This is a genomic window from Orbus hercynius (assembly GCF_003634275.1).
Taxonomy (GTDB): Bacteria; Pseudomonadota; Gammaproteobacteria; order Enterobacterales; family Orbaceae; genus Orbus; species Orbus hercynius.
On the sequence record NZ_RBWY01000004.1, the window covers coordinates 1 to 57,671 of the forward strand.

At 38.0% G+C, this 57,671-nt stretch carries 47 protein-coding genes (1 of these 47 running past the window's edge); 25 read left to right on the forward strand and 22 right to left on the reverse strand.

Features of this window, described 5'->3' with window-relative positions; all coding sequences use genetic code 11:
• Nucleotides 1–130 precede the first annotated feature (130 nt).
• Nucleotides 131–955, reverse strand: coding sequence for a glutamate racemase (gene murI / locus DES39_RS08990; protein WP_211324678.1), 825 nt, complete (start codon nt 953–955; stop codon nt 131–133).
• Between the two features lie 238 nt (nt 956–1,193).
• Here murI and metK point away from each other — a divergent pair, with 238 nt between their 5' ends.
• The 3 genes from metK (at nt 1,194) to can (ending at nt 3,713) form a co-directional block, all read left to right on the forward strand.
• Nucleotides 1,194–2,348 (forward strand): methionine adenosyltransferase, encoded by a 1,155-nt coding sequence (metK, locus tag DES39_RS08995; protein ID WP_121145457.1) that lies wholly within the window; start codon nt 1,194–1,196, stop codon nt 2,346–2,348.
• A gap of 64 nt (nt 2,349–2,412) precedes the next feature.
• Nucleotides 2,413–2,913: a SprT family zinc-dependent metalloprotease gene (locus DES39_RS09000; RefSeq protein ID WP_170143380.1), complete on the forward strand. Its 501-nt coding sequence runs from the start codon at nt 2,413–2,415 to the stop codon at nt 2,911–2,913.
• A gap of 113 nt (nt 2,914–3,026) precedes the next feature.
• Complete coding sequence (gene can / locus DES39_RS09005; RefSeq protein WP_121145459.1) at nt 3,027–3,713, forward strand: carbonate dehydratase; 687 nt, start codon at nt 3,027–3,029, stop codon at nt 3,711–3,713.
• A 21-nt stretch (nt 3,714–3,734) separates the two neighbouring features.
• Here the strand turns inward: can and nrdG are convergent, their stop codons facing one another.
• The 5 genes from nrdG to DES39_RS09030 form a co-directional block, all read right to left on the reverse strand.
• Nucleotides 3,735–4,208 carry an anaerobic ribonucleoside-triphosphate reductase-activating protein gene (gene nrdG / locus DES39_RS09010; protein WP_121145460.1) on the reverse strand — a complete coding sequence of 158 codons (474 nt, stop codon included), beginning with the start codon at nt 4,206–4,208 and terminating at the stop codon, nt 3,735–3,737.
• A gap of 44 nt (nt 4,209–4,252) precedes the next feature.
• Nucleotides 4,253–6,388, reverse strand: coding sequence for an anaerobic ribonucleoside-triphosphate reductase (gene nrdD, locus DES39_RS09015; protein ID WP_121145461.1), 2,136 nt, complete (start codon nt 6,386–6,388; stop codon nt 4,253–4,255).
• A 215-nt stretch (nt 6,389–6,603) separates the two neighbouring features.
• Entirely contained in the window at nt 6,604–7,626 is a 1,023-nt protein-coding gene (locus tag DES39_RS09020) for a DUF481 domain-containing protein (RefSeq protein ID WP_121145462.1), read from the reverse strand.
• Nucleotides 7,627–7,793: 167 nt separating this feature from the next.
• Nucleotides 7,794–8,804, reverse strand: coding sequence for a porphobilinogen synthase (gene hemB / locus DES39_RS09025; protein ID WP_121145463.1), 1,011 nt, complete (start codon nt 8,802–8,804; stop codon nt 7,794–7,796).
• A gap of 36 nt (nt 8,805–8,840) precedes the next feature.
• Complete coding sequence (locus DES39_RS09030) at nt 8,841–10,415, reverse strand: phosphoethanolamine transferase (protein ID WP_147405433.1); 1,575 nt, start codon at nt 10,413–10,415, stop codon at nt 8,841–8,843.
• Nucleotides 10,416–10,658: 243 nt separating this feature from the next.
• On the opposite strand from DES39_RS09030, the gene rpsU reads away from it, so the two are divergent.
• From rpsU to uspA, 7 genes are all read left to right on the forward strand, one after another.
• A complete protein-coding gene (gene rpsU / locus DES39_RS09035) occupies nt 10,659–10,874 on the forward strand; it encodes a 30S ribosomal protein S21 (RefSeq protein WP_121145465.1) in 216 nt (71 codons plus the stop codon).
• 121 nt (nt 10,875–10,995) lie between these two features.
• On the forward strand, nt 10,996–12,780 hold the full coding sequence (gene dnaG, locus DES39_RS09040) for a DNA primase (RefSeq protein WP_121145466.1): 1,785 nt from the start codon (nt 10,996–10,998) through the stop codon (nt 12,778–12,780).
• A 311-nt stretch (nt 12,781–13,091) separates the two neighbouring features.
• A complete protein-coding gene (gene rpoD, locus DES39_RS09045; protein ID WP_121145467.1) occupies nt 13,092–14,930 on the forward strand; it encodes an RNA polymerase sigma factor RpoD in 1,839 nt (612 codons plus the stop codon).
• 389 nt (nt 14,931–15,319) lie between these two features.
• Complete coding sequence (locus DES39_RS09050; RefSeq protein ID WP_121145468.1) at nt 15,320–16,705, forward strand: NCS1 family transporter; 1,386 nt, start codon at nt 15,320–15,322, stop codon at nt 16,703–16,705.
• A 229-nt stretch (nt 16,706–16,934) separates the two neighbouring features.
• Nucleotides 16,935–17,906: a bile acid:sodium symporter family protein gene (locus DES39_RS09055; protein ID WP_121145746.1), complete on the forward strand. Its 972-nt coding sequence runs from the start codon at nt 16,935–16,937 to the stop codon at nt 17,904–17,906.
• A gap of 206 nt (nt 17,907–18,112) precedes the next feature.
• A complete protein-coding gene (pitA, locus tag DES39_RS09060) occupies nt 18,113–19,615 on the forward strand; it encodes an inorganic phosphate transporter PitA (protein WP_121145469.1) in 1,503 nt (500 codons plus the stop codon).
• Between the two features lie 62 nt (nt 19,616–19,677).
• The gene (gene uspA, locus DES39_RS09065; RefSeq protein ID WP_121145470.1) at nt 19,678–20,136 is read left to right on the forward strand and encodes a universal stress protein UspA; all 459 of its coding nucleotides are present in this window, start codon (nt 19,678–19,680) and stop codon (nt 20,134–20,136) included.
• Between the two features lie 69 nt (nt 20,137–20,205).
• Here uspA and ptrA read toward each other — a convergent pair whose 3' ends face one another.
• From ptrA to dusA, 7 genes are all read right to left on the reverse strand, one after another.
• Nucleotides 20,206–23,085, reverse strand: coding sequence for a pitrilysin (ptrA, locus tag DES39_RS09070; protein WP_170143381.1), 2,880 nt, complete (start codon nt 23,083–23,085; stop codon nt 20,206–20,208).
• Nucleotides 23,086–23,133: 48 nt separating this feature from the next.
• Nucleotides 23,134–24,078 carry a phosphatidate cytidylyltransferase gene (locus DES39_RS09075; RefSeq protein ID WP_121145472.1) on the reverse strand — a complete coding sequence of 315 codons (945 nt, stop codon included), beginning with the start codon at nt 24,076–24,078 and terminating at the stop codon, nt 23,134–23,136.
• Nucleotides 24,075–24,695 carry a lysophospholipid acyltransferase family protein gene (locus tag DES39_RS09080; RefSeq protein ID WP_211324679.1) on the reverse strand — a complete coding sequence of 207 codons (621 nt, stop codon included), beginning with the start codon at nt 24,693–24,695 and terminating at the stop codon, nt 24,075–24,077. The genes DES39_RS09075 and DES39_RS09080 overlap by 4 nt, the downstream gene beginning before the upstream one ends.
• Nucleotides 24,640–25,389: a CDP-alcohol phosphatidyltransferase family protein gene (locus tag DES39_RS09085; protein ID WP_211324680.1), complete on the reverse strand. Its 750-nt coding sequence runs from the start codon at nt 25,387–25,389 to the stop codon at nt 24,640–24,642. The genes DES39_RS09080 and DES39_RS09085 overlap by 56 nt, the downstream gene beginning before the upstream one ends.
• Before the next feature lie 24 nt (nt 25,390–25,413).
• Nucleotides 25,414–27,006, reverse strand: coding sequence for a peptide chain release factor 3 (gene prfC / locus DES39_RS09090; protein ID WP_121145474.1), 1,593 nt, complete (start codon nt 27,004–27,006; stop codon nt 25,414–25,416).
• 120 nt (nt 27,007–27,126) lie between these two features.
• Nucleotides 27,127–27,882 carry a TatD family hydrolase gene (locus tag DES39_RS09095; RefSeq protein WP_121145475.1) on the reverse strand — a complete coding sequence of 252 codons (756 nt, stop codon included), beginning with the start codon at nt 27,880–27,882 and terminating at the stop codon, nt 27,127–27,129.
• Nucleotides 27,866–28,828 carry a tRNA dihydrouridine(20/20a) synthase DusA gene (gene dusA / locus DES39_RS09100; protein ID WP_121145748.1) on the reverse strand — a complete coding sequence of 321 codons (963 nt, stop codon included), beginning with the start codon at nt 28,826–28,828 and terminating at the stop codon, nt 27,866–27,868. The genes DES39_RS09095 and dusA overlap by 17 nt, the downstream gene beginning before the upstream one ends.
• A gap of 171 nt (nt 28,829–28,999) precedes the next feature.
• Between dusA and DES39_RS09105 the strand changes: the two genes are divergently transcribed.
• Nucleotides 29,000–29,419, forward strand: coding sequence for an NUDIX hydrolase (locus tag DES39_RS09105; RefSeq protein WP_121145476.1), 420 nt, complete (start codon nt 29,000–29,002; stop codon nt 29,417–29,419).
• Between the two features lie 41 nt (nt 29,420–29,460).
• On the opposite strand, the gene bamE is transcribed toward DES39_RS09105, so the two are convergent.
• Nucleotides 29,461–29,853 (reverse strand): outer membrane protein assembly factor BamE, encoded by a 393-nt coding sequence (gene bamE / locus DES39_RS09110; RefSeq protein WP_121145477.1) that lies wholly within the window; start codon nt 29,851–29,853, stop codon nt 29,461–29,463.
• Between the two features lie 127 nt (nt 29,854–29,980).
• A complete protein-coding gene (locus DES39_RS09115; RefSeq protein WP_121145478.1) occupies nt 29,981–31,084 on the reverse strand; it encodes an extracellular solute-binding protein in 1,104 nt (367 codons plus the stop codon).
• Nucleotides 31,085–31,552: 468 nt separating this feature from the next.
• Between DES39_RS09115 and DES39_RS09120 the strand changes: the two genes are divergently transcribed.
• The 9 genes from DES39_RS09120 to DES39_RS09160 all read left to right on the forward strand — a co-directional run bounded on the left by DES39_RS09120 (nt 31,553) and on the right by DES39_RS09160 (nt 42,750).
• The gene (locus DES39_RS09120; RefSeq protein ID WP_121145479.1) at nt 31,553–32,503 is read left to right on the forward strand and encodes a Kdo(2)-lipid IV(A) acyltransferase; all 951 of its coding nucleotides are present in this window, start codon (nt 31,553–31,555) and stop codon (nt 32,501–32,503) included.
• A 277-nt stretch (nt 32,504–32,780) separates the two neighbouring features.
• Nucleotides 32,781–35,858 carry a formate dehydrogenase-N subunit alpha gene (gene fdnG, locus DES39_RS09125; protein ID WP_121145480.1) on the forward strand — a complete coding sequence of 1,026 codons (3,078 nt, stop codon included), beginning with the start codon at nt 32,781–32,783 and terminating at the stop codon, nt 35,856–35,858.
• Nucleotides 35,859–35,876: 18 nt separating this feature from the next.
• Nucleotides 35,877–36,845, forward strand: a complete 969-nt coding sequence (fdxH, locus tag DES39_RS09130) for a formate dehydrogenase subunit beta (protein ID WP_121145481.1) — start codon at nt 35,877–35,879, stop codon at nt 36,843–36,845.
• On the forward strand, nt 36,838–37,518 hold the full coding sequence (locus DES39_RS09135; protein ID WP_121145482.1) for a formate dehydrogenase subunit gamma: 681 nt from the start codon (nt 36,838–36,840) through the stop codon (nt 37,516–37,518). The genes fdxH and DES39_RS09135 overlap by 8 nt, the downstream gene beginning before the upstream one ends.
• Before the next feature lie 130 nt (nt 37,519–37,648).
• Nucleotides 37,649–38,572 (forward strand): formate dehydrogenase accessory protein FdhE, encoded by a 924-nt coding sequence (gene fdhE, locus DES39_RS09140; RefSeq protein ID WP_121145483.1) that lies wholly within the window; start codon nt 37,649–37,651, stop codon nt 38,570–38,572.
• Between the two features lie 250 nt (nt 38,573–38,822).
• Nucleotides 38,823–39,812, forward strand: a complete 990-nt coding sequence (locus tag DES39_RS09145) for an ABC transporter substrate-binding protein (RefSeq protein WP_121145484.1) — start codon at nt 38,823–38,825, stop codon at nt 39,810–39,812.
• Between the two features lie 149 nt (nt 39,813–39,961).
• Entirely contained in the window at nt 39,962–40,939 is a 978-nt protein-coding gene (locus DES39_RS09150) for an ABC transporter substrate-binding protein (RefSeq protein WP_121145485.1), read from the forward strand.
• Between the two features lie 69 nt (nt 40,940–41,008).
• Nucleotides 41,009–41,959 carry an ABC transporter permease gene (locus DES39_RS09155; RefSeq protein ID WP_121145486.1) on the forward strand — a complete coding sequence of 317 codons (951 nt, stop codon included), beginning with the start codon at nt 41,009–41,011 and terminating at the stop codon, nt 41,957–41,959.
• On the forward strand, nt 41,956–42,750 hold the full coding sequence (locus tag DES39_RS09160) for an ABC transporter ATP-binding protein (RefSeq protein ID WP_121145487.1): 795 nt from the start codon (nt 41,956–41,958) through the stop codon (nt 42,748–42,750). The genes DES39_RS09155 and DES39_RS09160 overlap by 4 nt, the downstream gene beginning before the upstream one ends.
• Nucleotides 42,751–42,793: 43 nt before the next feature.
• Here DES39_RS09160 and DES39_RS09165 read toward each other — a convergent pair whose 3' ends face one another.
• From DES39_RS09165 to dcd, 5 genes are all read right to left on the reverse strand, one after another.
• The gene (locus tag DES39_RS09165; protein WP_121145488.1) at nt 42,794–43,771 is read right to left on the reverse strand and encodes a hypothetical protein; all 978 of its coding nucleotides are present in this window, start codon (nt 43,769–43,771) and stop codon (nt 42,794–42,796) included.
• A 105-nt stretch (nt 43,772–43,876) separates the two neighbouring features.
• Entirely contained in the window at nt 43,877–45,214 is a 1,338-nt protein-coding gene (locus DES39_RS09170; protein ID WP_121145489.1) for a cation:dicarboxylate symporter family transporter, read from the reverse strand.
• A 92-nt stretch (nt 45,215–45,306) separates the two neighbouring features.
• Nucleotides 45,307–47,997 (reverse strand): DNA topoisomerase (ATP-hydrolyzing) subunit A, encoded by a 2,691-nt coding sequence (gene gyrA, locus DES39_RS09175; protein ID WP_121145490.1) that lies wholly within the window; start codon nt 47,995–47,997, stop codon nt 45,307–45,309.
• A gap of 245 nt (nt 47,998–48,242) precedes the next feature.
• The gene (asmA, locus tag DES39_RS09180) at nt 48,243–50,162 is read right to left on the reverse strand and encodes an outer membrane assembly protein AsmA (protein WP_121145491.1); all 1,920 of its coding nucleotides are present in this window, start codon (nt 50,160–50,162) and stop codon (nt 48,243–48,245) included.
• 17 nt (nt 50,163–50,179) lie between these two features.
• The gene (gene dcd, locus DES39_RS09185; protein WP_121145492.1) at nt 50,180–50,761 is read right to left on the reverse strand and encodes a dCTP deaminase; all 582 of its coding nucleotides are present in this window, start codon (nt 50,759–50,761) and stop codon (nt 50,180–50,182) included.
• 255 nt (nt 50,762–51,016) lie between these two features.
• Between dcd and sugE the strand changes: the two genes are divergently transcribed.
• The 3 genes from sugE to DES39_RS09200 all read left to right on the forward strand — a co-directional run bounded on the left by sugE (nt 51,017) and on the right by DES39_RS09200 (nt 53,198).
• Nucleotides 51,017–51,334, forward strand: coding sequence for a quaternary ammonium compound efflux SMR transporter SugE (gene sugE, locus DES39_RS09190; protein WP_121145493.1), 318 nt, complete (start codon nt 51,017–51,019; stop codon nt 51,332–51,334).
• Nucleotides 51,335–51,501: 167 nt separating this feature from the next.
• Nucleotides 51,502–51,855 (forward strand): DMT family protein, encoded by a 354-nt coding sequence (locus tag DES39_RS09195; RefSeq protein WP_121145494.1) that lies wholly within the window; start codon nt 51,502–51,504, stop codon nt 51,853–51,855.
• Between the two features lie 266 nt (nt 51,856–52,121).
• Nucleotides 52,122–53,198 carry a 3-deoxy-7-phosphoheptulonate synthase gene (locus DES39_RS09200; RefSeq protein WP_121145495.1) on the forward strand — a complete coding sequence of 359 codons (1,077 nt, stop codon included), beginning with the start codon at nt 52,122–52,124 and terminating at the stop codon, nt 53,196–53,198.
• A 38-nt stretch (nt 53,199–53,236) separates the two neighbouring features.
• On the opposite strand, the gene rarD is transcribed toward DES39_RS09200, so the two are convergent.
• Together rarD and serS are read right to left on the reverse strand one after the other, a co-directional pair.
• Entirely contained in the window at nt 53,237–54,133 is an 897-nt protein-coding gene (rarD, locus tag DES39_RS09205; RefSeq protein ID WP_121145496.1) for an EamA family transporter RarD, read from the reverse strand.
• A 77-nt stretch (nt 54,134–54,210) separates the two neighbouring features.
• Nucleotides 54,211–55,503 (reverse strand): serine--tRNA ligase, encoded by a 1,293-nt coding sequence (serS, locus tag DES39_RS09210; protein ID WP_121145497.1) that lies wholly within the window; start codon nt 55,501–55,503, stop codon nt 54,211–54,213.
• 321 nt (nt 55,504–55,824) lie between these two features.
• On the opposite strand from serS, the gene focA reads away from it, so the two are divergent.
• Both focA and pflB read left to right on the forward strand, forming a co-directional pair.
• Nucleotides 55,825–56,676, forward strand: a complete 852-nt coding sequence (focA, locus tag DES39_RS09215; RefSeq protein ID WP_245959598.1) for a formate transporter FocA — start codon at nt 55,825–55,827, stop codon at nt 56,674–56,676.
• A gap of 65 nt (nt 56,677–56,741) precedes the next feature.
• On the forward strand, nt 56,742–57,671 hold the 5' portion of the coding sequence (pflB, locus tag DES39_RS09220; RefSeq protein WP_121145498.1) for a formate C-acetyltransferase. 1,353 nt of this gene lie beyond the right edge of the window; the window shows 930 of its 2,283 coding nt (coding positions 1–930); its start codon is at nt 56,742–56,744; its stop codon lies off the right edge, out of view.

Genomic DNA, 57,671 nt, shown 5'->3' on the forward strand with positions numbered 1-57,671 from the left:
GTTTTGACCGTCTCACCAATATAACCGCCTTCTCAGAAGGTCTTGCGTTACGTCAGTGGATGCGCATTATAGACATCTTATTTTTTTCTTCAAGCTAAAAAACACATATTTCAACTTGATCGCATAACCTTTAAACACCTGAAATTTTAACTAATTGATATTTATAAAAATTATATTTTTGCAAGGTATCCACTATTTTTTGTACTTGTTCATTATATAGTGTGCTACAAACTAAATAATGTGTCTGTAGTGATTGCGATAATGTACTGGTTAACTCAAAATTATCTTCTAATAAATGATAAACCCTAGCTGCAATGGCATAACCCGAATCAATAAATGTTGCATCAGGAAAAATAGCTGACAGCTCTTGTCGAATAAATGGGTAGTGTGTACAACCTAGCACAACTGTATCAGGTATAATACTTAAAGATAACCAAGGCTGCATAAGCTTTCTTAATTCAGCTTGGTTAACCTTAATACCTTGTAATTTTTGTTCAGCAATTAGCGCTAGTTCAGACAAACCTAATAGCTCGATTTGATATCCCTGTGCAAAATCACGAATTAAGTTGTGGGTATACTCTCTCTCAATAGTCGCTTTAGTTGCTAATAGGCCAATACATTTATTACGCGTAATTTGTGTTGCCGGCTTAATTGCCGGCACCACGCCAACAATAGGAAATGAGAATGATGCTCGCAAAACTGGTAAACATATTGTACTTGCCGTGTTACACGCAATGACCACAATATCAATATCAAACATTGAGGCCGCTTTATCAATAACCGCTTTAACTCGTTCGATAAGAAAGTAGCTTGATTTATCACCATAAGGGAAGGCTTCATTATCAAATAAGTAAATATAGTTGGCATGCGGAATCTTTTGCCGGATCTCGTCATATACAGATATCCCACCAATACCTGAGTCAAATACTAATATATTGGGAATACGAAGTGCCATAAATCGCTTATACCTGCCTAACCATTTTCTTAAATATAATCGTATATGCTATGGTAAATAGGATTTTATGCAATATCATGACAAAAATTTTCCTATGCCCCTCATAAATTAATCTATCTGAATTGCTGGATTTTTACTGATTTGTTGATTAAAATAGCCGTCTAGATGGTAAAACCGCTAAATCACATTATTTGTTTTATCTCTGTTCCACGCTTATATAGAATTGAAAGGTATTATTATGTCGGAATTTTTATTCACATCAGAATCAGTTTCAGAAGGTCATCCAGACAAGATCGCAGATCAAATTTCTGATGCGGTGCTTGATGCAATTTTAAAACAAGACCCAAAGGCACGAGTCGCCTGTGAAACTTATGTAAAAACAGGAATGGCTTTAGTCGGCGGCGAAATTACGACATCTGCCTGGGTGGATATCGAAGAGCTAACAAGACAAACCATCAAAGATATTGGTTACACCAGTTCCGAAATGGGATTTGATGCGAATTCATGTGCGGTGTTAAACGCAATTGGTAAACAATCAATGGATATCAATCAAGGCGTTGATCGTGGCGACCCACTTGTTCAAGGTGCCGGCGACCAAGGTATTATGTTTGGTTATGCAACCAATGAAATGTCCAATTTAATGCCTGCAGCGATTACTTACGCGCACGAATTAATGAAAAGACAAGCAACTGTACGAAAAAATGGCACATTACCTTGGTTAAGACCCGATGCCAAAAGCCAAATTACTTTAATTTATGAAGATAATAAAGTTAAAGGTATTGATGCGGTTGTGCTATCAACCCAGCACGCAGAAGAAATTAGCCACTCAGCCTTACAAGAAGCCGTAATGGAAGAGATCATTAAACCGACTTTGCCTGCACAATGGTTAACCGCTCGTACAAAATATTTTATCAACCCAACGGGTCGATTTGTTATTGGCGGCCCGATGGGTGACTGCGGACTTACTGGACGGAAAATTATCGTTGATACTTATGGTGGTGCAGCCCATCACGGCGGTGGGGCATTTTCAGGTAAAGATCCATCTAAGGTCGATAGATCTGCAGCTTATGCAGCAAGATATGTCGCAAAAAATATTGTTGCAGCGGGGCTTGCTGATAAATGTGAGCTACAAATATCTTATGCAATTGGTATTGCAGAGCCAACATCAATTTATGTCAATACATTTGGTACTGAAAAAATCGCCCATGATAAAATCATCGCGTTAGTTAAACAGTTCTTTGATTTACGTCCTTATGGCTTAATTCAAATGTTGGATCTTATTCAACCCATTTACCAACAAACTGCAACTTATGGGCATTTTGGTCGTGATATTTTCCCGTGGGAAAAAACCGATAAAGCCGAATTATTACGTGACGCAGCGAATTTAAAATAATCAATAATATCTTCACGGCAAAATAAGATTGATTGCCGTGAAGAGAATGACTCACATCATCCTAATGAATAAATTAAGCGTACCCATCGACCTTCATAATGATGTAATGAGCTGTTTAAGGCAGTATTTACTCATCGCGAGTCGATTTTTTAATACCATATTTGCCGAACCACAAATCATCTATCGTAATAAAGGTAGTATCGCAGGGAGTGCGCTACTCCAACAATGGCAAATACAACTCAATCTTGCTATGTTGCTTGATAATCATAGTCAATTTATTGATGAAGTGGTTCCCCATGAGCTTGCCCATCTCATTGTTTATCAGAAATTTGGCCACGTCAAACCTCATGGCAAAGAGTGGCAAAGTGTCATGACAGAGGTATTCAAACTTGCGGCAAGACGTACGCATACATTTCGCCTACCAGAAAGTACAATTCGCCAGCAATATCACTATTACTGCCAGTGTAAGAATCACCTATTAACCGCGATTCGACATAACAAAATACGTCATCATCAAGCACAATATTATTGCAAAAATTGCCGATCCTTGTTACAACCAAAATAGATATCATAGAAAAGATAACTAATACCAATCTTTTCAATTATCTAAATATCAACATTGATATTTAAGATGACTATCAGTAAACTAAACTCTCAACTAACCAAAGAAGCTTTGTTATGAAAAAGATTTCAGACCTCATTTCACATAATCATGAATGGTCTAAAAGAGTCGCCAGAGAAAATCCCGAATTTTTTAAGCATCTTGCTATTGCACAAAACCCTAAATTTTTATGGATTGGTTGTTCTGATAGCCGAGTACCTGCGGAACGCTTAACTGAACTGCAACCTGGGGAATTATTTGTTCATCGTAATGTCGCCAATCTGGTTATTCATACCGATTTAAACTGTTTATCAGTTGTACAATATGCAATTGATGTATTGGGCATTGAAGATATTATTATTTGTGGCCATCTAGATTGTGGTGGTATACGTGCTGCAGTAGAAAATCCAGATCTTGGTTTAATCAATAATTGGCTATTGCATATTCGTGATATCTGGTTCCGCTATAGTTCATTACTTGGCGAATTTCCCGCTGAAAAACGCATGGATATTTTGTGCGAACTCAATGTTATTGAGCAAGTTTATAATTTAGGTCACTCAACAATTTTACAGTCAGCTTGGCAACGAGGACAAAAGGTCAATATTCACGGTTGGGTTTATGGTATCAATAACGGCCAAATTACTGATTTGAAAATTAGTTCTTCAAGCCGTGAAAATTTAGAAATCACTTACCGTGAAGCAATTTCAAACTTGCTTAATCAACATGATTTATATAATGACAATAAAGACACTACCAATGAATAGTGGCTTTATTTAACAGTAGTACTAGAATTTTTCATGTAAGTGGTGAATCATCTGATTACGACTGCCACGCCAAAGTAACTTAGGATCAGCAAGCTCTTGTACAAATTTACCATCAATCAAAACATCGATATACGGTAAAACGGCTTGCTGTTCATTGGTTAAATCCCCAAGTAAGTAACCGGTCCACAACCAAATATCCTTATTATCACATTCTGTTTTCACGCGCTTAATCAATTTGAGAATTGCAGGCACATTTTGCGGATGGAGCGGATCCCCGCCAGAAAGCGATAACCCTTGGCGCTTAATCTCGGTATTTTGGAGATCACCAATAATTTGGTCTTCTAATTCTTGCGTAAACACCATACCAGAATTAAGTGGCCAAGTACTTTTATTATAACAACCACGACATTGATGCTCGCAGCCTGCGACAAACAGGGCACATCGCGTGCCTGGACCATTAACGACATCAACAGGATAATAACGATGATAATTCATAATTCAGTTAGTACTCGCACTTAATTTTAAGTTATACCAATATATTAGCCTATTTGCCCATTACTAAGATGTTTAACTCGGCGTTTGACTTCTTCTTGTTTACCTGCATTAAATGGCCTTGAATCTGGGCTACCTAAATATCCACATACACGGCGGGTAACCGACACTTTTGCAGAGTCATGATTACCGCAGTTTGGGCAAGTGAATCCTTTGCTCGTACAGGCAAACTCGCCAGCGTAACCGCATTCATAACACTCATCAATCGGTGTATTTGTGCCATAATAAGGCACACGACTATAGCTATAATCCCAGACATCTTCTAATGCCTTAATATTATTTATCATATTTGGATACTCACCATAACAAATAAAGCCACCATTCGCCAACTCAGGATAAGGCTTTTCAAACTCAATTTTTTGGTATGGATTCACTTTCTTTTCTACATCAAGATGGAAACTATTCGTATAATAACCTTTGTCAGTCACACCTGAAATAACGCCAAACTCTGCAGTATCTAAACGGCAGAAACGATCACATAAGTTTTCACTTGGCGTACTATATAAACTAAATCCATATCCAGTTTCATTTTTCCATGCATCAACAGCTTGACGAAGTCTAGCTACGATTTGCACACCTTTATCGCGCAGTGTATCACTATCAAATGGATGCGTTATATGACCAAATAAGGCATTTACGGTTTCATGGATACCGATATAGCCTAATGAAATAGATGCCCTACCATGCTTAAATATTTCAATGACCGAATCATCTTCTTTTAATCTGATGCCACAAGCACCTTCCATATATAAAATCGGAGCAACCCTTGCTTTGACATCTTCAAGCCTTGCAATACGAGTCATTAATGCTTTTTTACATAATACTAAGCGTTCATCGAGTAACCGCCAAAATGTTGCTTCATCACTCTTCGCTTCAATGGCAATACGTGGTAAGTTTAAACTAATCACACCAAGATTATTTCGGCCATCATGAATCTGTTTACCCTCTTCTTCGTACACCCCTAAAAAGCTGCGACATCCCATCGGCGTTTTAAATGAGCCAGTTACTTCCACTACTTTTTCATAGTTCAAAATATCAGGATACATACGTTTAGAGGCGCACTCTAACGCTAATTGTTTAATATCATAATTAATATCGCCCACTTTGTGATTGATGCCATCTTTAATTGCAAACACCAATTTAGGAAACACTGCAGTTTTGTGATTTTTGCCTAGTCCTTGAATACGTACTTTCAAAATCGATTGTTGGATTAATTTTGATTCCCAGCTAGTTCCCAATCCAAAACCAAAGGTCACAAAAGGTGTTTGACCATTTGCAGTATGCAGTGTATTAACTTCATACTCGAGTGATTGAAAGGCATCATAGCACTCTTTTGCTGTGCGATCTTGAGCATACTCAACCGCATCAGGAATTTGCCAATCCCGTGCAATCGCTTTGTGTTTTTCAAAACTGATGGTTACAAATTTAGCTAAAATTTCATCAATGCGGTTAATTGTGGTGCCACCATAAATATGACTTGCGACTTGAGCAATAATCTGTGCCGTGACGGCGGTTGCTGTCGCGATTGATTTTGGTGGCTCTATTTCTGCATTTCCCATCTTAAAGCCTTTGGTCAACATACCATCTAAATCAATTAACATACAGTTAAACATTGGGAAGAACGGCGAGTAATCAAGATCATGGTAATGAATCTCACCGCGATCATGCGCACTTGAGATGTCTTTAGGTAGCAGGTATTGCTTGGCATAATGACGAGCCACAATCCCAGCCAACAAGTCCCTTTGGGTCGGAATGACTTTGCTATCTTTATTGGCATTTTCATTAAGAATAGCAACATTACTTTGCTCAATAAGGCCTTTAATATCTTGGTTTAGACGACTACGCTGTTCACGAATCCGATCTCGGTCATGACGATATTCAATATAAATTCTTGCTAGTTTCTTATATGGGCCAGCCATTAGTTGGTTTTCTACCGCATTTTGAATTTCGTGAATATCGACACTATCACGTTCAGTCATCTGATTAGTCACGACCCTTGCAACGGATGCACAATAATCAGAATCATTGACATTAGCAGCAACGGCAGCGTTTAAAATTGCATCACGAATTCGCGTTTCATTGAAAGCGGTTTGGCATCCATCACGTTTGACAACTACTGGCATTTTTATATCCCCTAGATTTGACAACAACTATATATTGATATTTTTTTAGGATTATACACTATATATTGTGTCTTTCCACTTGATATGTTCAGTGAATCAAATTGATAGGTAAAAACTTGGTGATGATAATTAAAAAAACAGATACTGCCATCATCTTAAAAATAGCATAAAAAATGGACATCAATATGATGCCCATTCGTCTATATTACGACGTCCTACCAGTTAACTCCTACACCAATATTATAGTTGGTGTTACTCGAGTCGCCATCTTTAGTCGTACTTTTTTCTCGAGTTAAGCTGGTATTAATCGATAACCAGTCCGTTAAACGATAAGCGAGCCCCGCTGTTGCCGATAAATCTAAATCAACATCATTATTAAAGCTTCGACCAATTTCACCTGTCGTAAAAAATTTTAATGATTTACCACTGAAGAACTGATAATAGTTCCACTTTACTGATCCTAAAGGATGAACAGAATCATTACCATTACGATAATCAATCTTCTGATAACTAATTAAACCAGTAAACGACAACGCAGAGAGTTCATCTTGCCAGACTTGCCAACCAGGACCAGTACCAAAACTGGTTTTCGTTTTAATATCCTCAATCCAGTCATGCTTATATTGCGCATTCCCCTGCCAGAAGAAGGATGGTGTGAAAAATCGATCAACATCATATTGCGTTGTGTAATAGTAATTACTCGTATCTTGATCATCTTTAGATCTAAATACTGCGGCACGAAAACCATGACGCCACAAGTCGTACTTTGCCGTCACATTACCATTTAGGCTATATTGTTCTGACTTTGATGAGCCTTTATTATAATAAGCACCCGCGTTTAACGCACCGTTGACAATTAAGTCAGCAGGAACTAATGATGATGGTCCGCTACTCTTAATAATCGTTAAGTCATCACTAATTGAGATTGTTTTACTGTTTTCACCTTTTACTAGGGTGATTTTACTATCATCAGCGGTTGTAATCGCGTCAGCATATTGCGCATCCGTAAATACGCCATCTTTAATCTTGACGGGTTCATCAATAGAAAACGTTTTTATTTTATCGTTAGCGACGGTAATTACACCTGCATATTCGGTCTCAATCAATACCTTGCTGCCATCGACTAATTTTATCTTACCCGATAAATTATCACCATTTTTAAGTTCAATTGTATCGCCCAACGCCGTAAATGAAGCAGACATAGCCAATATCGTTGTTGTAAAAAACTTATATGTCATACGCTAAAACCCCAAAATATTAGTTGAGGTAATACGGTATCAATTTAATCACAAAGGTTCAAATCTGTTTTTCCTATAAATGCAGTTAAAATAATCGTAAAGAGAAGGGAAAATAGGCATGGTGTATCTGATTAACAATACAATATACACCAAGATAGCGCTAGATGTTACTTAGCAGCGTTTAACTGCTGAGCAATATGCTTGGCAAAATAAGTTAATACACCATCGGCTCCAGCACGTTTAAAGCATAACAAAGACTCCATAATCGCTGAATCTTGCAGCCATCCATTTTGAATCGCAGCCATCAGCATGGCATATTCACCAGAAACTTGATAGGCAAAAGTCGGCACGGCAAATGTTTCTTTCACCCGGCGTAGTACATCTAAATAAGGCATACCGGGTTTAACCATCACCATATCCGCCCCTTCTTGTAAATCTTGATAGACTTCTTGCAAAGCTTCATTGCTATTAGATGGGTCAAGTTGATAGGTTTTTTTATTACCACCTTTAATATTAGAAGCAGAACCGACTGCATCACGGAAAGGACCATAAAAACTTGATGCGTATTTGGCGGAATATGCCATAATTTGTGTATTGATAAATCCATAGCCTTCAAGCTCGCTACGAATACCACCAATACGCCCATCCATCATATCGCTAGGTGCCACAATATCAACGCCAGCTTCAGCTTGCACCATAGCTTGTCTAATTAACGTTTCAACGGTAATATCATTTTGCACATAGCCTTGATTATCAATAATGCCATCTTGTCCATGTACGGTATAAGGATCAAGCGCAACATCAGTTAAGATCCCTAACTCTGGCAGCTCTTTTTTCAGTGCTCTAACCGCTCTTGGTACCAACCCATTTTCATTAAATGCTTCTTCTGCTAATAATGATTTTTTATCACTTTCAATCGCAGGAAAAAGTGATAAAACCGGAATACCTAACTTAGCAACTTCTTCTGCTTCTTTTAATAGCACATCAACACTCATGCGATGTACATTTGGCATAGAACCTACTGGCTGGCAAATATTATTACCTTCAACAATGAAAACCGGATAAATCAAATCGCTCACCGTTAACTGGTTTTCAGCCACTAATCGGCGGCTAAAATCATGGGCGCGTAGACGACGCAATCGTCTTTGTGGAAATTCGCCACTAATAATTGGTGACATAATCATAACTCCTAACGTTTATCAAATATCAATTTATTAGTTATTATCTGCCGGTAAATCACGATAATCAAATATATTTAATCGAGTATCCATAATAATGATTTTATCTTGTGGTAAATAATCCGTCTTTAAAGGCGATGAAATCTCAGTACCATTAATTTTATTTATCCCTAACCAGTTCGCAACCAACCAATAATTGTTGGTAGTAGAATACGGCTGCGCATAAGATCCTATTGTTTTATCAACAAGCTCAACCCTAGGGCTAAACCAAATAAATTGAGGCACATCAACAGACTCTTTTGACGGATTAATCGCACCATGAACATAATCAATCTCACCTCTTTTTATTCTTTTCAATTGCCCATGATCAGAGAAATACAGTACGGATGCATGCTGCGTTGATAATTTTGCAAAAATCTGACCGAGCAATTTATCGGTAAATAAAATGGAATTATCGTAACAATCCTCATATTCAGAACGTCCATGGGTAAAGTTGCCATCCTCCTTGGGATACTGATTACAAGCAGATAAATGGCTACCATTCGTATGAAGAATGATCAGTTTCTTTTTCTTATCAGGAGTAGCACTTGCTAATGCCTCATCAAGCTTAGTTAATAAAACATCATCATATCCACTTGATAGCCATTCTTTGTGCTGAGCGCTTTTAGCGATACTTGTCACAACGGTCTCATATTGCCCAATGACATTTTGACGACTAAACCAGTATGTTTTAAATCCAGCATGATTAGCCATATTAACAATATTATCGTTTAATAAAGTTGGCGTCATATCGTCTGGCGCTTTAATGGTTAAAGCTGAAGCCAATGCCATTGTGGTTATTGGCGCAGGAGCGATGGCTTGTTCAAAAACAAATAAGTTACTCAATTGGTTCTCAATATTAGGCGTTGTTGGCCTTGAATAATGGTATAAACCGAAATGATCTCGTCTCGCTGATTCACCGATAACAATAACATACGTATCAATATTGGTATTTTGCAACACAAAATGGTACGTTGGCGTATAATTTGCAACAGTATTTAATAAGTTTAGCTCTTGATAAGCACGGCTAAAGATACCAAAATTATAGAGCGACGTATAAGGTAACACTTTTTCCGCCATATTAAAGGACGGATCAGACAAACGACCTCTAAAGGCTGATTCAGCATATTTATAAGTGACAGTTAATAATAAAATAGCTGAGAGTAGTAACAATACTCGCCGAGATAGTATCTCTGAGCATACATGCACAAAATAAAGTAATGCACAAAATAATAATGAACTGATAAATAAAATGTGCCAATAGGCAAAGAGAAAATCTTGCGACTCCTGCCTATTTGTCGATAATATTGTCATCGCCAATTGATAATTTAATTGGCTATCGAAGAGTTGATAAATAATAATTGCGATAGCGCTATTTACCGCCCAAAGCAAAACTAATATAACCGAGACAATCCGAGTATATTTATTTCGCCATAGCAAAGCAGCGAAAACAATATAACAAAAGGTAAGGAAAAACTCTCTAAATTTAAATAAAAGTGGAGCCTGCTCTGCTCCTAATAAGGGCACTAATGATAAAAGTACAATAAGGAACAATATACTAATTTTTTTCATAAAATAAGGCTTTGTGTTTTCAATAAAATTGATAGTATTATGTAAAAGATCCAAATCATACCATTAACCAATTAAAATAATAAAGAATAATTAAAACACCTAATTAACAATAATTTTATAAAGTGCTTTACAAGCAATAGCTATTAGCAGTACAATTCAGCACTAATTTTTTAACGCTAGCCATTTAATTATTTTGACTCTGGCTGGTAAAAATCCAAATAATTTTTTTGAGGTGAGAGGCACATGCCAGTAATTAAAGTACGTGAAAATGAACCTTTCGATGTTGCATTACGTCGTTTTAAACGTTCTTGTGAAAAAGCAGGAATCTTAGCTGAAGTACGTAATCGTGAGTTTTATGAAAAACCAACAACGATTCGTAAACGAGCTAAAGCAGCAGCGGTTAAACGTCATGCTAAAAAACTAGAAAGAGAAAACGCGCGTCGTATTCGTTTATACTAATTATTAGTTGCTATTGATTATTCATTAAAGCCTTATACTATAAATTAGTCCAGATATACTCAAACCGTACTATATGTACGGTTTGTTGTCTTTATGCCAAGTAAATTGGATATAACCACTTATGAAGCGAATTCCTCAAGACTTTATTATTGATCTAATTGCCCGAATCAATATTGTTGATATCGTGGGACAACGGATAAAAATAAAAAAACGAGGAAAAGACTATTGGGGAAACTGCCCATTTCATAACGAAAAGACGCCTTCTTTCTCTGTCAGTGAAAAAAAACAGATGTACTACTGTTTTGGATGTGGTGCAGGTGGCTCGTCCATTGATTTCTTAATGAATTATGATCGCCTATCCTACCCAGAAGCGATCGAAGAGTTAGCTAATTTGCACGGCATTACTGTTCCTCATGTTGAAACGTCAACCAACACACAACATCAACCTCAGTTATCAGGACAAAATATTCGTCGCGATCTTTATGGAATGATGGGTAAGTTGGCTGATTTTTATCACACGCAGCTAACGTCTCGCGATGCGCAACAGGCCCAGGAATACTTGACGGGTCGAGGACTCGATGACACAACAATTAACCACTATAAAATAGGCTATTCTCCTGATGAGTGGCGTTCAACGTTTAATCATATCGCCAAAACTGCGCAAGAGAAAAAACTTTATGACCAAGCTGGTATGCTAGTTAGTAATGATAATGGCAATCAGTATGACCGATTCCGTGGCCGAATTATGTTCCCCATTCGCGATCGACAAGGCAATATTATTGCTTTTGGTGGTCGAACGATCAAAGCAAATGATTCAGCAAAATATATCAACTCACCCGAAACAGCGATTTTCCATAAAGGTTATCAGCTCTATGGATTGTATGAAGCACAACAAATTAATCGCAATCCAGAAAAACTGCTTGTGGTTGAAGGCTATATGGACGTGGTTGCACTCGCTCAGTTTGGCATTAATTACGCTGTTGCAGCTTTAGGAACGGCCACAACAGAGGATCATATCAAACTACTGTTTAGAGCAACGGATAATATTATCTTTTGCTTTGATGGCGATGCCGCAGGCCGGCGGGCAGCCTGGCGAGCGCTCAATGTATTACTACCAACATTAATTGATGGTAAACAAATTAAATTTGTCTTTTTACCTGACAATGAAGATCCCGATAGTTTAGTACGCAAAGAAGGCAAAGCACTGTTCGAAACGCGTTTAGATAATGGTATCACCTTGTCACAATTTTTATTTGATGAACTATTAAGCCAAGTTGATCTAAAAACATCAGAAGGTCGAGCTAAACTCAGCTCACTCGTGCTGCCGTTAATTGCACAAATTAAAGCACACTCATTTAGTCTAAATCTAAAACAACAATTAGGTGATTATTTAGGTTTTCTTGATATTAGCCAAATCGATAAACTATTACAGCAATACGATAACCAAGATTCAGCGCAACCGAAATTAGATAATAAAATGCCGGTAATCAAAATGAAGTTAACAACGATGCGAATTTTGATTGGGTTGTTAATACAGTATCCAGAACTGGCTAAACTCGTGCCAGATATCAATACTTTAAAACCCGTGAAACTCGCTGGCGTTGATGTCTTTATTGAGCTTTTAGAAATCTGTCAAACACGGCCAAATATTATTACCGCTCAAATTTTAACAGAGTTCGCCAATAAGCCGATTGTCAAACAACTTAACACGCTAGCAATTTGGGAACATAAATACGCTGAAGAGGAGATCTCAACGATTTTTTCTCATACTTTAAAAGAGTTATATGATAATATACTGATCCAAAGGCAAGATGAACTCATTGCAAAAGATCGAATGACAAAATTAACTGAAGCTGAAAAACAAGAATTAGCAACCCTAATACTTGTTTTATCTAAAAAAGACTAAATATAGATAATAATACAGCTGAATTGCTGGAAAAATAGCGTAAAGGCTCAATGTGATATCAAAAATTGAGTGGCTACAAGGGTAGCTTACTTGGTAAGTAGCCCAATAATCTAAGTAAGATTGAAATAATATATACTTTTATTCATCGTATATCACTATTAACTGAGAAAACAGACATAGCTAATCTAACTTTAGCTCTCGCTATTATAAATAGCAATGGTCTCTTGATAATGTTATTGATAATCAAAAGTATTTAGTCTGGGTAAGTGATATTACCCCATTACTAAACAACAAAACGTGGATATTTTGATATGGAGCAAAACTCTCAATCACAACTAAAGCATCTCATTATTCGAGGTAAAGAACTTGGATATTTGACGTATGCTGATGTCAACGACCATTTACCAGAAGAAATTATTGATTCGGATCAAATCGAAGATATCATTCAAATGATAAATGACATGGGGATTCAAGTTCTTGAAGAAGCTCCAGACACAGATGAAATGCTTTTATCAGAAAACGTACCTGATGAAGAAGCGGTTGAAGCGGCAACCGCTTTAGTGCTATCGAATGTTGAATCTGAAATAGGTCGTACCACTGATCCTGTCCGTATGTATATGCGCGAAATGGGTGCAGTTGAACTGTTGACTCGTGAAGGCGAAATTGATATCGCAAAACGAATTGAAGATGGTATTAACCAAGTTCAAACCTCTGTTTCTGAATATCCAGAAGCGATTACCTATCTTTTAGAACAATATAATCTTGTTGAAATTGGTACTGTTCGTCTTTCCGATTTAATTACTGGTTTTGTTGATCCAAATGTTGAGGAAGGACCTGACGAATTACCAGATGATTTGGAAAAAGAATCCGCTGATATCGATGTTAATGATGAAGATGAAGACGAAGATGAAGAGTCTGATTCTAGCGATGATGATACCTCAATCGACCCAGAAGTGGCCAAAGCTAAATTTGCTGCCCTGAAAGAGCAACATGAAATCACTTCTATCGCAATCAAAAAACATGGCAGAACGCATAAGAAAGCCCAACAAGAGATCGAAAATTTATCTGAAATATTCAAACAGTTTCGCTTAGTTGGTAAGCAGTTTGATATTTTAGTTAATAACATGCGTGAAATGATGGAACGGGTTCGAGCGCATGAACGTGTCATAATGAAAGTATGTGTTGAACAGGCTAAAATGCCGAAAAAACAGTTTATGGCCTATTTTACCAGTCACGAAAATAGTATGGATTGGTTTGAAAAAGCGGTTAAATCGAAAAACTCGTTTGCTGCCAGATTGAGTGATTTTGAAATTGAAATTGCACAGCAAGTTGAACAATTACGACTTATCGAAGCTGAAACACATCTCTCTATTGAACAAATCAAAGACATCAATAGACGTATGTCAATTGGTGAAGCAAAAGCTCGAAGAGCAAAAAAAGAGATGGTTGAAGCTAACTTACGTCTCGTTATCTCAATTGCTAAAAAATACACTAACCGTGGATTACAGTTCCTTGATCTAATTCAAGAAGGTAATATCGGCTTAATGAAAGCCGTAGATAAATTCGAATATCGCCGTGGTTATAAATTTTCGACTTACGCAACTTGGTGGATTCGTCAAGCAATCACTCGTTCGATTGCCGACCAAGCCAGAACGATTCGTATTCCTGTGCATATGATTGAAACAATTAATAAACTCAATCGTATTTCGCGTCAAATTTTGCAAGAAATTGGCCGCGAACCAACGCCGGAAGAGTTATCTGAAAAAATGCAAATGCCGGAAGATAAGATTCGTAAAGTGCTGAAAATTGCCAAAGAGCCGATCTCAATGGAAACACCGGTTGGTGATGATGAAGATTCACATCTTGGTGACTTTATTGAAGATACTGCAATTGAGCAACCACTTGATGCAGCGACCTCAGAAAGCTTGCGTGCAGCAACGCGTGATATCTTATCAGGCTTAACTCCAAGGGAAGCAAAAGTACTACGCATGCGTTTTGGTATCGATATGAATACTGACCATACTCTTGAAGAAGTCGGTAAACAATTTGATGTCACTCGTGAACGCATTCGTCAGATTGAAGCGAAGGCATTACGTAAATTACGTCATCCTAGCCGCTCTGATGTTTTACGCAGTTTCCTTGACGAATAATCGTCGCCCCCCTCATATCCGCTACACAATGTAGCGGATATTCTTTTTTCCTCATTCTAATTGATTTCTGCCTTTTGCTAGTGCACATTGCTGCACCTATAGCGCATGACATAGCAATATTGTGCCGCAAAATAACCTGCATGATTGTTTAGTATTCATTTCTTATAAAATTCATTTTTTGGTATATTAATTGCATTATCTAAGTAACGCATATGCTTACCGTTAAGATATGCCGCACTAACACAATGAAACCATTGACGACTCAAGGACAGACATATTCAACAATATCGCCATACTATAACGATAGTAATAAGGATGTTTATTCGTAGATAAAAACTGTATCGCTATGGATCTTAACAAGATTAGCTAAATATAAGGAATAATACAGAATGACAGCAACAAACACGCCTTCGACTTCATCAGCACCAACTTTCAATATCGATCAATCATTAGTACCAAAATGCAGAGCAGAACGTACCGTCAGCCCAATTGCTTATGCCTTCATGTGGATCGGCGATGGTGTCAATTTGGGTAATATGGCACTTGGGGCAAGTTTAGTGTTTGCCGGTGTTGCAATTATGAATGCATTGCAAACATTGGTTGCAGCATTAATCGCTATCGGTATTATTTCATCAATATTTGCATTAAATGATCGACTAGGTTATCGCACTGGTATTCCTTATGTTGTGCAACTGCGCATGTCTTTTGGCATAAAAGGAGCTATTATCTCTTCTCTGTTAAGAGGTATTCCCGCCATCATTTGGTATGGCTTTCAAAGCTGGATCGGCGCGACAGCTTTAAATGAAATCTTTAAGGTATGTTCAGCGGGCGCTTTTAATAATGTATTTATCTGTTTTTTAATCCTACAAGCAGTGCAAATCGTATTATCGTTATATGCCTTTCATGCGGTTAAGTGGGTTGAAATTTTAATTTCAACCGTCATCATGTTAGCACTTATGTATGTCTTTTGTGTATTATTACTCAATCACAAAACCGTTATCGCTGAAAAATGGTTATACACAAAAGGCACTTGGGGATTACCCTTCTTTAGCTTTATTATGATGTTTTTAGGCAATTATGCTGCAATATTTTTGAGTGCAGCTGACTATTCGAGGGAGCTACGCCCCGGTCTTAGTCATGCCAAACGTGGGCTATTATATTTTTTACCGATTGTTATCGCCTATGGTTTTGTGTTAACGATTGGCGCCATGCTAGCTTCGGTCACTGCCAATGCCAATCCGGTCAAAGCTTTTGCAATTGTAGTCAATAATCCTTATATCACCGTTGCCGTCTCTGCATTTATCGTGCTAGGTGCCATCGCCGTTAATATGGTCGCCAATATTATTCCTCCTGCTTATATCATCACACTGCTCACTAAAGTTAAATATAAGGTTGCCGTCACGCTTACTGGTTTACTTGCGATTGCGTCATTTCCTTGGATCTTAATACAAGATTCATCGGCAAAAGGATTAGGGATGTTTATATTAACTTACTCCGCATTTTTAGGGCCTATTGTCGCTATTTTACTCGTCGAATATTACATTCTTAGAAAACAAACTATTGATATTATCGAACTATATAATGAAAAAGGACAATTTAGTGGTGTCAATAAACCCGCCATTTTTGCCATGCTAATTGGTGCTGCGGCAGCCTTTTGTGAAGTCGATCTGTCTTGGATTATTGGTTTTGTGGTCGGTGGCTGTGCTTATTTTATATTAATGAAATACACCTTTAAGCACTCACCATTTAAAAAAGGGACCATTTTTGAGCAATAAATACTGGGCCTGAGATTAGCTGAAAATAAAAGTTAACACGAGTGAGCCAGACAAGCCGGTTCACTCTTGCTTTAGAGATAATTAACAAAAATAGCCGTACCCGATAGATTAAAACAGAATAAACATCATTCCTGCATTCAGAATTGTCAAAATTAGTTATATACTATGTTTTATCTCTAATTCAATGAAGATGACTGACTTATCTTCATATTCACCTCTAATTTTTGCTATGAATATCATAAAATCATTAAAAATTGATCCCTTTTTATTAACACTCATCACTGTTGTTATTCTTGCAACACTTTTTCCATGTGCCGGTAATGTTAAAGTCTTTTTTGAATATCTGACGACATTTGCCATTGGTTTGCTGTTTTTTATGCATGGTGCAAAACTATCGCTACAGTCAATCATTAACGGTATTCGTAATTGGCACTTACATCTCACTATATTTATTGTCACCTTTGCCATTTTTCCACTATTAGGGCTCGGATTACAAATTTTTGTACCTAACTTTTTATCTGAGAATCTTTATTTAGGATTTATCTATCTGTGCACATTACCTGCAACAGTACAATCAGCAATTGCCTTTACCTCAATCGCTCGAGGGAATGTCGCAGCTGCTGTTTGTAGTGCATCAGCTTCAACGCTGCTTGGTGTTTTTATTACGCCAGTACTCATTGCATTTATTATGCATGCGCAAGCAGGTACAGGTATGAGTATCATCGATGCGATCACCTCAATCATGCTCAAACTGATGTTACCGTTTGTGGTAGGTCATTTATCCAGACGCTGGATCGCGCGTTGGATTGATTCACATCGAAAATTAATTAACCAGACCGACCGCTCCTCTATTTTATTAGTCGTTTATGTTGCGTTTAGTGATGCGGTTATTAATGGCATTTGGCATCAAATCGATGCATTATCTTTTACATCTATTATTATATTTTCACTTCTACTGCTTTCACTTATCTTACTCATCACAACCTATGGAGCAAGATTGCTTGGTTTTAATAAAGAAGATGAAATTACGATTGTTTTTTGTGGTTCGAAAAAAAGTTTAGCAAGTGGGATTCCGATGGCAAGCGTTATCTTTCCGGTATCATCTATGGGATTAATGGTATTACCATTAATGATTTTTCATCAAATCCAATTAATGGTTTGTGCTGTACTCGCAAGCCGGTATGCGAAGCGTAAAGATTAATGAATTTGATAGCCTAATAATAATATCAAATCAAATAATTTTATTAAAATTTTGTATTAAATGAAAATTGCGTATAAAACATCGACGGTTTGCCCATAAAAAAAGGCAAACCGAAAGAAATATAATCAAAATCATAAAAATTACTTTGCTGATGTGCTATTCTTTAGGATAATAGCGCTGTTTGATTAACTACATAAAGAGCCGATATGTTCCATCTATTTTCTGATTTAGATATTTCGACACTTATCTTTTTAGGTTTAGCCCTATTATTTGTTTTATTTTATGAAGCAATTAATGGATTTCATGATACCGCCAATGCTGTTGCTACCGTCATTTATACTAAAGCATTGAAAGAGAAATTAGCCGTATTAATGGCAGGTATTTTCAACTTTTTTGGTGTGTTACTTGGTGGCTTAAGCGTAGCTTATGCTATTGTCCACTTATTGCCAACTGACTTACTGTTAAATGTCAGCTCAATGCATGGCTTAGCAATGGTATTTTCCATTTTACTTGCTGCAATTATTTGGAACTTAGGTACTTGGTATCTTGGTATTCCCGCATCAAGTTCGCATACTTTAATCGGTTCGATTATTGGCGTTGCACTTGCCAATGCCGTCATTACCGATACATCGATTATTGATGCCTTAAACATCCCTAAAATGATTCAAATTTTACTTTCGTTAATCATCTCACCCATTGTTGGTTTAGTGTTAGCTGGTCTAATGATCTTTATCCTCAGAAAAGTCTGGACGCGTAAGAAAAATGGTAAAAAACGTGAACGTATTTTTATGACGCCAGAACAACGTGAAAAGCTTTATGGTAAGAAGAAGCCACCATTTTGGATTCGAATAATGCTTATCGTTTCAGCTGCTGGTGTGAGCTTTTCTCATGGCGCTAATGATGGTCAAAAAGGAATCGGTTTGTTAATGCTCGTGTTAATGGGCGTAGCCCCTGCTGGCTTTATTGTTAATATGAGCGCATCGACCTATGAGATCACCAATACACGAGATACGATTAACAATATCGACGAATATTTTCTGACTCATCAAAAAACATTAAGTGAAATTGTTGATGCACAAAGCCCGGTTAATGCCGATATCCCAACAACTGATTTAACTCAGTATCATTGTGATTATTCGCGTTTATTTACCACGGTAGATATCGCAAAATCTCTTTTTCATAACTTAACCGATTACGATACACTAACCGTTACCCAGCGCTCTCAAGCAAGACGGGTTTTATTATGCCTATCAGATACTGTCGGTCATGCAGCAAAAGAACCTGGCGTATCGAGCGAAGATAAGCGTTACCTAAAGTCATTACAAAATAACTTATTAGAAACGGTTGAATATGCACCTATCTGGATCATTATTGCGGTTGCATCAGCATTGGCAATTGGCACAATGATTGGTTGGCGCCGCGTCGCGATTACCATTGGTGAAAAAATTGGTAAAAAAGGCATGACCTATGCTCAAGGCGTTTCCGCTCAGGTCACAACTGCTTTATCAATTGGTATTGCCAGTTATACTGGTATGCCGGTATCAACAACGCAGGTATTATCTTCATCAGTAGCGGGGACCATGCTTGTTGACGGTGGTGGAGTTCAAAGCAAAACCATAAAGAGTATTGCTTTAACTTGGATTTTAACACTTCCTATTTCAATTTTGTTATCTGCATCACTTTTTTGGCTTGCTCAAATGTTGATTTAGTAGTAAATATAAAGAAGGTAGATGGCTGATTTTAGGAAGTTAAAAGAACAGAGGAGAAAATGATGGCTTATAAACATATTTTAGTGGCAGTTGATTTATCACCAGAAAGTGATGTACTCGTTGAAAAAGCTGTTTCCATGGCTAAGCCATACAATGCAGAAATTTCGTTAATCCATGTTGGTATTAATTATTCAGATCTCTACACTGGATTAGTGGATATTAATATGAATGATATGAAAGACCGTATTACTGAAGATGCTCACATTGCACTCAATAAACTTGCTGACAGTGCAGGATACCCTATTGCACACACGCTTTCGGGCAATGGCGAATTTGGTCAAGTATTAATTGAAGCCATTCACGAATATGGCGCCGATCTTGTCGTTTGTGGTCACCATCAAGACTTCTGGAGCAAATTAATGTCTTCAGCACGTCAGCTCATTAATAATACCCATGTTGATACGTTAATCGTTCCTCTTAAAGATGATGATGTTACAGAAAGCGCCACAGAGATAAAATAATCATTCGTCATCATAAAAAAACCGGCTAACTAGCCGGTTTTTTATTAGCTGATAAACGCACAATCAATATTAGTCTTGTAACAGTTTGTCTTGCAATGCTTTAGCGCCTTGATAAGGCGTTAGGCCTGATACAGCCTTCATCGTTTTATCCGGCTGCTGGCCTAATACTTCCGATGCGATAACTAAACCATTTGGTGCCATAACTGCTTGGCGATAAAACTCAATTAGCTCTGTTTTAGTTAATTTAGATAGCCTAACAATTCGTTGCTGTTTTGACTTAAAATCAAATAGCGATTGATAATAATCACCTAAATAATCCGAGAACTCTTCATCGAGTGTCTGTGGCGGTAACGATAATTCATCAATTGTTGCTTGACGATATTGTGCAAACTGCTCATCAGTTAAAGCGTTAAGCTTATCGAGGATAATCGGGTAAAATGCTTGATATCGTTCATTAAGATAGGCTGGATCATATTGATTACTTTGAATCAAAAAACCAATACCTGTACTATCACCAACAGCTATCGGTGGCGAAAATACAGCATAACCCAGCTGCTCCTGACTTCTCAGCTGATCATAAAACCACGGCGAAATAATTTTATACAATAAATAGCTCGTAATCTGACTAGTAATCTTATCATAACCTTTTGGCACAAATGCCATTAATAAAGCATTATCGGTAGTTTGCGTATTTTTAGAAATAATCGCATCACTTTTGTAAGCAATCTTAATAGTTTGATTTTTTTGATACTGAGACTTTTCATTAAGTGTCTGTCTAATATCTTGATACATTTTAGCACTCTGTTCATAAGATAAATTACCTAAACTGAACATATAAGGCACAGAGTCAAACAGTAATTGCTGACGATATTGAACTAATTGAGCTGGCGTAATAGCTTCAACTAGCGATTTTTTAGTCTCCCGCTCAAAATACGGAATACTCGATAAAGCATTAATAGGCTGTAGGGCCAATGAGTAACTATTGGCATAATCCGCTGCGGCTAATTTTTCTAGATACCATGATTTAGCGAGTTCCAAGGTATTCTTATCAATCAGGGCATTATGATAAGTGGCTAAAATTTCAACTAACATTTCATCCAAATGTTGATTAAATCCTGATAAGGTTATCGATAATCCCGAATCAGCACTTGTTGATAAATCTACGCCAGCCACATTAGCTTGAAAATCTAGTGTTGCAAGCTCCCGACTAACAATGTAGTCAAGTAAAGAAAACATAACTTGCCGTTTAGCCGAATCAAATGCCCAATTATTACGAAGCGATAATATAATCGCCGCTTTAGGTTCATTTGCAAAATACTGACTGCTAAAGTGCATATGATTACCCGAAGCGTTAAAAGTATCATCCTGTGCACGCTTATCATTACTTTGTGTAACTAATTCGAAATTATCAACAATATAAGGATTAATCAGCGGTAATGAAAAATCATGATTATGTATTAAAGCGTGTAAATGCTTAAGATCACCGGCGGTGATATCTTCAATATGGTAAGGCGCATTAACAAAATAAGCTAACTTGTCAGTTTGTTCATTAGGTGCAATCACCCAAATTCTAGCATTCTCAGGTGTCAGTCCCTTCAACCGCGCAGCAATAGCCTGCGGATTAAAATTGGTTGCAACATAATCAGAGTCTAAAATATGCTCAGTCGGATAAAATAACATTTGACTCGATAACCATTCTACATATGACATATCTCGCGTAATATCGGGATATTTAAACTGTAACTGGAGTACTTTCTTAATTTCGTCATAATAATCTTGGCTAATGCCTTGTTTGGATAGTAATGATAAATAAGCGAAAATATCTGCAATCACTTCATTACGCATTGCCGATCCTTTATCCGTTAAATTGACATAAATACCAAATATTCCGCTGTTACCATATCGAATAGGATCACTACTTGAGCTAATTGATTCAATAAGGCCTTTTTTCTGTAATTTATCAAATAACGTATCAGGACTACGATTACTGATCATATAGCCAATATATTCATCTGTTTTATCGGCAAATTTCGTTAAATCATTTTCCATTGGAAATTGAATATAAAGCATTTTTTTAGGCTGTGCCGGCTGCATATAAATCCATTTACCTAGCGTATCTGGCGTTAAAGCCACTTCAGTAATTGGTTTAACAGTAATATCTTTATTCACAATGCGCCCAAATGTATCCACGGCAAGCTGAGCAAGCTGATTAAGCGGTTGATCGCTGTATAACACACCAACCATTATATTAGCCGAATAATTATTTTGGTGAAACTTAGCTAACTCCTGTTGTAAAACACTATTAGGTTTATCACTTAATGTTTCAAGATTACCACCAGAGAACATCGCCGCTGGATGCTTGGGATTGATCGTTTCAGCATCTACTTGACCAATTCTAAAGCCATCATTCGCACGTGCCATCGTTAATTCAGCATCAACAGCATGACGCTCTTTATCTGCATTAGAAGGATTAAGTAGTGGAGCTTCGATAGCATCAGCAAGACGATCGACCGCACCATCAAAAGCACTGTTTTCCACTTCGAAATAAAACGTCGTACGATATTTGGCGGTGCTAGCATTATAACTACCAGCGTGCTGCGTTAAATATTCAGAGAAACTTGATGGTTGTGGATATTTTTTCGAGCCCATAAGTACCATATGCTCTGTATAATGGGCTAACCCTTGTTGTGACATCGGATCTTGTAAAGAACCAACAGGAAGCGCTAAAGAAGCCAGTGATTTAACTGCACTAGGATCAGAAATTAATAACACCTTCATTTGATTCTCAAGTTGAATCACTTGATAGTTACGATCATCGCGTTCACTTTTATTAATCGTATTGGATACGATGGTATAAGGAACTGTGTTATCAACTCCATATACAGGCATGATACTCCACCAAAGCCCAAGTAAATACATGCTTAATATAAGATAATTATTTTTCATCATACCTCTCTCCATACATTTGATAATGCTAAAAAGCCTCAGCATCTAATCCTAACCCCAAAAATAATGCACTATATGGAAGAAAACTGGTGCAGCAAAACAGAGGGAATCGATTCTATCCATCATACCGCCATGCCCTTCTATAATGGTCCCAAAATCTTTAACTCCACGATCACGCTTGATAGCAGACATACACAGTCCCCCACAAAATCCTAATAATGTAATGACTAGCGAAATTAAACCCGCTTGCCAGAAAGTAAACGGCGTTATCCACCACAGTAATGTGCCAATTAACGTTGCCGATACAATGCCACCAACAAAACCTTCAATGGTTTTATTGGGACTGAGCTTAGGAACAATAGCATGAACACCAAACAATTTACCAAACACATACTGTAAAACATCCGATAACTGAACAACAATCACTAGGAACATAATTAATTTAAAATTCTGCCCTGTATAACCATGGATATCTATCAATAACAGTGCTGGAATATAGCTAATACAATAAACCGCAATCATCATTCCCCATTGTACCTTAGCAACTCGCCCTAAAAAGTCAAACGTACTGCCATTTATTGCAATGCGCGTTGCAATAAATAAAAAGACAAAAACAGGAATAAAAACAGCAAATAAATTGTACCAATCGAGCCATACTAAAAGATATTGTGCCGGTAAAAAAATGAAAAAACACCAAAACAGCGCCTGATGATCATCAAATTGTGTTGGCGTTAATGTAATGCATTCACGCAGAGCAAAAAAGGAGATAAAGACAAATAAAATCAGCGTACCGATAGTGCCTACTAATATGGCAACTAACAAAATAACACTCATCACCCACCAAGCATTAATTCGTTGATTAAGGTTTTGTATCGTTTTTTTGCTTTTCTCATTATGGTTAACTTTCGCGATACATTGACCAATAACACTGGCTAAAATCAATATACCAAAGATCCCCATTAACAACACTTGTAGATTATAATCGCTGAAAATCATGGCGCTAACTCCTCCAGTGCTTGTTTCGCTCGTCGAGAAAAGCTATCTTTGGTTTCAATTTCTTTGAGCGGGGGCAGTGGGCGACCAAATGTCGCAGAGCAAATAATGGGTACCAATAATTTGGAGCCTTTCGGTAAAACGCGATTTAAATTATTTAAATAAACAGGAACTAATTCAACGTCAGGAAAGTGCTTAGCTAAATAAAACAACCCCCCTTTAAAATCAGCAATATGCTCACCATTACCACGAGTGCCTTCAGGGAACAAAATCAATGATTGTTTGTGTTGTAACATTTCTTCTAGTGCCGTAATCGGATTATCTTGTTGTGTGGGTTTACGATTAATCAGCACGGAATTAAAAACGTCTTTGGCAATAAAGCGCTTGAACTTAGTCTTAGCCCAATAATCTTTAGCTGCAACAGGATGAATTGTGCTACGCAAATGTTTGGGAAAACAAGACCAAAGTACGAGACCATCAAGATGACTGGTATGATTCGCATAAAAAATACGTAATCGATTATTTGGCTCACTTAACCAGCGAGCCTGTATACCGGTAATTAATTTACAACTTATCAATAAAAATACGCGGAAAATCTTCACTAAGAGTGTCTTTATCATTATCATTTTGCTCTTTTTCTATGGGTAGAATATCATCTTGACATTGGTAATTAAGGGCTAAAACAATCTGATACGTACGCCAAATAACCGTTAAAAATGCACCGATTGTTATCACCCACAAACAGATATATAAAATCCAATGACCATAAAATGGCACAAAAATAGAAGCAGCACAACCGGCGGTGAGTACCGTCATACGATGCTGTTTCGCCATTGGACCTAAAAATTTTTGCTCCAAACCACAGGTGCCACCCAGTAGACGAATATAAGCGGTCATGACAGAAAATAACGCCGCAGCCCATGCTAAATAAGCCGCAGACTCAAACATCCACAGACCATATCCGACACCTAAAAAAATTATCGTGTCAGATAGACGATCAGGTAACTCATTATAAATTGGACCAACCGCACTTTTCGCTCCGCCTTCAATGGCCACCATCCCATCAAGTAAATTACAAATCAGTCGCGACTGCATACCAACGACAGCGACTAAACAAAACAACATTGATAACCAATAATTAGTGTAATTAAATGCTAATAGTAGCGCGATTGCTGCTATCTCAGCACAAATTACACTAAATAATGAAATATCATTAGGGGCAATACCCTTGTGTGACAACCACATTGCTGTTTTATTAGCCCACCGAGTCTCTCGCGAACGAATCGGTCTACGATTTTTAATCTCTGTTGTCATAGTGTTCTCGATAACGATACTACATTAATGTTCGCGTGTTTTTCTAAATGCAACATCAGGATAACGTTCCTGTGTCAGGTTTAGATTCACCATACTTGGGGCAATATAACTAAGATTATCGCCGCCATCTAATGCCAGATTCACTTCACACTTACGTTTAAACTCTTCCAATTTTTTAACGTCACTGCACTCTACCCAACGAGCGGTCGTCACATTGACTGACTCGTAGATGGCTTCCACATTATATTCTGATTTCAAACGGGCAACGACAACATCAAACTGGAGTATTCCAACAGCACCGACAATCAAATCGTTATTAATTAACGGTCTAAACACCTGCACCGCACCTTCTTCGGAAAGCTGTACTAAACCTTTTAATAACTGCTTTTGTTTTAATGGATCTTTTAATCGAATACGGCGGAATAATTCCGGTGCAAAATTAGGGATCCCCGTAAATTTCAAATCTTCGCCCTGAGTAAACGTATCACCAATTTGAATCGTACCATGATTATGCAAACCGATAATATCGCCAGCATAAGCCTCTTCAACCTGTTCACGATCACCGGCCATAAATGTCAACGCATCAGCAATGCCCACATCTTTACCAATACGGACATGACGTAATTTCATACCTTTTTCATATTTACCCGACACAATACGCATAAAAGCCACGCGGTCGCGATGCTTTGGATCCATGTTAGCTTGAATTTTAAAGACAAAACCACTGAATTTTTCTTCTTCTGCGGTAACTTCCCGCTTATCCGTTTTACGAGGTTGTGGCTGTGGAGCCCACGCAGTCAAGCCATCAAGCATGTGATCAACGCCAAAATTACCCAATGCGGTACCGAAAAAGACCGGCGTTAAATCCCCCGTTAAAAATGCATCTAAATCAAATTCATTAGATGCACCTTGTACTAACTCCAATTCGTCACGTAGCTGAGCTGCTAAATCATCACCCACGGCCTTATCAAGTTCTGGATTATTCAACCCTTTAATTATACGGACTTCTTGAATGGTGTGCCCCTTGCCCGATTGATAAAGATAGGTTTCATCTTTCGCTAAGTGATAAACACCTTTGAATAGCTTGCCACATCCAATCGGCCAAGTAATTGGCGCACATAAAATATTCAGCTCACTTTCAACTTCATCGAGTAACTCCATCGGATCACGAATATCTCGGTCAAGTTTATTCATAAAGGTCAAAATCGGCGTATTACGTAGGCGGGTAACTTCCATTAATTTACGTGTACGATCTTCAACCCCTTTTGCAGCATCAATAACCATTAAACAGCTATCTACCGCGGTGAGTGTACGATAAGTATCTTCAGAAAAGTCCTCATGCCCTGGGGTGTCGAGTAAATTAACTAAACAATTATCATAAGGGAACTGCATTACCGATGTTGTAATGGAGATACCACGCTGTTTCTCCATCTCCATCCAGTCTGATTTTGCATGCTGAGCATTTGCGCCGCGGCCTTTTACCGTTCCAGCAGTTTGAATAGCGTTACCAAACAATAATACTTTTTCCGTAATGGTGGTTTTACCCGCATCGGGGTGAGAGATAATTGCAAACGTTCGCCGTGTTGCTACTTCGTCTAAATAAGCCTTTTCTGTCATGATCTTAAAATACTAAATTGTCTTAAAAAATGATGAGTAATTTTAACAGAAAGGAAGTGAAATAGATACGTTATAAACGCAATAGATTTAGCAGGCAAGCGGACAAAATAGCGAATAAATTTAATCAATATGCCAGAGTTTTTGGCCATTAATTTGGCTAATTTTTATGATGTCATTAGCGGTAGTATTAAGCAATGATGTAAGCTGATGTGCACTAGCCCGCATCATATCAGGCATACCCCGTTTCCCCTGATAAGGCCACGGGCCATCACTCTCTAAACACAGCATCGATATCGGCATCGCTTGCACCTGCTGTTGATAACGTTTGTTACCCATTACATCAGGAGAAACCGAAATATGCCAGCCTCTTTGGTAAATGGCTTGAACTAATTGTGCATCACCAGCAAACCAATGAAACAAGGCTCGTTTTATCTGATAACGATCAAGGCATGCTATGGCCTGCCATGTACTCTCGCCGACACAATGTAAGTTAACCGTAAGATCGAATTTAGCGGCTAATTGAATAAATTGTTCGAATAAATGCAGACCTTGTTGAAATACCTCGGGTTGTTTATCCGCAGCCATCTTAGACAAACTGAAATAAGGCAAGCCAATCTCACCAATACCCACTAGTTGATGTCGGTGCTTTTCAATCAATTGCGCGACTAAAGTAAACTCAGCGTAGTGGGTTATTTTTTCAGGATGGATGCCAAGGCAAATATGCAGATCATCATACTGCGATAACAAACCGAGCAATTGCAATGAACTTTGGTAATCAGAAGCAACAGCAACTACCGTATAATCTCGTAGCGCTTGTTGCTGTTCTTGCGTGGTAAGCTGCTCAAAATGGCAGTGGTTATCAATCATTTTCATCATTTAACATCGGTTCATGCTGAGTATGAACAAATGACAGCGCCGTTTCAACCACCTCAATGCCTGCACCTTTTTTATGCGCATTTTCGCTCAGGTAACGTCGCCATGGCTTGGCTCCCTTTTGCCCATTAAATATCCCTAAGGTATGGCGCATAATATGGTTAAGTTGCGCACCTTGTGACAACGCTTTTTCAATATAAGGGAAAAGCTGCTTAATAGCCTCAACGGGGTCAATAATTGGACTATCTGCGCCAAAAACTTGCTGATCGATAGTCGTTAATAAACGAGGGTTTTGGTAAGCTTCACGGCCCACCATTACACCATCAACATATTGCAGATGGCTCTTTATTTCATCGATAGCTTTAATACCGCCATTAATCGCAATGATTAAATGCGGATAATCACGCTTGAGCTGATAAACGCGCTCATAATCAAGTGGTGGAATTTCACGATTTTCTTTTGGGCTTAATCCTGATAACCACGCCTTACGCGCATGAACCACAAATGTTTGACAATAAGGCATAACCGTTTCAATAAAATCACATAAAAATGCATAGCTATCTTGATCATCAATACCAATGCGCGTTTTTACCGTAACCGGAATAGCGACTTGATCTTGCATCGCTTTGACACAATCAGCAACCAACGCAGCATTACCCATTAAACAAGCGCCAAACATGCCATTTTGGACGCGATCAGAAGGGCAACCAACATTGAGGTTAATTTCGTTATATCCTCTTGTCTGTGCTAATTTAGCGCATTTTGCTAATGCTAAGGGATCACTGCCACCTAATTGTAAACTCACTGGCTGCTCTTCATCATTAAAGGCTAAATAATCGCCCTTACCAAACAAAATTGCACCCGTTGTCACCATTTCAGTATACAGCAGTGTCTGTTTAGTTAAAATTCGATGAAAATAACGGCAATGACGATCGGTCCAATCAAGCATCGGTGCGATCGAAAATCGGTTTAAATGAGATGAAAAGTTCAAACAAAAACCCTAGCAATAAGCATATTTAATGTTATTCTAACATAAAATAGCATATCCATATAGCACCCAAAACCGATTGGGATGTGAATTGGGATGTAGTTTTAAATTTAATCAAAACATTAAATAACTATGAATCAAAATACTATTATTCACATAGCCGCAGCGGTGATAATCTCACCGTGTAATCGTATACTTTTAGTACGTAAACGCCATTCAGCTTATTTTATGCAAGCTGGCGGCAAAATTGAACAGCATGAAACGCCAATACAAGCACTTATACGAGAATTGAACGAAGAGCTTGGATTATTATTCAACTCAACTGACTTCGAGTATTGGGGGGAATTTTTAGCGCAGGCAGCCAATGAAGCAAATCATCATGTCAAAGCGCATCTCTTTGCCACCATATTAGCTGAGATGACCTTAATGCCTCAAGCGGAGTTATGTGAAGTGGGTTGGTACTCAATAACACAGACTGAAACACTAAAGCTAGCACCATTGACCAAAAATATTATTCTACCGCTGATTGAAAAAAATAAACCCACGGTATAATCAGTGGGTTTATCGAAAAATATCAATATTAAGCTGGCAAACTATTCATTAGTATAGTCATCAGAGGCCGGCTCAGCCTCATCCATTACAGCCAAACTTTTGGCATTGTAAGCAGAGGTTTTAATATCAGTGACATTGCCTTTATTATCAAACAAGATCGTGTATGTTTCCTGACTCACTTTACCATACTGAGGTAACTGGCGGAAAACATAATACCAAATATTATCTTCAAAAACTGACTCAAGCATCGGTGTCCCCATAATAAACATTACCTGCTCTTTGGTTTGACCAACTTGTAATTTGTTCACTTGTTCTTGCGTAATATAGTTCCCTTGGTTGATATCAGGGCGATAAACCCAGTGATCAAAAAATGAACATCCGCTTAATAGAAAAGTGGCAACAATAAGTGCGATACCTGAACGATATAAAGACATTTAATAAATCCATTCTTACAAATAATGACGCGTATTATCGCCGATATTTCAATGAAACGCTACTTGTAATTATTGTCGTAATGAAAAACCACGTCAATCAAAGTGATTTTCCATTAGTCATAAATAATCAACGATCTGTTAAGACTTTAGTCCAACTGCGTGTCATGAGTTTTTCAATTTTTGGTGACATAATCTGGAGTGAAAACAGTTTATCCATCGTTGCCGCATCGGGATAAATAGCCGAATTATTTTTAATCTGATCATCCAAATAAGGCCCTGCTGTTGTCACGGCATTGGCGTAAAAGACATGATTACTAATGTCAGCAATCACTTGCGGTTCCATCAAATAATTTAAAAAAGCATAAGCCTCATCGATATTTTCAGCATCTTTTGGAATAGCAAACACATCAAAGTAAGCAATTGCGCCTTCTTTTGGAATATAATATTTAACATTCACGTTATTATTAGCTTCTTTCGCCGCTGCAATCGCTTGCATGATATCGCCCGACCAACCTATCGCAACACAAATATCACCATTGGCTAAATCATTAATAAATTTAGAGGAATGAAAATAGGTTACAAATGGACGCAATTTACTTAAATGTTCGGTCGCTTTTTTATAATCATCAGGATTTTGGCTATTAGGATCGAGTCCAAGATAATTTAATACCGTTGGGAAAATCTCGGTCGGTGCATCTAAAAATGCCACACCGCAGCGTGAAAGTTTTTGTAAATTGTCCGGATTAAGCACCAAATCCCAGCTATCAACAGGTGCATCATCACCTAACGTTTTTTTCACTTGATCAACATTATAACCAATACCGGTTGTTAACCACATATAGGGAATCGCATAACGATTATCCGGATCATGCTTAGCTAACATTTTCAACAAGTTTTCATCAAGGTTTTGGTAATTCGGTAATTGACTTTTATCTAACGGCGTAAAAATACCTACTTTAGCTTGACGCTCTAAAAAGCTATCGGATGGGACGACTAAATCAAAACCGGTATTGCCGGCCATTAATTTACTCTCTAGTACTTCATTGGAATCAAACACATCATAAACGACTTTTATGCCAGTTTGTTTTTCAAAATTTATTATCGTGTCTGGTGCAATATATGAAGACCAGTTGTAAATGTAAAGATGGCGATCTTTGGTAAGACCAGTAAATGAGCATAAAACAAGTATTAAAGCTGTCGTAGCTTTTAACCAGAGAAAGATATTAGACATCCGCACGATCCTCAAAAGTGTGCAAATTCAATAATAATTTTATTTAATTTAGACCAGATACTCAAGAAATTGCCTGACGAATCCGTGTATTACATTACACCGCATTAAGTTATCGCTGTTTTGCTAAATTAGATAAAACCCAAACCTTGCTGGTAAGACAAGGGACGGTAAGCGCGAGCCAAATAGTTAGGCTATTTGATAAAAGGGAACCACCCTCGCTTTACGTTCAAAAGAATACTGCGATATTTTATTTTTTACTAGTCTTTTTTTACCTAAAAACCAAATGATTTTTATTTATTAAAATCATTTGGTTACAAATTTACAATTCTTATTTAGCGTCACTAATCTAGCCTATAGAGCGATAATTACATAAAACATAAAATACAGATTAAAGTAGTTATAATTTATTTTTTATAGATTATGTATATAATGATTAGCTAAATAACTCATTAGATCATCAAAAAGCACATGAGCAGTAATCAAGAAATTCACGCCAAATTTACTCAAGATTTACTTCATCCTCGCTATTGGTTAACTTGGCTAGGCATCGGTCTTTTATTTGTATTGGTTTTATTACCTTATCCTGTAATTTATCAAATTGGCAAAGGACTTGGACTACTTGCTCGTAAATTGATAGGTAAACGTGAAGAAACGGCAAGGCAAAATCTAAAATTATGTTTTCCCCATTTATCTGACACTGAAAGAGAAAAGTTACTGCGTGATAACTTTATTTCAACCGGTATGGCAATTTTTGAAACCGGTATGGCTTGGTTCTGGCCCGATCGAAGAGTAAAAAAACACAGTAAAATTATTGGTGATGATTATATAAAAGAAGTTCAAAAAAATGGCCAAGGTGTATTGCTAATTGGGATCCATTTCTTAACTTTAGAGCTCGGTGCACGAATATTAGGGCTAAGTCATCCTGGTGTTGGAGTTTATCGCCCTAATGACAATCCAGTAATGGATTACATTCAACTAAAAGGTCGATTAAAATCAAATAAATATATGCTAGAGCGCTATAATACTAAAGGCATGATTAGAGCACTCAAGCAAGGTGAGATTGTTTGGTATGCTCCGGATCATGACTATGGGCCTAAAAATAGTACCTTCGCTCCCTTTTTTGCTGTAGAAAAAGCAGCAACAACCGTTGGTACAAAAATTCTTGTGAAATTAGCTCAACCGGCAATCATTCCCTTTACTCCAAAACGAGATTCTAAAGGCCGTTATGTTGTCTCGGTAACACCCGCATTACAAAATTATCCGCTTGAGGATGAAATTGCCGCTGCAACTTTCATGAATAAAGCAATTGAACATGAGATATTGAAAGCTCCCGAACAATATATGTGGTTACACCGTCGATTTAAAACACGCCCACCTGGCGAACAATCTTTATATTCTGATGACGTACAAAACGATTAAATATTCAGTCTCTATTTAATACTAATGTAACGTAAAATTTACTTATAATTTACCAACGATTTTGTTGTTGTAGATTACCAAATACAGACAAATTAATTCATCGCCATTACGCGGAACTATGTTGTTTGAGTATTTGATCTATATCAAATAATTAGACTTAAATTTGTTTTTTACTTTATTTTATTGAGTAGAAATACTATGATAAATACAAAGGGCTTAGTCCCGTTATTATAACAATTAAGCAATCAGTTAATGTCATTCTCTCTAAGGAGTTCATATGCTATTTAACCGTAGACAGTTCTTTAAGATCTGTGCTGGTGGTATGGCAGGAACCACAGTGGCAACACTTGGTTTTTCACCAAACGTGGCTTTGGCGCAAACTCGTCAATACAAATTACTCAAATCTAAAGAAACACGAAATAACTGTACATACTGTTCAGTAGGTTGTGGCATGTTACTTTATAGCCGAGGTGATGGTGCAAAAAATGCAATCTCCTCAATATTTCATGTTGAAGGTGATCCCGACCATCCAGTGAGCCGAGGCTCACTGTGTCCAAAAGGTGCAGGCGTACTAGACTATATCAAAAGTGAAAACCGAGTCAAATATCCTGAGTATCGAGCACCTGGTTCAGACAGTTGGCAAAGAATCAGTTGGGAAGATGCGATAGATCGCATTGCCCGATTAATGAAAGCTGACCGCGATAAAAATTTTATCGAAAAAAATGCTAAAGGTGAGACAGTTAATCGATGGACGACAACTGGCTGGTTGGTTACGTCTGCGGCAAGCAATGAAACTGGATGGTTAGCATTTAAAGTTGCCAGATCGTTAGGTATGCTCGCATTAGAAACGCAGGCGCGTGTCTGTCATGGACCATCTGTATCAAGTTTAGCGGCAACTTATGGCCGTGGTGCGATGACCAACAACTGGAATGACATTAAAAATGCCAATGTGGTTATTGTCATGGGTGGTAACGCAGCTGAAGCTCACCCCGTCGGCTTTAAATGGGCGATGGAAGCCAAAATTAACAATGGCGCAGAACTGATTGCTATCGACCCGCGGTTTCATCGTACGGCGTCTGTTGCCGATCGTTATGTACCCATTCGCTCAGGTTCAGATATTACCTTTTTGCTGGGTGTAATTAATTACCTTATCAGTAATGATGAAGTCAATCATGACTATTTAATCACTCACAGTAACGCCAGCTTAATTGTCCGTGACGATTTTAACTTTGATGAAAATAGTGGCTTATTTAGTGGTTATAATGAAAATGAGCACAAATACGATCAAACAAGCTGGGCGTATCAAACTGATGAAAACGGCTATGCTCTGCGCGATAAAACGTTACAACATCCTAACTGTGTCTGGAACCTGTTAAAAAAACACGCCAGCCGTTATACACCCGAAATGGTCAACCGAGTTACAGGTACGCCGGTTGAGGATTTCCTACATGTGTGTAAATCGCTTGCTAGCACGAAAACCAATGATCGAGCAGCCACCTTCTTATATGCTTTAGGTTGGACTCAGCACAGCTACGGAACACAAATTATTCGTACCGCAGCGATGATTCAGTTATTATTGGGTAACATAGGTGTCATGGGCGGTGGTATTAACGCACTACGTGGCCACTCAAATATTCAAGGGTTAACTGACGTTGGTCTATTATCAAACCGTTTACCGGCTTACCTTGATCTACCAAAAGATAGCCAAATTACCTTAGAGCAGTATTTAGCTGAAAAAACCCCTAAACCATTAGGGCCAAGTGAAGTCAATTTCTGGGGCAATTATCCTAAATTTTTCGTTAGTTTCATGAAGTCAATGTATGGCAATAATGCAACTAAAGAGAACAATTGGGGATTTGATTGGTTACCGAAATGGGATAAAACCTATGATGTTCTTCAATTCAGCAAAATGATGAGAGATGGTGAAGCGACAGGATTTATTTGTGAAGGTTTTAACCCTTTAGCAGCCTTCCCAGATAAAAACAGTGTACGCGAAGGACTATCAAAACTAAAATTCTTAGTTAGTATTGATCCAATGCCGACTGAAACTGCTGAGTTTTGGAAAAATTACGGTGAATCAAATGATGTTGATTCAAGTAGCATTCAAACCGAAGTGTTCCGCTTACCTGCTAACTGTTTCGCCGAAGAAAATGGCACAATCGTCAACTCTTCTCGCTGGTTACAATGGCACTGGTCAGCCGCTGAGCCACCTTACGAAGCGATGCACGATCCTGAAATCATTGCTCGCATCTTCTTAAGAATGAAAGAATTATATCAAGAAGAAGGCGGCCCATGCCAAGAACCAATTAATAACTTGGTTTGGGATTATAAAGTTGCTCACGACCCATCAGCAGAAGAGCTTGCTAAAGATTATAATGGCCGGGCGTTAGTTGACCTTAAAGATGCAAACGGTAATGTTACCGTCAAAAAAGGCCAGCTATTAAGTGGCTTCTCACAACTGAAAGATGATGGCTCAACATCAAGTGGTATCTGGATTTTCTGTGGTTGTTGGACAGAAGAAGGTAACCTAATGGCAAGGCGAGATCCAGCTGATCCGTCAGGTAAAGGTGTCCATCCTGGTTGGGCTTGGTCGTGGCCAATGAATCGACGCGTACTGTATAACCGTGCGTCAGCGGATAGTAACGGTAAGGCGTATGATCCAAAGCGTGTATTAGTTGAGTGGAATGGTTCTAGCTGGACGGGCAATGATATTCCAGATTTTACTGCAACATTGTCTCCGGCTTCTGGTGCTGGGGCATTCATCATGAATAACGATGGACTCGGTGGGCTATTTTGTCTTAATCGATTAGTTGATGGGCCATTCCCAGAACACTATGAACCATTTGAGACACCAATTAGCACTAATCCATTACATCCTGCGCAAATAAACAGCCCTGCTGCTCGTATATTTAAAGAGGATAAAGCACGTTTGGGGGATGCTGAAAACTTCCCTTATGTTGGCACAACTTATAGTATTACTGAACACTTCCATTTCTGGACTCAGCATGCACGTTTAAATGCGATTATCCAACCAGAGCAATTTATTGAAATTAGCGAAAACTTGGCCAACCAGAAAGGGATAAAATTAGGCGATACAGTCAAAGTCAGTTCAAATCGTGGATATGTTAAAGCGAAAGCGGTGGTGACTAAGCGTATGCCGACGTTAACAGTAGATGGTAAAGAGATCGAGACAATTGGTATACCTATTGTTTGGGGATTCACAGGACAAACTAAAAAAGGCTTTTTGGTCAATGGATTAACACCGCATGTTGGCGATGCGAATTCACAGACACCAGAGTACAAAACTTTTTTAGTTAATGTTGAAAAGATTTCTTCTGAAACCTCAGTCGCGTAGTTAATAGGGAACCACATTATGTCATTACAAACACAAGACATTATTAGACGATCAGCAACCAATGATCTCACGCCTGCGCCAAAAGCCAGGGACTTTCAGCAAGAAGTTGCTAAATTAATCGACGTCACAACTTGTATCGGCTGTAAAGCCTGCCAAGTGGCCTGCAATGAGTGGAATGATCTCAGACCAGAAATTGGTCATTCAGTTGGAGTCTACGATAACCCTGCTGACTTAGAACCAAAAGCTTGGACAGTCATGCGTTACTCTGAAATTGAAACTAACGGTAAATTAGAGTGGCTTATTCGTAAAGATGGCTGTATGCACTGTAGCGATCCAGGCTGTTTAAAAGCCTGCCCAGCGGAAGGCGCGATTATTCAGTATGCCAATGGTATCGTTGATTTCCAATCCGAACATTGTATTGGATGTGGTTACTGCGTCGCAGGTTGTCCATTCAATATTCCACGTATTAGCAAAGAAGACAACCATGCTTATAAATGTACATTATGTGTTGATCGTGTTGCTGTAGGGCAAGAACCAGCCTGTGTGAAAACTTGCCCAACGGGCGCAATTCATTTCGGTACCAAAGTTGATATGATCAATTATGCCGATAAACGTATTGTGGATTTAAAAAACCGCGGCTATGAAAATGCTGGCTTATACGATCCAGAAGGTGTGGGCGGCACACACGTTATGTACGTGTTACATCACGCCGATCAACCAAATCTGTATCACGGTTTGCCAAAAGATCCACACATCAATGAAGTCGTGAAATTCTGGAAAGGCGCTTGGAAACCGATTACCGCCGCTGCATTTGTTGCAACTTTTGCCGGATTAGTCTTCCACTACATGGCTGTTGGTCCAATTGAAGTGGATGAAGATGATATTGAACATGAAAAAGAGAGTGATAAAAAGGCCAGAGAGGCTTTTATTGCCGATAAATTAGACAAGACGACTTCAACAAAAACACAGGAGAATCATCATGAATAATAAAGGGATGATTTTAAGAACACCTCTCATTGTGAGATTCTGCCATGTCTTTATTGTGATACTCTTTATCATTACGGCTTTATCAGGATTATCATTATTTTTTCCATCAATCAAAGCGTTTGCATTAGTGTTAGGTACACCACAGCTAGTGCGAGAGTTACATCCATTTTTAGGCTGTATTATATTTATCTTGCTAATGTTTATGCTGATAAAACTTGCTCATCATAACATCCCTAACAAAGATGATGTTCGTTGGTTAAAAAGTATTAAACAAGTCGTTGCAGGAAAAGAACCTGAAGATATTCCTATCGGTAAATACAATGCCGGTCAAAAGTTTTTGTTTTGGTGCATTATGAGTTTAATCACCGTGCTATTGGTGACTGGCTTGGTTATGTGGCGTCGCTACTTTGCCGACTACTTCTCTGTGGATATCGTGCGTATTGCAATTTTCTTCCACTCACTTGCCGCAATTGCTTTAATTTTATTAATTATTGGCCATGCTTACATGGCGATGTGGGTCAAAGGATCAATCAAAGGCATGATTACCGGATACGTTTCTCGAGCTTGGGCTAGAAAAAATCACTCTAAATGGTACCATGATGAAATGAAAGACGTGTATCAAGCTGAGCTACAAAGCAAAGCAGAAAACAGTACGGATGCGGCTCAAAAATAACGCATACAGCCAATCATCATGATTCAAAAATGGAACACAATCACGTGTTCCATTGCTTTTATGCAAGCTTGCTGTGGCGATGATAGCATCTTGTCACCTCTCTATTGATGACATTTAAAATAGGTTAAAAATGAGTATTAAAATTGTTCCTCAAGAACAGCTTGAACAACAAAATGATAAAGTCAGTCTTATTCATAAAGTACCATTACTGTTCTACCCGGTACCCAAAACACTATACTCACAGCGGTTATCTCGCCTACAATTTTTGGTGAAAGATAGCCCTTTTGCTGACTATCTCAACTTTTGTAGCAAAATTGTGGCACAGCAAGCCAAGCTTGTTGAAACAATGCCAATTAGCCAGAATCTGACTGAATCAATTGATTTAGCGATAAAAAAAAATATCGCACCATTATCAATTGAAAACTATCCGCTAACATTACAATGGCTAGACTATCTTTATCCGATTATGGACGCCGTTAGCGATGTGAATGAATCGATAACGAAAACGATTAATAATTTAAAACAAAACAGTAAAGAGCAGCTATTAGATAAAGCCAGCCAATTGCTTGCCGGCCAATTTGACGCCGTCGACAGTAATGAGTCGCTGTTTATTTGGTCAGCACTATCAACCTATTACAGCCAGCTCGCAAGCCAATTACCTGGTAAAGCTGTGGCAGAATTTGGCGAGCAACGTTGGCTCTGCCCGGTGTGCCAAAGCAGCCCTGTCGCCAGTATTGTGCATCTTGGCAATAATATCGGGCTACGGTATTTGCATTGCAGCTTATGTGAAAGTGAGTGGCATGTGCCAAGAGCAAAATGTACTAATTGCGATAACTTACAAGATATCACCTACTACGCACTGGATAATGAGTTAGCAGCGATAAAAACCGAGTGTTGTGATCACTGTCATAGCTACTTAAAAATCTTTAGTCAAGAACGCGATCCGCATCTTGATGTCGTAGCGGATGATATTTATTCATTATTACTTGATATGGAAACCGAAAAAGAACAATTCTCAAAAAGCGGTGTGAATCCTTTATTATTTTCAGTCTAGAATTCATCTGCTCTGCTAGCATCATAACAGAAACAGAGCAGATTTTCCGCTTCGGCCTGCCCACTCATCACGGTTAATTCTCGAAAGCTTATTCGACCTATAAATATCCCTTTAATGTAAAAATTGGCGCCCCTAAACGTCTTCTCAATCAACAACAATAAGCAAACAAAATAAAAATCACTAAACTACTTAACATTTATCAATATTCTCGCTACAATAGCAAAATCATCGTACTAGTTTAGAGATACAAATGTTAAAAAAAATTGTTACATCAACCTTATTAACCAGCTGCATCATCACTATAGGTTTAACGTCAGCTACCACTTATGCTGATATCGTCAAGAATGTTGCCATTACCGCAATTGTTGAGCATCCTTCGCTTAATGAAATCCGCGATGGCGTTAAAGATGAATTGGCAGCCAGTGGCTATAAACTTAATGATAATCTGATTGTACAATATCAAAGTGCACAAGGCAGTAGTGCGAATGCCGCGCAAATCGCCAAACAATTTATCGGCAATAAACCCGATATCATTGTTGCGATAGCAACGCCAAGTGCTCAAGCGGTTGCCGCATCAACAAGAACCATTCCGATTGTCTTTGCCGGTATTACCGATCCAGTAGCCGCAAAGCTCATTAAATCTTTCGAACCAACAGGCACAAATATTACCGGTGTATCTGATTATTTGCCACTCGAGCCTCAAATTGAATTCATGAAAAAAATCGTGCCTAATGTTAAAGCGGTCGGTTATGTATACAGCCCTGGTGAAATCAATTCAACCATTGTCCTTAAACAGTTAAGTGAGCTGTTAACTCAGCAAAATATTAAAATGGTTGCCGTACCTGCGCAGCGCACCGCAGATATTCCAACAGCCGCTAAAACGCTTACAGGCAAAGTTGACCTGATTTACACAACGACTGATAATAATGTTGTTTCGGCATATGAGTCTTTGGTTAAAGTAGCCAATGAAAATAAAATTCCACTTTTAGCTTCATTTCCTGATGCGATTGAACGAGGAGCGGTTGCAGCATTTGGTATGAGCTATTATGATGTTGGCCGTCAATCAGGTAAGTTAGTCATTCGGATTTTAAATGGCGAAAAACCAGGCGATATCGCCCCTGAAACCGGTCATAAAACACAGTTAGTGATTAATCTTGAGGCAGCTAAACGTCAAGGTGTGACCTTATCAGATGATGTGATGCAATCAGCTTATCGAGTTATAGGAGAAAAATCTCAATAATTCAAAAATTTAGAAAAATCACCACTATAACTGTAAAGATATTTATACGGACTATATTTTGTTATCGAACTGGATAAATATTAGAATTTGTTTTATATTAAGACATTCTTTTTTTTCTTATTGTAAGAATATCTTTACAGGAAACAAAAATGCGCCATTTTAAAAAACAGTTAGTGTCATCCATAACGTTTGCAATCTGTCTGTTCATGCTACCATTTTCTTTATCTGCACAAGAAAAATATGTTGCTATCACTGCCATTGTTGAACATCCCGCACTGGATAATGTGAAAAAAGGCGTTGAAGATGAGCTAAAAGATAATGGTTACATTGTCGGTGAAAATTTAAAATTACAATATCAAAGTGCTCAAGGCAGCAGTGCTAACGCAGCGCATATTGCTAAACAGTTTGTTTCAGGCAAACCCGATGTGATAGTTGGCATCGGTACACCAAGCTCACAAGCGTTAGCGGCAACGACTCGAACAATTCCCATTGTATTTACTGCGGTGACCGATCCCGTTATTGCGAAATTGACACCAAGTTGGAATGCTTCTAAAACCAATGTCACGGGTGTATCAGATGCCTTATCACTCGATACTCAGATCGAGATCATGCAAAAAATCAAACCCGACTTAAAAACTATCGGCTATGTCTATAGCCCGGGTGAAGTCAATTCCACCATTGTCCTAAAGCAGTTACAAGAAATATTAACGCCTAAAGGCATTACGGTCATTGCAGCGCCGGCGCAGCGGACCTCGGATATTCCAACCGCTGCACGTAGCCTTAAAGGCAAAGTCGATTTAATTTATACTAACACCGATAACAATGTTGTCTCAGCCTATGAATCACTGGTTAAAGTTGCTAATGAAAGTAAAATCCCCTTAGTTGCCTCAGACCCAGATTCAGCTTCGCGTGGCGCAATTGCAGCATTAGGCATGAGCTACTATGATTTAGGCCGACAAGCAGGTAAAATTGTTATTCGTATTTTAAATGGTGAGAAACCAGGTGATATTCCGCCACAAGTAGGTAATGTCACGCGCTTAGTCATCAATAAAAATGCCGCTGAAAAACAAGGTGTCGTGCTATCAAATAGCATCATCGATATAGCGGCTGAAGTAATAGAGAAATAATACATAACGACCAACCAGCGGCTATCGCTTTTTTGCAGTGATAGCCAAATAGCTATTTAGGATAATTGAATGTCATTTGAATTTTTTTTAGGTTCCCTTGAAATAGGCCTGATTTATGCTTTAGTCAGCCTCGGGGTTTTTATCTCCTTTCGTTTACTCGACTTCCCCGATTTAACCGCTGACGGTAGCTTTCCATTAGGTGGCGCAATTTGTGGCTTATGTTTATATATTGGTGTCGATCCTTGGACTGCAATAATATTAGGTACATTTGGTGGCTGCATTGCCGGTATGATAACTGGCTGGCTCTATGTCAAACTGAATATTTTGCAATTATTAGCCAGTATCATTGTGATGATAGCGCTCTACTCAGTCAATTTACGTATTTTAGGTCTGGCACCTTATATTATGGGTGAAACCCCTCGTATGGCGGGTTCACCAAATTTAGCACTGTTAGATGCAACAACTATTTTTTCACCATTCATTAATGCGGATTATACCAATCAATACATTGTCCAACCGGTCATGATTTTAGGCTTTGTTATTGTGTTTTGGCTACTATTGAACAGTTTTTTAAATACCCAAAAAGGCCTTGCACTACGTGCAACGGGTACCAATGCAAGAATGGCTAAATCTCAAGGTATACCAACAGGCGGCACCATTATTTTAGGTATGGCGATTTCCAATGGCCTCATTGCACTAGGTGGTGCGTTGTTTGTACAAACACAAGGTGGGGCAGATATCACTATTGGCGTGGGTACCATTGTTATTGGCCTTGCCTCAATCATTATTGGCGAGAGTATCTTCCCGGCGAAACGGATGTGGGCGATTACGTTATCGGTCATCTTCGGTTCAATTTTATATCGACTATTTATTGCAATTGCCTTAGGCAATGAATGGTTACAAAGCATCGGTATTGGTACAGAGGATCTCAATTTAATTACAGCAGTTTTAGTGGTTCTAGCCTTAGTATTACCAAAACAATTAAAAAAATGGACACATAGGCAAGGAAAAGCAGCATGATAAAAGTAGAAGAATTACAGCTAACTTTTAACGCGAGAACACCAATAGAAAATCATGTCTTGCGTGGCTTAAATTTAAACATTAAAGAAGGTGAGTTTGTTACGATTATTGGTAGCAATGGCGCAGGTAAAAGCTCGCTTCTTAATGTCATTAGTGGTGATTTAATCTCTGATTCAGGTTATGTGATTATTAATGATCAAGATGTCACCAAGCTACCAGCCTGGCGACGAGCTGGTATGGTTGCTCGCGTCTTTCAAGATCCAATGATTGGCACATGTGAAAATCTCACTATCGAAGAAAACTTAGCTCTTGCTTATAACCGCGGCAAGAAACAACGCTTAAAACCAGCGTTAAACCGTACTGTTCGTGAGCTATTTAAAGAAAAACTATCAATTTTAAATCTTGGCTTAGAGCATCGTCTATCCGATATGATGGGATTACTATCAGGTGGTCAACGACAAGCAGTGAGCTTATTAATGTCAACCTTGCAGCCATCTAAAATTTTACTATTAGATGAACATACTGCCGCGCTTGATCCTAAAACAGCACAGTTTGTATTGGAACTCACAGCGAAAATCGTCGCGGAAAGCCAACTTACGACCATGATGGTAACTCACTCAATGAAGCAAGCCTTAGCATATGGCACGCGAACTGTGATGTTACATCAAGGCCAAGTTGTATTAGATGTATCAGGTGAGGAACGTGCGCGTATGAGCGTCACGGATTTACTTAATATGTTTGAAAAAACACGAGGCGAAGTGATTAGTGATGACTCGCTATTGCTTGGTTAACCATTGTATCAATAACCGCCTTCTGGCGGTTATTTTTTCCGTTTTATCTAAGATTTGATAAATGGTTCAACCTATTTTGCACAACGAGAATAGCTAAAGGTAATAAAAAAACACTCAATAAAATGAATCTCCATTTACTTTTTTGGCTTTGTGAAAAGAACTCGTCTATCGTATCACTCAAATTAACTAACATGATCGGAATTGCAAATGGGACTAATAAAGCGCACCATCCCGCTGCCGTAGGCGTTAATAATCGTGCTGATTGACTATAATGACGAATATCACGATGGGCCCTTACACACCAATAAATAAAATAAAAAGGAATAAACACCAATAATAAAAAGACTGCAATTGAGTCATGTTGATCTTTTTCTACCATATTGGAGAACCGTCTAATTGGTGGAGCTTCAGAAAATAAACTTTTTTTAACAGGAATTAACAATAGAATAGACACAATAATGAAAGCTATCACAAAAATAATACCATAATGTATATTCATCCACTTATCCATAATACCTTGCCAGAATATCGCAGAAAAGAAATTATTCAAATATCCCATTAAAGATATTAATCCAAAAGCTAAAACAAAAAACTCCATTTTATCAACAGCTTTTGCAATACTTGCTGCCACTAATAAACTAATTGCTGTCGCTAATGCATTAATAATGAAACTAGCAACCGCTAAAATGATCAAGTTTTCTACATAAAAATAAATAATAATTAAAGTGATGATAATAAAGAGTGCATATAGATATAAACAAAAATAACTTTGTAATCGGCTTGCTATCCAACCGAGAATAATAGCAAATATTAAACCCAAAGATGATAAATTAATGGCTAAACCCAAATCACCATTACTATATTGGAATAAAGACATTTTTGTATACATCATCAAATAATGTAAGGTGTAACCGGAAGATGTAGCGATAAAAAAAGAAAATAAAATCAATCCCCAGAATTGATAACTGCTAACCAGATCTGCCCACGTCCACCGAGTTTTATATTGAACATTGTTTTCCATATCATAGCCTTATAATGAATATTTTTCATGTCATATAAAAAAATCCAATTGCAACTTGTAAGCCACAACTGGACAATAATCAAAAATCAATTCTAACAAGTTACTTTACAACTGCTCATCTCCATAAATATATTTTCGCTCATATTCACGGGCTTTATTATCGTCAAACATGCCTTCCCAACGGGCAATTACAATCGCCGCTAATGCATTACCAACCACATTTACAACAGTGCGTCCCATATCCAAAATACGCTCAACACCCATAATGTAGCCAATGCCTTCTAAAGGAATCCCCACACTACCTAGTGTAGCTGATAACACTAAAATTGACGCACCTGGCACACCAGCAATCCCTTTAGATGCAATCATCAACGTCACAATAATGATAATCGCATCGATAATCGAGAGATCCATACCAAATAATTGTGCCAAGAAAATAACCGTAATACTTTGATACAGCGTTGAACCATCAAGATTAAATGAATAACCAGTTGGAATAACAAAACTGGTGATCGCTTTTGGCGCGCCATAAGCTTCCATTTTCTCAATAATTCTTGGTAATGCGGTTTCAGAACTTGCTGTAGAGAAAGCAATAATCAGTTCTTCTTTCAAAATACGTAACAGCATAAAGATATTAAAACGACACATTTTACACACTAGCCCTAATACACCAATGGTAAATACAATCATTGCCAGATAAACAAGGCCAACTAATTTTAATAATGGAATGAGTGATTCAAAGCCATAACGTGCAATGGTTACAGTCATTAACGCAAAAACACCAATTGGCGCATAGCGCATAATAATATTGGTCACTTTAAACATCGTATCTGATACCACTTTGAGAAAATCCAAAAATGGTTCACGTTGTGTGTTTGGTAACTGCATTAAACCTAAGCCAAAAAAGACACAAAAAAAGATCACCGGTAAAATAGAGCCATCACTCATCGCTTTGAAGATATTCGCAGGGATCATATCCAAAATCATCACAATTAAGCCATGAGGTTTGTCGCTTAATTCTGCACTTTGACTGATGTATTTGGTCACATCAGCATGCCCCAATTGCGTTAAGTTTACATGCTCACCAGGACTAAACAGAAAACCAAACGCTAAGCCGATCAAAATTGCAATCGTCGTAATCACTTCAAAATAGAGTATTGTTTTAAACCCCAATGTACCTAAACGTTTTGATCCACCCAGTCCTGCAATACCAAGTGTTAAGGTACTTAAAATAATCGGTAGTACGATCATTTTAATTAAACGAATAAAAATATCTCCTGCTGGTTGAAAAATATTCACAATGCAAAATTTATAGTAGGAATAGTAAGGATGAGACTCAACAGATATAGTATGCAGCATGGCACCCACTCCAATCCCTAATACCAGGGCAAACAGAATTTGCCAGGCTAAACTTCGACTTAATTTTCGTAAAATAAATGACATATTTCTTCCTATAATTATTAAACCAATATAAACCTTATGTCTAACAAAAAAAAAGGATTAGTGTAATCTAATCCTTTGTGGATAAAGCAATATTACTCATCAGATGAAATAGGTGAAACAACATCCTCACTATCAAATTCATCTTCAGTTTCAGCAATACGTTGCAATCCAACGACTTTTTCATTTTCAGCAGTACGAATCAACGTCACTCCCTGAGTATTACGACCCACAATACTGACCTCAGAAACACGTGTTCTAACCAAAGTTCCCGCATCCGTTATCAGCATAATTTGATCATTTGCATCAACTTGAACAGCGCCAACCACTAAGCCATTTCTTTCACTGACTTTAATCGAAATCACCCCTTTTGTTGCACGTGATTTGGTTGGATAAGAAGCCTGTTCAGTACGTTTACCATAACCATTTTGGGTTGCGGTTAAAATAGCTCCTTGACCGCGAGGAACGATCAATGACACAACTTTATCCTCATTTTCTAGCTTAATACCTCGGACACCGGCAGCTGTTCGCCCCATACTACGGACTTTATTGGCCGGGAATCGAACGACTTTACCATTTGCAGAGAATAACATGATATCTTCACTACTTGAAAGTTCGTTTAGATCACCCTCTTCGCAATCAACATCATCAATAATCACATCATCATTTAGCTCTTCATCATCAACTGAATCAAAATGCTCGTTGTTCGTTAAATCCACACCGATAAGTTCATCATCATCGCGTAAATTAATCGCAATAATCCCACCACTACGCGGACGACTAAATTCAATCAGTGATGTTTTCTTAACCGTGCCTTGAGCCGTTGCCATAAAGACACAATGTTCATCATCAAATTCTTTAACTGGTAAAATCGCCGTAATTCGCTCATTAGCTTCAAGCGGTAATAAATTAATAATTGGACGACCTCTTGCCCCACGGCTTGCCTCTGGTAATTGATAGACCTTCATCCAGTATAAACGACCACGACTTGAGAAACACAAAATCGTATCATGGGTATTGGCCACTAACAGTTTTTCAACAAAATCTTCTTCTTTAATTTTAGTTGCGGATTTACCTTTGCCACCGCGTCTTTGCGCTTCGTAATCAGATAATGGTTGATATTTGACATAGCCTTGATGAGATAAAGTGACAACAACGTCTTCTTGTGCAATTAAATCTTCAATATTAATATCCGCTGTACTTGCGGTAATTTCGGTTCGCCTTGCATCTTGGAATTGCGCTTTGATATTTTCGAGTTCTTCACGAATCACTTCCATCAAACGTTCAGGACTTGCAAGAATATGTAATAATTCAGCGATTTGGACTAATAACTCTTTATATTCATCAATGATTTTCTCATGCTCAAGTCCAGTTAGGCGATGTAAACGTAGCTCTAAAATAGCCTGTGCTTGTGCTTCAGATAAGTAGTAATGACCATCGCGAATACCCAATTCAGGTGCTAAATCTTCTGGTCTTGCAGCATCATTACCGGCTTTTTCAAGCATTGATGCCACGTTACCTAATTGCCATGCACGTTCAAGTAATTTAACTTTCGCTTCTGCTGGCGTTGAGGCCGCTCGAATGAGCTCAATTATTGGATCAATATTAGCAAGCGCAATCGCCAAGCCCTCTAGAACATGAGCGCGTTCACGCGCTTTACGCAGTTCATAAATCGTACGACGCGTTACGACTTCTCGACGATGCAACACAAACGCTTCAATCATATCACGTAGAGTTAACAGTTTTGGCTGACCTTTATGTAGCGCGACCATATTCATACCAAACGTAACTTGTAGTTGCGTTAAGGAATATAAGTTGTTTAAAACCACTTCACCCACTGCATCACGTTTAATTTCGATGACAATACGCATACCATCTTTATCTGATTCATCGCGCAATGCTGAAATGCCTTCTACTTTTTTATCTTTAACCAGTTCAGCAATTTTTTCAATAAGTCTTGCTTTATTAACTTGATAAGGTAGTTCATGCACAATAATTGTTTCACGTCCCGTTTTTTCATCGACCTGAACTTCGGCCTTAGAGCGGATATACACTTTACCGCGACCGGTTTTATAAGCATCTTCAATTCCTTTTCGACCATTAATCATAGCCGCTGTCGGAAAGTCAGGACCGGGAATGTGCTGCATTAATCCATCAACGGTGATAGTGTCATCTTCAATAAACGCCAGACAGCCATTGATAACTTCACCTAAATTATGAGGCGGAATATTCGTTGCCATACCAACAGCAATACCCGATGAACCATTAACTAATAATGCTGGAATTTTAGTTGGTAAAACATCAGGAATCTGCTCAGTACCATCATAGTTTGGCACAAAGTTAACCGTCTCTTTTTCAAGATCAGCTAATAATTCATGCGCAATTTTAGACATACGAATTTCGGTATAACGCATAGCTGCTGCTGAATCGCCATCGACCGAACCAAAGTTACCTTGCCCATCAACTAACATGTAGCGTAATGAGAATGGCTGGGCCATTCGTACAATCGTGTCATAAACCGCCGTATCACCATGGGGATGATATTTACCGATAACGTCCCCGACTACACGAGCGGATTTTTTATACGCCTTATTCCAATCATTCCCTAATACATTCATTGCAAAAAGTACACGACGATGTACGGGTTTGAGTCCATCGCGAACATCAGGTAGGGCTCGGCCAACAATAACTGACATCGCATAGTCAAGATAAGATGTTTTTAGTTCTTCCTCGATATCAACAGGTGTAATTTCTCTGGCAAGTTCAACTTTAGATAAATCGGTCATAAAACCACTTTCTCACTCGATAAAATATAAACAAAAATATATGCTAAATGATACCATAAAACTGGCATATTAGTCAGTGAAAATTGAAATAAATTACTGTTATGCCTAATCTTTTGAATATCAAAGCGCAATCCAAAAATTAATTCGTCTATGAGTGATAGCAAGATGGCAACTGATGGTATTTTAGTAATAAAAAAGCGTCAGAATAATGACGCTTTTTATAGAAAATTAATCAAACCATAAGTTTATTTAATTTTATTCAAGAAATTCCCTAATAACTCTTTAGCTTTAGGTTTTTCATCCTGAGTTTTATCCGTATCAGTCGTATTTGATTGTTCATCAGTACTAGTTTGTTCGTTATTTCCTAAACGACCTTTTAATTTATCAATTTCATTTTGTAGCTTATTGCTTAAAACATCCTTGATAATTTTATCCGCCTCAACACGATAATGTAATTGGGTAAAAGGGCCATAAATACGCAATGGAATTGCCATTTGTTGTAGTTTTTGAATCGTTTTGCTATCCCCATTCCAACCGCTTAAGATTTTCACAGCTAAATTAACATCGAGATCTTGTTTAGTCAGACCAACTCGACCACTACCTGTTACATCAAGCGTCGCAGACAGAGCCTTAATTGAAGATAAATTCATATCACCATCAGCAAATGAAGCATCCGCACTAATTTCGTGTAATTCAGTGTATTTTTGGTATTGTTCCTCGGTGACCGCGGTTTTGGAGTATTGTGATACTGCATTTTGAATAATGCGCTGAATATTAAGATTTTCCAATCTTGCGTTATTGACTTTAACCGCCAAGTCACCGGTCAAAGCACCCATAATTTTTTCTGGGTTAATGGTGTTCATCGCAATGTTACCGTCAACGTTAAGCTGCCCAACTAGGCTATCAGCTAATGCCAATTGCCCCAATAGTACACTTAAATCGATATTTGATGCTTGAGTTGCAAGCTTAACTAACGCTTTAGTTTGATTGCCATTAGCACTTCCATTTGCAGTTACATGCCCTTTTGCAATATCTAAATTAACTTTATTTAGCGTCGCAACACCATTTTGGTTATTTGCATCAATCACAAAATTATTAATGATGACCTTATCTGCGATTACTTGATTGATACTAAGGTTGAATTTTGCATTAAATGTTTGTAAAAATGCAAGTTCATTACCACTAGCCGCTTTATTGGCCACAACCGGTTGACTTTGTGTCGACTTGGTCACATCCGTTTGTTGACTTTGAGGGCTAGACGTTAAAAATGGCGTGAGATCAAATTTATCGGCAGTCAATAATGCCTCAAAATAAGGTTTTTGCTCTAAATTCGCTTTAAGCTTACCGTTAATTGAATTACCATTTACCGTAATATTAAAATCTTGACTATCTAACGTAAATGGTGATTGTTGATAATTAAAAGTAGCCTTAACCTCACCTTTCAACTGTCCTGTTGGTACACCAACACCTTTATAGTTATAGGTCAATTGATGTAAATCAATTTGTGCTGCTTGTGGAAAATTAGCCAAATTCGCATCAGCGCTTAATGTATAGCGTAAATCTTGTTGATCACGATTGACACTGCCTGACAAATCCAAGCTAATATTTTTACTATCCTTTTGCTCGATAGCAATATTGATATCTCTAAAACTAATCAGATCTTTTTCTTGCTGATAGACAATAGTACTATCAACAATATCAAGTTTATTTAGCGCAAAACGCCATCCCGAACCGCTTGTTTCTTTCGGTTTATCTGTTTGAGTTTGATTAACTGTCGTAGTTGATTTATTACCTTTAGCAACACTCCCTTTGCTCTCATCAGTAATATTAATAACGGCTGATTTGACTAACACATTTTTAACCACTAACTCTTTCGAAAAAAGCGGTAATAATTCAACATCAAGTCGCATATTATCGGCGGTTAAAATCGGTTTTTTCGCGCCTTGATCTTCTAAACGAACCGAATCGGTTAAAATACTGATTTGTGGCCAAATATGCCAACGCAAGTCACCATCAATTCTTAATTCATATCCGGTTTGTTCTTTAACTGTGCTTGAAATAAATCCTCTAAAATTATTCGGATCAACAAAGACGACGAGCGAGATAATTCCAGCAACAATCAGTACGATCAAAATCAATAATGTCAGCAATATTTTCTTAATCATGAGCTAAATTCCTTCTATTAATCTTTGTCAATACGACTAGCAACAGCGCCTTGTTGGCCTTTATACTTAGCATCTTGCCTACGATTATAAGGCCTTGCAGCAGGTCCACTTAATACTTCAAAACTTAATGCACCAATTGTCATTCCAGGCCGAAGTGCTAACGGCAGTTTGCCTGAATTATAAAACTCTAATACGATCTGTCCTTCCCAACCGGGATCAATACGATGAGCTGTAACGTGTACCATTAAGCCAAGTCTTGCCAGCGATGATCGACCATCAAGCCATCCAATCAAATTGTCAGGAATCATCACTGATTCTAATGTCACCGCTAAAGCAAGCTCACCGGGATGAAGATAGAAAACCTCATCATCAGTTAGCACAATTTCATCACTCATTACACGTTCAAGCGAAGCTGACACCGCTTCTTTTGGCCCACTCAAATCAATATAAGCCGCTGTGTGTTCACGAAATGTTCGAAATTGATTACCCAGTCTAACATCAACCGTTGCACCATTGATGCTGCTTGTAGCCGGTTGTGGCGTTATTTTTAGCTTCCCTTCTGCTAAATATGCCTCAATATCACGATCACATAATCTCATTTGCTTAGCCCCAAGCAATAGTTAATCCATAATAAATCTATTTTAGCAGGCAATGGCTTGTTTGATAAATAGATTTTATTACTATCATAGGCATTATAGCTTTTAATTACTATTTTCCCTATAGTATAATCGTTGACATGAGTATCAATACTCATTCATTCGATGCATTCATTTCTTTAACTTAGTAGGACGACCTAACTAAGTTTCATTATTTCTAAGGGACGACCCTTACTCTTGATATTAAGGATATACAATATGGCCTGGATCTATCTGATAATTGCAGGTATTTTTGAAATAATTTGGGTAATTAGTTTAAAATATAGCCATGGATTTACTCGCTTAACACCTAGTATTGTGACAATACTCACGATGATATGTAGCTTTGTGCTACTCGCCCAAGCGATTAAATCGCTACCGATGGGAACCGCTTATGCCGTTTGGACCAGTATTGGTATTATTGGCGCAACCTTAATTGGTATTTTTGTTTTTAATGAGTCGATGGCGCCGATACGACTAATTTGCTTAGCGCTCGTCATTATTGGTGTGATCGGTTTAAAATTAACATCGAGTTGATTTTTTAGTAACGAGTATCGACTTTAGTATTATTTAAGTGCAAAATAATTAACCAATAAAACGTCAATAATTCCGGTCAGCTTCTGCTATTGATGCGAACGGGATTATTGAATGTATGATCTTAATCACAATTATCATCTAACCCTTCTCTTATCGGTATTTTTAACATGAATCCTATTTTTATTACTATTGGCATGCTCACTCTCAGCAATATTTTTATGACATTTGCCTGGTATGGGCATTTAAAATATTTTCATGACAAAACATGGATTGTTGCCGCTTTAGTTAGCTGGGGAATTGCTTTATTTGAATATTTACTGCAAGTACCAGCCAACAGAATTGGTTATGATGTCGCCTCAGCTGGACAACTTAAAATCATTCAAGAAGTGCTCAGTTTAAGTGTTTTTATTCCTTTTTCATTATTTGTTTTAAAAGAACCTTTCAAACTCGATTACATTTGGGCGGGTTTATGCTTACTCGGCGCAGTATTTTTTATGTTTCGCGATAAAATCATGAATTAACCTTGATTATTTTGCCCATTTCATTCTCGTCATTTTTAATCGTTGCTAATGAAAACCAATTATTTTATAAGTGGCTTTCATGTTCCTATCATCCTGTAAAAACGCTAGGTGTATCATTAAATTTACAGTCAATATAATACCATAATGAACCCAACATTTTATTTACTATTACCTAAATATATGTTTACATAACAATAGATACTTTGTAAATTTAATTTTACACTTATATTAATTTGAGAAAAATAGAATAACGTAAAGGTGAATACATGTTGAAAGATAAACTTAATAATGTTCGCATTAAAAACGAACAACAACTTATCACACCCGATGAGATTAAAACCCTTCTGCCGTTAGAACAAGACCTCCAAAACCAAATTGCTAGTTCAAGAGAACATATTGTTAACATTTTAGAACGCAAAGATCCGCGTTTACTGGTGGTTTGTGGACCATGTTCGGTACACGATCCAAAATCAGCGATTGAGTATGCTCATAAACTTAAGCATCTCGCTGACGAAGTGAGTGACCACTTATTTATTGTGATGCGAGTTTACTTTGAAAAACCACGTACTACCGTTGGCTGGAAAGGGTTAATTAATGATCCTCATATGGACAGTTCATTTGATATCGAGCATGGCCTTAAAAAAGCGCGCCAGCTTTTATTAGATATTACACGCATAGGTTTACCGATTGCCACTGAAGCATTAGATCCAAACACGCCGCAATACATTGGTGATTTAATCAGTTGGTCAGCGATTGGGGCAAGAACCACCGAATCCCAAACCCACCGAGAAATGGCATCAGGGCTCTCAATGCCCGTTGGTTTTAAAAATGGTACTGACGGCAATTTGGATGTCGCAATTAACGCAATGAAATCAGCCTCCATGTCACATCGTTTTGTCGGTGTAAACCAAAAAGGACAAGTCAGTGTCTTGCAAACTGACGGTAATCCACACGGCCATGTCATTTTACGCGGAGGTAAAACACCAAACTTTGATGCTGATAATGTGAAGTCATGTGAAGCGCAAATGGCAAAATCAGGATTAACAGCTAACTTAATGATTGATTGTAGTCATGGTAATTCAAATAAAGACTATCGGCGTCAGCCTTTAGTTGCCGAGTCAATTATTGCACAAATCCAAAACGGCAATAATTCAATTATTGGTGTGATGATCGAAAGTAATTTATGTGAAGGTAATCAATCATCAGATTTACCACCAAAAGAGATGAAATACGGCGTGTCCGTGACTGATGCCTGTATTGATTGGCAAACGACCGAACAGCTATTAAGAAAAATGGATCAGCAGCTAGCAACCCATCTACTCAAACGCCAACAAACAAACTAAAGCGATATTCAGCACTAACTACCCCCTCTTATGAGGGGTTATTTTATGCGCTTATATTTAAAATTTCGAATCGTATAAACAAGGCCTTCTAAAATTAACACGCACACCGCGCCCCATATCAAGCCGTAAGAAATAATATGCTCAGAAGAGATGCTTTCATGTAAAAAGAAAATCGAGACAATAGCTAATAAAATCGGCTCAACATAGCCTAGCAAGCCAAAAATGCCCAATGGCAATAGTCGACTGGCAGAAAAATAAGCAGCAAACGCAATGGCCGTTATAATTCCTAGTAACGGAATAAAGATATGGAAATGCACAACATCATCACTAATTTTGTGCATATCGTATTGAATAACAAAATAACAAAGGCAGCCTAATGCGACAAAAAAGAAGTCTGAAAACGTACCAGCAATACCATCAATATTCATATAACGCCTAAACATAAAATAGATTGGATACCCCAGACAAATCACGGCGGTTTCCCAAGAGAAAGCCCCGGTGATATAAACTTCCAATGCCACGCCAACAAAAGCTAACACGACTGCTATTTTCTGTAAAAAACTAAAACGCTCTTTATAAAATACGCGCCCACAAATCACCATGGTCAGCGGTAACATAAAATAGCCTAACGACGTCGATAATGCTTTGCCACTTAATGGTGCCCATACAAAAATCAACATTTGGATAGAAAGTAATAAAGAAGAAAAAATCAGTGCAAGTAGAAAAAGAGGTTGCTGGCGGATACGCTGAAATAAATCAATAATAGCGCGCCACTGTTTTTCAATACAAACGAGCAGCATGATCGCCGGAAATGACATTAATAAACGCCAGCAAAATATATCAATAATCGACAGCGGTTTTAAAAATACAGGATAATAATAGACTAATCCAAAAAGGCAAGATGCACTTAATGATAGTAATATACCTTTGTACATATTCGATTCTCAATAGCTTTTTAATAAAAAAATAACGTTAACCCTAACCGTTAACGTTATTTTAATACAGCCAATAATTAGCCAATATATTCTGCGCCATTCATGTAAGGAATAAGCACCGCAGGAACTTTAATACGCCCATCGGCTTGTTGGTAATTTTCCATAATTGCGACCAATGTACGTCCTACTGCCAAGCCAGAACCGTTTAAGGTATGGACTAACTGCACTTTATTATCAGCCTTACTACGGTAACGAGCCTGCATACGACGAGCTTGGAAATCCCACATATTTGAGCAAGAAGAGATCTCACGATAAGTATCTTGCGCCGGAACCCATACTTCTAAGTCATACGTTTTACGTGAGCCAAAGCCCATATCGCCCGTGCAAAGCACAATCTTACGATAAGGTAACTGAAGTAACTGCAACACTTTTTCAGCATTTGCCGTTAATTCTTCTAACGCTTGCATTGACTGCTCTGGTTTGACAATTTGTACCAACTCGACTTTATCAAACTGATGCATACGAATTAAACCACGAGTATCTTTACCATATGAACCGGCTTCTGAGCGGAAACATGGTGTATGCGCAGTCATTTTTAATGGTAGTGCATCTTCATCCAAAATGGTATCTCGCACTAAATTCGTGACAGGCACCTCGGCAGTTGGAATTAAGCCATAGTTGCTTGAATCGGCGTCTTCTTCTAGCGGCTTAGTATGGAATAGATCTTTACCAAATTTTGGTAATTGACCGGTGCCAAATAACGTTGCTTGATTAACTAAATATGGCACATACATCTCGGTATAACCATGTTCTTGCGTATGCAAATCAAGCATAAACTGAGCCAAGGCGCGGTGTAAACGTGCCGTTTGTCCTTTCATTACGACAAAACGCGCACCTGTTAGTTTCACCGCTGCAGCAAAATCTAAACCATCAATTTTTTCACCGAGTGCCACGTGATCTTGAATTGGAAAATCAAATGTGCGTGGCGTGCCCCATTTTGAAATTTCCACATTGTCAGCTTCATCTTTACCATCGGGTACATTATCGTCAGGAATATTAGGAATCGCTGCATAAATATCTTTAATTTGCAGTAAAAGTTCGTCTAACTGTTTTTTAGCCGAATCTAATTTTTCACCTAATTTATTCACTTCCTCGCGCACTAACGCGATATCTTCTCCGCGTGCTTTAGCCTCACCAATCGATTTAGAGCGAGCATTTCGTTCCGCTTGCAGACTTTCAGTTTCAACTTGTAAAACTTTACGTTTTTCTTCGAGTTGACGAATTGTTTCTACATCTAGTTTAAACCCACGACGTAATAGTTTTTGGGCAACGAGTTCCAACTCAGTGCGAAGTAAATTAGGATCTAACATAATTAATGACCTATTTTTTTATTGTTAACAATATAAAATTTCTCATTATTATACGCCATTTTTATCTATCGTACAGGACTGAATAAAATCAAATCGCACAATTATCGTTAATATAAAGTTAATCAAGCAGAAAAATAAAATTATCAAAATAACAAAGCATTATCATATCTAAATATAAACAGAATCAATTTTTCGTAAAATTCATAACAAAAGCTAAATAAAAATAATCATTTGTTATTTTGTTAAAAAAAAGAGTGATCTGGCATAAATTTTGAGTATACTATTCCCCTCATAAAAGCATGGTTTTTTGAGGACGTTAGTTTGAGTACCGACAATAAAATTGTTGATTCCTTATCTCCCGCACAAATGACTGCACTTGCAGAAGAGATTGGAAACTATAAAGTAAATAAACACCCCTATACAACACTCTTTTCAGCCATTCTAGCTGGTGTATTCATTTCTATCGCTTTCGTTTTTTACATCACTGCAACAACGGGGGCAGCTGGCGCACCATATGGCCTTGTTAAATTAGTAGGCGGTATCTGTTTCTCATTAGGGTTAATGCTCGTCGTGTGTTGTGGCGCGGACCTTTTTACCTCTACCGTATTGACAATACTCCCTAAAATGACCCATAAAGTCAGTTGGTATAAAATGCTACGCAACTGGTTAGCTGTCTATTTTGGTAACTTTATTGGCGCCATTTTCTTTGTTGCAGTTATCTGGTTTTCAGGTCAATACACCGCAGCCAATGGGCAATGGGGATTGAACGTATTACAAACCGCTGACCATAAACTCCATCATGGGTTTATTGAAGCAGTTTGCCTTGGCTTTTTAGCAAACTTGATGGTTTGCCTTGCTGTTTGGTTAAGTTATGCCGGACGCTCATTATTAGACAAAATGCTCATTATGATTCTACCCGTTGCCATGTTCGTTGCAAGCGGCTTTGAACATAGTATCGCTAACATGTTTATGATCCCAATGGGAATTATCATTAATAACTTTGCGACACCGGAATTTTGGCAATCAATCCATTTATCGCCAAATGCTTTTTCAAACATCACTATTGAGCACTTTTTGATCAACAATTTAATTCCCGTGACAATCGGTAACATTTTAGGTGGGCTAGCCGTTGCGCTATCTTACTGGGGACTTTATTTACGTAAAGCCCATTGATTTTTAATTATTATCCCTTATATACTATAGGGAAATAAAGTTTTCGTAAATCTGAGGTAACAAATATGAGTAACTTAAACGAAGTACAAGCACAGGCTTGGAAAGGCTTTAAAGATGGCGATTGGCAGAATGCTGTCAATGTTCGTGATTTCATCCAGAAAAACTATACCCCTTATGAGGGCGATGAGTCATTTTTAGCTGGCGCAACTGATGCGACGACTAAACTTTGGGACAAAGTAATGGACGGCATTAAAGTTGAAAACTCAACGCATGCCCCTGTTGATTTTGATACCAGTGTTATCTCAACAATTACTGCCCATGATGCAGGTTATATTGAGAAAGATTTAGAAAAAATTGTTGGCTTACAAACAGAAAAACCATTAAAACGTGCTCTTATTCCGTTTGGTGGGATCAAAATGATCGAAGGTTCATGTAAAGCTTATAATCGTGAACTTGATCCATTAGTAAAAAAAATCTTTACTGAATACCGTAAAACACATAACCAAGGTGTTTTCGACATTTATACACCAGATATTCTTCGTTGCCGTAAATCAGGGGTTATCACTGGTCTTCCTGACGCATACGGTCGTGGTCGTATTATTGGTGACTACCGCCGAGTAGCACTCTATGGTATCGACTTCTTAATGAATGATAAATTAGCTCAGTTCAATTCACTACAAGAAGATTTTGAAAATGGTGTTGATCTACAAATGACAATGCAACGTCGTGAAGAGATCGCAGAACAACACCGTGCATTAGCACAAATCAAAGAAATGGCTGCAAAATACGGTTGTGACATTTCAGGCCCAGCAAAAACAGCTCAAGAAGCCGTTCAATGGACTTATTTTGGTTACCTAGCCGCAGTTAAATCACAAAATGGTGCAGCAATGTCATTAGGTCGTACTTCGACTTTCTTTGATATCTACTTCGCACGTGATCTTGCAGCAGGTCTTATCACTGAAAAAGATGCACAAGAAATTGTTGACCATTTCGTT

Bases quoted from the DNA above. Each gene is read 5' to 3' on its own strand.
- hemB (WP_121145463.1), bottom strand. From the start codon at position 8,804: ATGTCACCAATTATTAGTGGCGAATTTCCACAAAGACGATTGCGTCGT.
- DES39_RS09095 (WP_121145475.1), bottom strand. From the start codon at position 27,882: ATGATGAAAATGATTGATAACCACTGCCATTTTGAGCAGCTTACCACG.
- rpsU (WP_121145465.1), top strand. From the start codon at position 10,659: ATGCCAGTAATTAAAGTACGTGAAAATGAACCTTTCGATGTTGCATTA.
- dcd (WP_121145492.1), bottom strand. From the start codon at position 50,761: ATGAGATTATGTGATCGTGATATTGAGGCATATTTAGCAGAAGGGAAG.
- fdxH (WP_121145481.1), top strand. From the start codon at position 35,877: ATGTCATTACAAACACAAGACATTATTAGACGATCAGCAACCAATGAT.
- fdhE (WP_121145483.1), top strand. From the start codon at position 37,649: ATGAGTATTAAAATTGTTCCTCAAGAACAGCTTGAACAACAAAATGAT.
- asmA (WP_121145491.1), bottom strand. From the start codon at position 50,162: ATGATTAAGAAAATATTGCTGACATTATTGATTTTGATCGTACTGATT.
- bamE (WP_121145477.1), bottom strand. From the start codon at position 29,853: ATGTCTTTATATCGTTCAGGTATCGCACTTATTGTTGCCACTTTTCTA.
- murI (WP_211324678.1), bottom strand. From the start codon at position 955: ATGGCACTTCGTATTCCCAATATATTAGTATTTGACTCAGGTATTGGT.
- dnaG (WP_121145466.1), top strand. From the start codon at position 10,996: ATGAAGCGAATTCCTCAAGACTTTATTATTGATCTAATTGCCCGAATC.
- DES39_RS09000 (WP_170143380.1), top strand. From the start codon at position 2,413: ATGAATAAATTAAGCGTACCCATCGACCTTCATAATGATGTAATGAGC.
- uspA (WP_121145470.1), top strand. From the start codon at position 19,678: ATGGCTTATAAACATATTTTAGTGGCAGTTGATTTATCACCAGAAAGT.
- DES39_RS09115 (WP_121145478.1), bottom strand. From the start codon at position 31,084: ATGTCTAATATCTTTCTCTGGTTAAAAGCTACGACAGCTTTAATACTT.
- nrdD (WP_121145461.1), bottom strand. From the start codon at position 6,388: ATGCCAGTAGTTGTCAAACGTGATGGATGCCAAACCGCTTTCAATGAA.
- ptrA (WP_170143381.1), bottom strand. From the start codon at position 23,085: ATGATGAAAAATAATTATCTTATATTAAGCATGTATTTACTTGGGCTT.
- DES39_RS09150 (WP_121145485.1), top strand. From the start codon at position 39,962: ATGCGCCATTTTAAAAAACAGTTAGTGTCATCCATAACGTTTGCAATC.
- DES39_RS09055 (WP_121145746.1), top strand. From the start codon at position 16,935: ATGAATATCATAAAATCATTAAAAATTGATCCCTTTTTATTAACACTC.
- nrdG (WP_121145460.1), bottom strand. From the start codon at position 4,208: ATGAATTATCATCGTTATTATCCTGTTGATGTCGTTAATGGTCCAGGC.
- DES39_RS09105 (WP_121145476.1), top strand. From the start codon at position 29,000: ATGAATCAAAATACTATTATTCACATAGCCGCAGCGGTGATAATCTCA.
- DES39_RS09165 (WP_121145488.1), bottom strand. From the start codon at position 43,771: ATGGAAAACAATGTTCAATATAAAACTCGGTGGACGTGGGCAGATCTG.
- DES39_RS09170 (WP_121145489.1), bottom strand. From the start codon at position 45,214: ATGTCATTTATTTTACGAAAATTAAGTCGAAGTTTAGCCTGGCAAATT.
- DES39_RS09195 (WP_121145494.1), top strand. From the start codon at position 51,502: ATGAATCCTATTTTTATTACTATTGGCATGCTCACTCTCAGCAATATT.
- DES39_RS09030 (WP_147405433.1), bottom strand. From the start codon at position 10,415: ATGAAAAAAATTAGTATATTGTTCCTTATTGTACTTTTATCATTAGTG.
- fdnG (WP_121145480.1), top strand. From the start codon at position 32,781: ATGCTATTTAACCGTAGACAGTTCTTTAAGATCTGTGCTGGTGGTATG.
- pitA (WP_121145469.1), top strand. From the start codon at position 18,113: ATGTTCCATCTATTTTCTGATTTAGATATTTCGACACTTATCTTTTTA.
- DES39_RS09155 (WP_121145486.1), top strand. From the start codon at position 41,009: ATGTCATTTGAATTTTTTTTAGGTTCCCTTGAAATAGGCCTGATTTAT.
- DES39_RS09160 (WP_121145487.1), top strand. From the start codon at position 41,956: ATGATAAAAGTAGAAGAATTACAGCTAACTTTTAACGCGAGAACACCA.
- DES39_RS09050 (WP_121145468.1), top strand. From the start codon at position 15,320: ATGACAGCAACAAACACGCCTTCGACTTCATCAGCACCAACTTTCAAT.
- can (WP_121145459.1), top strand. From the start codon at position 3,027: ATGAAAAAGATTTCAGACCTCATTTCACATAATCATGAATGGTCTAAA.
- DES39_RS09075 (WP_121145472.1), bottom strand. From the start codon at position 24,078: ATGATTTTCAGCGATTATAATCTACAAGTGTTGTTAATGGGGATCTTT.
- prfC (WP_121145474.1), bottom strand. From the start codon at position 27,006: ATGACAGAAAAGGCTTATTTAGACGAAGTAGCAACACGGCGAACGTTT.
- DES39_RS09120 (WP_121145479.1), top strand. From the start codon at position 31,553: ATGAGCAGTAATCAAGAAATTCACGCCAAATTTACTCAAGATTTACTT.
- rarD (WP_121145496.1), bottom strand. From the start codon at position 54,133: ATGTACAAAGGTATATTACTATCATTAAGTGCATCTTGCCTTTTTGGA.
- DES39_RS09145 (WP_121145484.1), top strand. From the start codon at position 38,823: ATGTTAAAAAAAATTGTTACATCAACCTTATTAACCAGCTGCATCATC.
- DES39_RS09135 (WP_121145482.1), top strand. From the start codon at position 36,838: ATGAATAATAAAGGGATGATTTTAAGAACACCTCTCATTGTGAGATTC.
- rpoD (WP_121145467.1), top strand. From the start codon at position 13,092: ATGGAGCAAAACTCTCAATCACAACTAAAGCATCTCATTATTCGAGGT.
- DES39_RS09080 (WP_211324679.1), bottom strand. From the start codon at position 24,695: ATGATAAAGACACTCTTAGTGAAGATTTTCCGCGTATTTTTATTGATA.
- gyrA (WP_121145490.1), bottom strand. From the start codon at position 47,997: ATGACCGATTTATCTAAAGTTGAACTTGCCAGAGAAATTACACCTGTT.
- dusA (WP_121145748.1), bottom strand. From the start codon at position 28,828: ATGCTTGATTGGACCGATCGTCATTGCCGTTATTTTCATCGAATTTTA.
- metK (WP_121145457.1), top strand. From the start codon at position 1,194: ATGTCGGAATTTTTATTCACATCAGAATCAGTTTCAGAAGGTCATCCA.
- DES39_RS09020 (WP_121145462.1), bottom strand. From the start codon at position 7,626: ATGACATATAAGTTTTTTACAACAACGATATTGGCTATGTCTGCTTCA.
- DES39_RS09200 (WP_121145495.1), top strand. From the start codon at position 52,122: ATGTTGAAAGATAAACTTAATAATGTTCGCATTAAAAACGAACAACAA.
- serS (WP_121145497.1), bottom strand. From the start codon at position 55,503: ATGTTAGATCCTAATTTACTTCGCACTGAGTTGGAACTCGTTGCCCAA.
- DES39_RS09085 (WP_211324680.1), bottom strand. From the start codon at position 25,389: ATGACAACAGAGATTAAAAATCGTAGACCGATTCGTTCGCGAGAGACT.
- sugE (WP_121145493.1), top strand. From the start codon at position 51,017: ATGGCCTGGATCTATCTGATAATTGCAGGTATTTTTGAAATAATTTGG.